Origin of the sequence: Paraburkholderia tropica, assembly GCF_914484835.1 — a bacterium.
In the GTDB taxonomy this organism is placed as follows: domain Bacteria; phylum Pseudomonadota; class Gammaproteobacteria; order Burkholderiales; family Burkholderiaceae; genus Paraburkholderia; species Paraburkholderia tropica_A.
The window spans coordinates 1-56,129 of record NZ_CAJZAR010000070.1; the positions used below are offsets into that span (position 1 = coordinate 1).

Below are 56,129 nucleotides of genomic sequence, written 5' to 3' on the forward strand. Positions count from 1 at the left end.
GATAGTCGAGCAGCCTCAATGCCTGCTTTCGGAAAATGTGAACGTCCCTTGCGGGTCCACGCGGACTCTCGCCTCAACTCGATGTGCGCCACCCTACGCGATGCGCATGAGTCGGCATCCGGCCAAGAACCGACGGTCACGACCGTGAGGAAGATAGTTGACAATTTCCCTCCGACGCGGCGCACGCCCCGCGGAATTCAGCGCGGAGTCATGTAGCCGTTAGCGATCTTTTACCTCTGATGCCTCGATCGCCTTACCGAGTTTGATCAGATAGCCCTTCGCTTCGTCGAGTTCTCCGCGCCAAAGCCATTTCAGGCAGTTGAAAAGCTCCCACGCCAATCCGCGGTCACCATATCGAAAAACACTCATGTTTCGATCGGCCGAGGCATGCCGCTGTGAAGCTCTGGACTCCAGGCACAGGCCTCGATTCACGATCTCCACGAAGGGTTGTTCTAATTCTAGTTTCGTATCAGGTGCGATCACGTGAAACTCAATCGAGGTCATATCTGCAAAAATGAGCTTCCGATAGGGGCTATCGGGACTATGTTTGCCATCGACCGCGAAGAGTATTTCCGCTGGCGCAATTAGCTGACTTACCATGCGAAACACCGAATGGCCTGTACCATCTGCGCAGAAAGCGATCAGGTCTATGTCGGACAAGCGATCGGCACTTTCCTTTGCAAACGACCCGACGACGGCTGCACCGATGCATTCGGTCGATTCCCGAAGTGCAACGGCGACCCGCTTAAGGAGGGCGATCTGCAGCGTCGTTGATGGATTGCTTCCGCATCGATCGACGAATTCTTCGAATTTCATGAAGGTTGCGTTGGTGGACGAAGGGCTTGGGGGGACGCATTAATGATAAGTTTAAACAGCCACGCGCTGCAAAGTGCCCGGTTAGAAATGCTCCATGCGATTCGCATAGATCCATGCCGACAGGTTATTCACGGTTGGCGTGACAGGCCGAGGGCGGCCATAAGCGGGCATTCGGCGAGGTGATTCCAATCGCAGACGATTGTTGCGCGTCGATTCTTGCGACAGGACGTCTTGAGCATTCATTGAAGCGACTGAAAAGGAGTGAAATGAAAACAGACTGGAATTTGATTCGTGACGTTCTAAATGCGGCGATCGACAGTTGTGAGCGGCTGGAACAGGCGGGGTATGCTGAAGAGCATCGCAGCCGTTCCGTTCAGGTAGGCGGGCGACAAGTCAACGTGCTGGAGTTCTTGATCAGCGCTTGGACGCTGCCCGAGAACGTTCGCTACGAAATAATCCGGGCGCGTCACGACGAGAATCTCGATCTGCCTTATGTCCCGGAAACGGCGCGGATTCTCACCGCAGTAGCCGCCGCATGTGCAGAACTTATAGGCGCGGGGGGGACGCCACCGGCCGAGCCACATATGCGGGAAATGATTGATTGGTATCGGAACCACTTCGATCCCAACGTGGAACGCGCAATCTTGGCCGCTCCGTAGCCGGTCCGACGGGACGAAGATCTGGAGATCGAACGTCCGCTTTGTAGAACGTCCAAAGTCCGGAGTGGGTCGCGCCGGGCCGCTCGTTCGCAACCGCTCGTGCGGCGATGCAAGGCGCATGAGTCCGCGGGCGGCCACTTTCGGTCAGTCAGCGAGGTATCGAGAATTGGCGACAATTTTCGTTCGACGTATCCTTGGGGATCGACGTTTCGACACTCTTGGCCAACGATCCCGACAAGAATTCCGATGCAAGCACATCTCAGAATTGCCAGACCTGTCAACGACCTTTCGAGGACAGAAAGTATGTATTGCGCGGCGCTCAGCCTTGTTGTACTGGCAAAATTTCAAGACCATCAGGGGTTCGACGGGGTGATGCTCGGACGTTCCGGCTTGGACTATCACTTCGAGTTCACACAGTGCCGCAAACATCCGGTCGCGCCAACACCAACATGTGAGGATTTGTTGGTGTTTTACGCCCCGGATCGAGCTGAGTGGGAGTCGACTTGCGATCGCCTCGCCGAGAACGGCTTTCTTCGCGTGACGTCGCTCAACCCTTATTGGGACGAGCAGGGCCGAACGTTCGCGGACTCCGATGGATATCGAGTCGTTATTCAGAACGCGGCGTGGCCTTCATAAACACAAGGGCGCTGGTCGGCCAATAGCCGCCGCTCGCTCGTCGGCGGACTATGTCCGAAGAGCGACCGGTTTCGGTCATTGGATCCGCCGGATATCAGTTCACCTCGCACCGCCTCCCCTCCCGCGACTGCTGCTCGATGCTCTGGGCACGGGTCTTCAAGAGCCGGGAAGCCGACTTCGTCTCGCTTTCAGTTCAGCCCAAGTGGGTTCGATATCACGAGCCGCCAACCTCCGTCCCGCCCCTTTTGCATGACCTGTGTTGCAGTCCCGGATTGAAATTGCGTATCACCGTTCGCCGATATCGCTTCCAAGGTCCAGTCGAGCAGCACGAGTGCAGTGTCTCCAGTACGCAGTACGCGACGAACCGTATTGGTTATGCGCGGCTTTGACGTCAGTAACCGCGCGAAAGCGTTTCGCAGGTCAGTGAAATGCTCCTGCGTCACATCTCCGTTCGTCAGCCGCATCGTGGCTTGATTGCTGAATACGCCAAGCAACGCGTCGAGATCACCGGCATTGAGCGCAGCATCAAATGCAACCGCGACCTGTTCGGGTGTGCTGCATACAACGGAATGGTCCTCAATTGCATACGCGAACTTTCCGATGATCATTGCGACCTCAGTCGGCGCTTCCAGCGGTAACAGGTGCCCGGCGCCGGCGAGGAACCGAATCGTCGCATGCGGGATATGAGGCAGCAGTTCGGCCTGTAACGTGGAGAAGCGATCCACCTGGTCCAATTCGCCAGTGAGAACAAGGGTCGGCACGTCAATCGAATCGACTTCAGCGGAAAAGTCCTCGCGCATTGCGATGTTCGGCCACGCCGCTTTTGCCTGCGGTGCAGCTTTGAGGCTGTCTTCGATAATCTGCTCGCGACAGGATGCGTCGAGTTTCTTCGCAGTCAGTACGTGATCGATAACGAATTCGACCGACTCGCGCGATTGATACGCGCCGGTCAACGTCGCACGTTGCTCCTCGGAAAGCAGCATCGGCGATGGCGGAGAAGGCGCAACCAGGACAAGACCTTCCAGCCCGGCGGGTCGACGGGATGCAACAAGCTGTGCGACCTTCCCCCCCATTGAATGACCGACGAGGATGTAGCGCTGCAAACCCAGGGCTCCAATAACACCCTCGGCATCCGCAGCGAGATCAGCAATCCCGTATCCATGAGAAGGCGCGGCAGAAGCACCCCACCCTCGATGATCAGTTGCAACAATCCGATATCGGGCCGACAACGCGTCTGCCACGCGATCCCATGTGCGGGACGAGCCTCCGTAGTAATGCAGGAAAACCAGCGCCAATTGCCCTTCGCCTTTCTGCACCACGTGAATTCGGGTGCCGTTCGTTTCGATTTCCATGTTGTCACCGTCTCTGATGAATACGGCAATCGTAAATCCCGTCTCTGACAGTGATAATTGCCGACTTTGTGGCGACAGTCGATAATCGTGGTATCGAATGGAGCCACCATGGACAGACTAACCAGTCTCGGCGTATTCGTCGCCGCGGTAGAGGAAGGCAGCTTTGCCGCAGCCGCCCGGCGTTTCGGGCTGTCTCCAGCGATGGCCGGCAAGCATGTGACCGCGATTGAGGCGCAACTAAATGCGCGGCTGCTGCAACGAACCACACGGCGCCTGAGTCTGACCGAAACGGGGCAGGCCTACTACGAACGCAGCAAACAGATTCTCGAAGCGTTTGACGAAGCCAATCGGGAGGCGGGCGACACTCAGCGTACCGCGCGCGGTGTTCTGCGTGTTGCAGCACCCGTTACGTTCGGCGCAATGCATTTAGGCAGCGTGACGGCGCAATATCTCGAGGATCATCCCCAGGTGAACATCGAGGTGCTACTCGGCGACCGCTATGTCGACCTGCTCGATGCGGGCATCGACGTTGCGATCCGCATCGGCCGACTGGACGATCCCGGTGTGGTGACCCGCAGGATCGCTCCATGCCGGATGCTGATGTGTGCCTCACCTGCCTACCTGGATCGATATGGCGCGCCACGCACGCCGCAGGATCTGCGCAAGGCGCAGCGCCTTTGCTTCAGTGAAGCCGTGTCTGCGGGCGACTGGACGGTGTTTGATTCGAGAGACCGCGCGCACGTCATCGATGGACCTTGCAGGCTCGCGGCAAACAATACGCAAATGCTTCTTTCCGCCGCGTTAGCCGGCGCTGGCATTGCGTACGGTCCGACCTTCGTCTTCGGCGAGCATCTGCGTGCCGGTCGGCTCATTCAGGTTCTGCCAACCTATCGCACCACAGAGCTGATCATTCAAGCTGTCTATCCGAGTGCGCGGAGCATACCGCTTAAAGTGCACCGCTTCGTCGATTACCTCGCAACAGCATTCGGCGATATGCCGCCCTGGGACCAGGCGCCGGAAAAGTCAGGAGGCTCCCGGACGCGCGTCTCGCCGCGATCCAGGTAGATGACGGCCAAAACCGGATCTTTGAAGAACGAAGTGGATTGCTGACAATTGCGCAGTCTGCACGGCAGCGAGAGGGGGCGACTTGCACACGGATGAGTGTGTTTGGCCGCTCCTGCGCGCAGGAAGCGTCATCAAGCAAGATCGAAGGCAACGAGATGCCGCCGTCTATCAACATGGATGCAGAAGAACTCAAGCCGTCCTCATTTTCAGTGGGCAAATTTCTGCATAGACGGGCCGTGCAACGGCGCTGGTCAAAATTGCGCACCCGGGCCGACAGTCGTTGAGCGGAGCTCTTTCAGAGGTCAGAAAACTTTCGCTGTACAAATCCTGCAATGCGCGTAGGATGAAGTTGTTGATTGCCTCGCGCCCTTTTCCTGGCATCTCCTGCCACCCCTCCCATCGAAATCGGGCCGCTTACTTTCATCGCAGGCCGACCACCGCGGCCGATCGTGCTGGAACTCAAGTGAGTCGCTCGCACCTTTCCTGTTAAGCCGCGTGGTGATGCGGTCTCAAAGGTCTCCCCATGACAACCGGCTTTCGCCTCTATCGGGGACTTGAGGTCTACCCTCTTGTCTATCCGCATCGCACCACCGCGCCTGGCGCAGGACATAACTACGATGAGGGCTTTGATGCTGCGGTGCGTATCCAGATACCCGAAAGCTCGACTGACGCACCGCGTAGCCGCGTATTCAGGCTCGTGGTCAACCGGCCCTTCGAGAATGCTGGCGATGCACGACGTGCGTCAGCTTCCTATGCGGAAGAGCTGATCGATTCATGTCCTCTGAACACGGACATCCTCAATCTTAAGTTGTAAGCGCGTGCCTCTAACTTCACGAATTACAGGACACGCGTGGGGATGCTACCGCCTGCAACACCGGAGATTAGACATGGACAGCGCAGAGTTGCTGAGGTGGATTCGACGCGACAGCGCCAGCATTGTCGAGGCATTCCTTCCACTGGAGGCGCAGTCTGAGCTGAATGAGGTCATCCGCGACGGCCGCCACGAAGTCGACCCGAATGTCTATCTGATGTTCGTGTCAGTTCGTGCAATGTTACACAAGGGTGGAATGCCCAACTTCGATTCGGACCGTGAGGCGGCCCGGATCATGGCCCTCCTGAACGCGTAAAGCCAATATCCCGCGCGTTAAGCGTTCTGCCGCAATCGATCAAGGGTCGCATCTGAGCAAGGAAAGTCAATGCATTTCAATTCCACACGGTTTCTCATCGACCCCACTCCGCGAAAAGCCGACGGTGAGTACATAGCCCATGCCCGCATCAGTACCAGCCGTGTAGACGGAAGTGAGGATGATTTCCATCTAAGTGGCGACCTCGCAGGTTTTGACTTGCGCGAAGACGCCATTGCGTTCGCGAAGACATGGGCTCAGGAATGGCTCGGCACGCGCTTTGGCTAGATTGTGCTGACAAAGCAACGGACGATACTGACCCGCCTACGAGGCAAAGATCAACCGCACCATTCGCGCCTGTAGCCGTTGAATCAACAAGTAGACAGAATACGCTCGCTGCCCAATCATCTCATCTAAAAAAGGGGCTGCACTGGTGCTCCAGATGCCAGAAACAGACCGAAAAGCGGTTTTGTACAAGAGGCACGACATCTCCGCCGGATATCGACTTCCTGCAGTGCTTACACAGGTCTTTCCATGGGCAGCCTTTGCATATCGGATTCGCATATCTACACGGCGCAGACTGCTGGTAACCACGGTTTAAGGAGGTGATTGTGAAGACTACTCGCGAAAATCTGCTTGAACTCCTTTGGACATCCTATGCAGCAGGCCAGGCTCTCGCGAAGCCTTTAAAGGAACTTTCTGCTGCCGTCCCGAATCCGGGGGAAGTTACAGATCTGACCCGGCAACTTGTATCGAAAACAATATATCATCAAACGCTGCTTCTTCAATGTCTGTCTCGAATAGATAGCAATCCAACACATCTACTCACGAATGATTCCGACAACGCATCAGAGAACTGTCGTAAAACACTCACTGACACCAATGTCCCAGATAAATTGGCCCATCTGCGCTCTTGCTTACTAAACCGGACCGATCTTCTGTATCTCGTGATCGACGCTGCAGAGAGCACAGGATTTTTTGAGACCAAATGGGTGTGCGAGAGCATTCTGACGGAGATCTCATCGGTGGTCAGCAAGCTGGATTTGATCGCATCTGTTGATGATCCGTTTAGCTACGAGCGAACGGCCACTTGAGTCACGCGCACATACCAAGGCTAGACGTGTCGAATGAACGAGTGGCTTCGCAAGCACAGCGAACGCAGGCATGCCGATGGCAATACATGGCCGAGCTTGCACGGGGAGCTTCACACATTGCCAGCATGTTGTCAGTTGCCAGCGAGCGTGCAGCCATCGCTGATGTCACAAACGAATTTCGGCGCCGCCACGACGTCAGAGACCTGCCCATTTTTCTCGAGCTTCTCGCGCAAGCGCTCGATATACGTCTGCACCACGATGCCGCCTCATTTATCCGTTGTCTCAACATCAAGCCAAAGGGGCGGCCAGCTCCACCGTGAACCTCGAACGATCAGGCGCTAGCCGCACTTCAAGTGAACGGGGCCTGGACAGTTTTGAGAAGTGATGCGTGAAGCGCCAGGTTTCCAGGCAATCCAAATCACAGTCGTTAGCCGATGAGTCGATAACCACCGCGTCGCCGTCGGCCAATGCCGCCACCGCGAAAAGTCCGTTCACGTCACCGCATCAGCCTATGCCTTTTGCGCTATACAAGGAGACTGCGGATTTTTCCCGCAAGCAGTCCGGGCGCGACATCCTTGTTGAGCCAGTGGTCTCTCCGCGGGCGACTATCGGGGAAAGTGCCAGAGGTCAAAAAGATGACTGGGACAACGCAAAGAATGCTGTCCGCAAGGAGCGCATTGAATAGGTCAATCCCCGTCATCTCCGGCATTACCATGTCGGTAATGACGACATCAGGAAGGCGGGAACGTGCGAGATGCAGGGCATGTTTCCCGCTCTGCGCAAGAACGATATCGAAACCCAGTGGCGAAAGCATCAACGACCATACTTCGCGCATGACTTCGCTGTCGTCAACAAAGAGGACACGCGGCAATTCCAGTGGCCGGGACATGAAATACCTTGGGATGATTGCACCGAAGAGGAACCGGCAGTAACCCAGGCGCCGACACGGAGACCGATGCAGCACGGATCGTGCCCGACATCGATTCATCGCCATTTACCGTTTACTTTGCAGCTCAACATTTTCTACATTAGGCTGTTGCATCTGCAATCTCCCCCGCGCGCCGCACAGGGGCCATCTTCCCCCTCGCGGAAGCTCACCTTGCATATCAAAGCGCTTCGAATGCCCTCACCTGTGGATGACCGGTTCATCTGCAAAATCGAAGGTAAGCTAGTTCACGTGGTTTTGCGAAAAGGTAGCAGCATTTCGTCCCTTACAGATCTGGTTGGGTTTGACGGCTTCGAAGAACTTCGGGTCGCTTGCTCGGTGACGCTCGCGCCCCTGCCATGCAGCTATCACATGCGCTGATGGAAGCGAACGATGGCGACATGATCCTTTTTTATTGCCCTGTCGAATCTGTACGCCATCTGGTGCGACCAAACATATAAAAACTAAATGCGGCTTCGTGTAATGGTGTCGAAGTGTCGAATGGTCCATCGTAAGCGCCGAATTCCGTGCTTTGCCCATCAGGAGATAGCGGTGAAAGTTTGCAATTGCGCTTGCATATCTAGCGCAAACAGCGCATGCTCATCTCGGTCAGGCACAGGGCCGTCGGCTCTGCGTTGACACCTCTCAATCTCTTCTGGCACCTCTGCCAATATGGCGTCCTGAAGGGCAGACACCATAACGATCCCGGCGCGACGATATGTTTCGCGCGTCACGCAGTCTACGTCTGCCACGTCTTTTCAGACAGATTTCATTAGCTGTTCGAGACCTTCCTGCGCGGCTCGCATCCGATCGAACGACTGGATGATATTGGTTGCCATGAAATCGCGCTCCGATCGTGAGGGCACGACACGGGCAGCATTTGCGTGACTGTGCGGGGTTTGAACTTAGAGCGGACAATGACGCACTTCCCGCCATCGGAGCCCGTCCAAATTTTTATGGAGCCAGCATGCCCAAACAACGCAGCCTGTATTCACTGTCACCCGTCAAGCAAAGTGACTTCGCTACCCCTCAAAAAGCGCGCGCTGCCGCGCTGGAGAAGGCGGAAAGCGAGCGAGCCCAGAAGCGGCTAGAAAATGATGCCCTCCTCGATGTCAACGCCAGCAAATGGCGATATAACAGCCAGCGGTGATGAGATGAAAAGAGGTCATGTGGCGCTCGACTTTCCGAACCCCTCTCGCATCCACGACGCGTCCAGACATTGCGTGTGCTTCTGGGGCTACGACAACGCTCACGAGATTGCCTTTCTGGTCGACGATGCCGTGCTGACGAAACTGAACCCAAACGCGGGTTCTGACGAGTCCGCGTTGCTCGCGGCCTTCGACCACAACCGTGACCGAATTATCGGGCTAGCCAGAAGCCTGTATAAAGGTGGCCAGCAAAGCAAATATGCGATCTTGCTTGACTGAGGATACTCTCCGATTCGCGCGCTGGTTCATTGATGTCGCTGCGCGTGTGTCGCAGTGCGCAAACATGGCGATCATGCGCATAGAGAATAGAGACGACGCAAAAGGTAGTGACGTGCTCCGCAAATCCGGTGGCGCTCGTTGCCTGGGTTCGTCATAAGTAGTCGATCCCGCTCCCCCCAGAGCTGCTGCTTTGGCCAACACCTGGAGCACCAGGTCTTTTCGAGCAGATCGAGGAAATGAAGTCAATCGAATCAGGCGAAACGCTCGCGACTCATATCCTGCAGAATGCAGTGCCTGCAATCGCAGAACGCGGCCGCGAATGCTGCATCAACACTTTCGAACGGCCCGCAATCGTGGCCCATCATTTCCGGCTGCCGCAGTGAGCCGTGGGGCGGTGTGTAATAGCCATATGGAAGCGCGAGATAGGCTTGGTTCAACCCCTGATCGTCGACTCTCAGTTGTACGGCCGCGGTCATTACTCGGCCGTGGAAAACCTCAGCGCGCCATCGCATCGCTACACCTCTCGGCCGTTGCCTTTCGGATTACGACTCGGGGCCGATGAGTATGTCAATGGCCGCCTGTCCTGCGATTTCCGCTATGAGGTACGCCCAGCGCATAGTGAAGGGGCCGTGTCGCACGGTAACTACGGCTCCATCGGTACTCATGCGGCCAACGTTATGGCCTTTTATCTGGAAGGTCACGCCGTACATGTCCTGATCCACTTCGGTCAGTTGGACGTGGATTTCGAAGCTGCGATAGCGGATCACCCGATTCATCATTTCGCAACATTGGCCACGTCACCTGACGTCTCGCCATCCTCGCAATCTGACGACGTTCCCAATAGCCCGTCGGCAACTGTCAAAGGCCGCACCGAATGCGTCGTCAGAGCAATCAAATGGGCCGCGCGCACCGCGCGCCTCTGCTTCTGTTCGAGGGGCGATTCTCGAGTATTCGCTGTACGTGATGGGTTCGACAACGTAGTACTTCGCCTCGCCCGCGGGCGTGAGCCTACTTTCGACCGTTGCCCTCATCTGCCAACCATTGAATGTATCGAGGCGCGTTTCCATAAGTCCCCCTTCAAGCGCTGGGAAGACCCTCGCGAGATCGCAAGTGCAATTCCCAAGAACATACTGCGCCGAATACCAGTCGGCCACAAGCGATATTTCGAAACGTAATTTGCGAGATCTCCACAAGCCAATGAGGGCGCTAGCGATCACTTGTATCGCAACGCGGTGAGATCTCGTCTAGCGCGCCGTGGATCGCCTGTCTGTTGATGTTCACGCAGAACTGACCCACGGGGGATGCGGACCAAATCTTGGACTACTTTGGAGGTAGTCCATGTATTCATACGAAGACCGCGTTCGGGCGGTCGAGCTGTACCTGAAACTTGGCAAGCGCATCAAGGCGACAATCCGTCAGTTGGGTTACCCGACGAAGAATTCTCTCAAGGCGTGGTGTGAGGAGTTCGAACAAAGTGGCAATCTGCAGAAAGAGTATGTTCGGGGAAAGCCGAAGTACTCTGAAGAACAGAAGAACCTGGCACTCGAGCATTACGTCAATCACGGGCGCTGCTTCAGTTTCACCCTCAGGGCATTAGGCTATCCCTGTCGCCAGATACTGACGGCGTGGGTTCGCGAGCGCTATCCAGAAACCAGAAAACGCGTGGTTGGCAAGGCAGGCCGACCGGCCGTGTCATTGTCGTCCAGGCAGCTCGCGGTGTACGAACTGTGCACACGGGAAGGAAGTGCACAGGCGGTGGCGCGAAAGCTGGACGTCGACAGGGTGTCGCTGTACAACTGGAAGAACCAGTTACTCGGCCGGGAGGCCCCTGCATCCATGAAGCGCGACAAGGGATCACCATCAGAGACGGATCGGGACGAACTGGAGCGGCAGGTCGAAGCACTCCGGCGCGACATTCGCAATCTGAAGCTTGAGCACGACCTGTTGAAGAAGGCGAATGAACTCGTAAAAAAAGACCTGGGCGTCGACCTGCCACTCCTGAGCAACCGGGAGAAGACGACGCTGGTTGACGCCCTGAGAGAAGAAAACGGTTTGACTGAGCTGCTTGAGCGGTTGGACCTGGCGCGCAGCTCCTATTTTTATCATCGGTCGCCCATACGGGTTGCCGACAAATATGCAGATGTCCGTCGTACCGTTGCAGAGATCTTCGAGGACAATCACCGATCCTACGGCTATCGTCGGGTGCAAGCAGCGCTTAGCAGGCAACGGGTGTTTATATCGGAGAAAGTCGTGCGTCACCTCATGAAACAAGGCGGCCTCCAGGCAGCCAGGCCCAGGCGGCGCCGATATCGTTCTTACATCGGGGAAATCAGCCCTGCCCCAGATAACATCATCAATCGCGATTTCCACGCAAACGCCCCCAACGAAAAGTGGGTGACGGATATCTCCGAGTTCCAGATTCCTGCGGGGAAGGTATATCTATCGCCCATGATCGACTGCTTCGATGGGATGGTCGTCAGCTGGTCGATTGGCACAAGCCCCGACGCAGAGCTCGTAAATTCCATGTTAGATGCGGCCATCGAGACCGTGTCCGAGGACGACGAGACGCCGATCGTGCATTCCGATAGAGGTGGCCACTACCGCTGGCCTGGCTGGCTGTCGCGGATTGCAAGGGCTAATCTGATCCGATCCATGTCGCGTAAAGCCTGTTCACCGGACAACGCGGCCTGTGAGGGATTCTTCGGCAGGTTGAAGACCGAAATGTTTTATCCAGGAGACTGGCGTTCGACGACCATCGCGGAGTTCGTTGAGCGACTGAACGCCTACGTTCGTTGGTACAACGAGAAACGGATCAAGGGCTCCCTTGGCTATCTCAGCCCCATCGAGTACCGTGAAAGCCTCGGGTTAGCAACGTAAATCAGTCCAAGAAAATAGCCGCATCCCCGGTGGGCTAAGACTCGGTGAAAATCAACAGCGTTCCTCATCACGTGTGCGATCGGCTCCGACCGGCCACTTTGGGACATTCGAACCCCACTCCTAGATTGCGGACAATTCTGCGTGTCGGCGTCGGCCCACTTGCAGCCACAGATGACGGAACAGCGTTTCAAACTTCTGAACGCGCAAATGCCGAAACAAGATATTCGATGAACACGCGAACCCTCATCGGTACACGGCGACCCGCCGGATAAACAAGGTGAATTGGCACGCGCTCGGGTTGCAAATCTGGCAGCAACACTCGAATCTCACCGGATTGGATTTCTTTCTCCACAAGCCAAAACGGCGCCTGAGCAATGCCAAGGCCGCACAGCACGGCCGCGCGAACGTGCTCCGCATCGCCAGTCAGCAGCGAGCCGTGCGGCACATAGGAGACACGCTCCTTCCCAACCATGAGCGACCACGGGTAGCGCTCTCGGCCATTCGCAAAGACGATGCAGGCGTGCTGATCGAGGTCCGCAAGCCGCGTCGGAATGCCGTGAGCCGCAAGATAGCCAGGGCTCGCCGCAAGCACGAAGTCTGTCTCGGACAGCTTCCGTGCGGTGAGGGACGAGTCCACCAGTCTTCCATGGCGAATCGCCAGATCGACGCCGTCGCCGACGAGGTCAACATACCGCTCCGATACCGACAATTCGATCGAGACGTCCGGATACTGCCGGAAGAACTCCGGTAGCAGCGGCGTGATGCAAAGCCGGCCATGCGCCGGAGCAGTATTGACCCTGACCAAGCCACGTGGCGACTGCTGGCGATCGCCTACGGACGACTCGAGCGCGTCGAAGTCATCCACGAGTTGCCTTGCCGACTCGTAGAAAGCTTGTCCTGCGTCCGTGACCACAACCTGGCGCGAGGTTCGCAAAACTAGTTGGGCACCAAGATGCCGTTCCAGCGCGCCGATCTGCTTGCTGACCGCGGGCTGCCCAATCCCTTCCTCACGCCCCACGGCGGAAAAGCTGCCGCATTCGACGAGGCGTACAAACAGGCGAATCGCGTTCACTCGGTCCATATGGGCTATCCGCATCAATTCCAACCTGGAATGGATGGTATGCCACGAGACAGCGTTTCGGCAATGAATGAAGTTGCTTATCGTACGGGTCGTGCAATCACCGACACCTGAACAAGAGGAGATGAACGATGAAAGCGATTTGTGTAACGCCTGACCGCGAGCTTGCGGTTCGTGACATACCGACTCCGAACACGCCTGCGCCGGGTCATGTGCTGATCGATATGGATGCCTGCGCAATCAACCACGGTGACAAGGCTTTCCTGAGGATGCCCACGGTAGCAGGTAACGCCCTCTCACTGGGTCAATACGACGTATGGGGTGCGTCGGGTGCAGGGCACGTTATCGCGGTGGGCGCGGGCGTCCCAGTGGAATATACGGGCAAGCAGGTGGCGGTATACCGGTCGCTCGACAGAAGCCCGGAAAGTGTCGGACTTTGGTGCGAACGGGCACACGTACCTTACACGACCTGTCTGATCTTGCCGGACCATGTCCATACGCGCGACTATTGCGGCTCGCTCGTCAACGTGATGACGGCGTACGCCTTTCTCGAAGAAATCTCTAACGCGGGCCACAACGGGGTCATCGTCACGGCCGGGAATTCGGCGACCGGCCACGCGCTTGCTTCGCTTGCGCGCAGCAGAAACATACCGGCGATTTTCCTGGTGCGGACCGCGGCCGCGAGGGACGCGCTGTCCCGTTGGGGTGTCGAGCATGTCATCGTCGCTACCGAGGGCTTTACTGACGCCCTCGGAGTGCTGTCCACCGAGTTGGGGGCAACGGCGGTATTCGATGGGGTCGGCGGCGACTTGTTGACAAGCATAGCCCCTAGCTTGCCGATGAATTCGACGATCTATTGCTATGGTTTTTTGGGAGGCGCTGCGCCGGTGTCCATTCAGTCCGTACTGGTCATGATGAAGAATCTGAGCATGAAGCGATTCAGCAATTTCGAAAGCCGGACGGTGAAGGAACAGGCGAAGCTCGTTGCCGCGCTGAAAACGCTTGAGGGCGTGATTGACGATCCCATGTTCATGACCCAGATCGGCAAGGAATTCCGTCGCGATCAGATCGAACTCGCCATGGCCTATGAGTCTGCGGATGGTTCCAAAGCTGTCGTCGTCACGTAGGTCGGCCATAGACTCTCGACAACCTCCATTGTAGAAAACTCCGAGTGGCCGACAGGGTTCCACTGTGTTGCTCGCCGTCGGCCTGGGTCCGGCCAATTTGAGACACTCGACGTCGCTGCCTAGATCTTCAACACCTCTATTGCTGTTCTGCAAACTGCTCACCCGGCCGTGCACCGCTCGTGCCCTGCATGTGGCATGTTCGCTACCCACGCAACCCAATACAGTTGCCCCAAGGGTCGCGCACCATACACATCTGCTTGTTGTCTTCGATACGGCCCGGTCCGCGGTACAACGTCGCTCCCACCGCTAGTAAATGCGCCAACGTATCGTCGAAGTCTTCGACAGCCCAATAGGCGACCGTACCGGCCGCTCCTGACGACAACTTCTCATCGGAAGGGACAATCTCAAGACTGATGCCCTTGAAGTCAAGACAGGTGAAATCGAATTCGCTCAAGCGTCGCCGTTCCGAGCCGCGAAACACTGACTGGTACCAATCGAGCGCGGCCGCTACATCAGGGACATAAATGAGCACCGCGCATATGGGTGAGTTCATCGAAGCCGTTGGGTCGGATTGTTTGTGGTGATACCGGATACCGACTGCAAGGACGGTCGCCACCCGACAGCAGTTGTTCGCCCCAATCGCACGACTGACTTGATTGGGGTTAGATTGATTAACGGGCGTCAATCACGCGCAAGCAAGTAGTAGCCAAAGCCGAGTGTTACGCGGCCCCAATTCAGGTAGCCACTGTGCCATTCCTGCATTCGCTTTAAAAATGCCACAGCGTCGGGATCATCAGGGTTCGCGGCAAGATACTGCATCATTGCGTCACAGTACTTGCCTTCATAGTCATCCCATTCATCGTCGCTGCTCGTTGCAGTTCGGACGAGGTTGTAGCCGAGTGCACGGGCTAGCTGAGCGTTTTCCGCATGTGTGCCGAATTCATCAACGGTTCCACCAAGAAGCTCCAGATATTCTTGAGAAGGAGCTCGCTTCCAATAGCCTTCGGCGACCAATAGCAGCCCATCGGGCTTGAGCCATCCGCGGCTGACACGCAGGCATTCCTCGAATGAGCCAAATGCATGCGTCGAGCCAACGCAAAGGATGGCAGAATATCCTTCCTCAGGTCGAGCGTGTTCAAGCAACGGGGCGTTGATCAAGCTGAGCCGCGAATCAGCTGGACACTCTTGCTGAAAGGACGCTCGCGCCTCATTCAGGAAATCCTGGTTGATGTCGACGCCAACCCCGCGCGCCGACGACATGCAAAGCACGTCCCGAAGTAAGCTTGCCTTACCACAGCCTGCATCAAGCACGAAATCGCCGGCAGATAAGGTGCAGGAGAGGCTTTGAATTAATTCACAAGCCTTGCTCCGCGAAAGCGGACTGAGATAACGGTGGTTGCGATGTGCGATTGTCGAAAAACGAAAGGGATCGTGGTTCGTGCTGGTCATGATTCTCTTGCGAAAAAGAATTGATAGATGCTTTCAACATCATTTCGCAAAGAGCTTTCATACACGGACCTCCCAGGTGCGATCGTTTGTACATTCGGGCGAGTCTACTGCATTTCCCAACCGGCCAATATTCCGGAATCGAGTGGCTGATTTGAGGGTTCGGATGGATGTTTTGGGTCGCCTCGAGGCGGTCGTCCGCGATCATGCGCGGACGACACGATGCAAAACGCATGAGTCCGTGCGCGGCCATGATGGGACAGTCGACATCGCGACCTGAATCATCAACAATTCTCGTTTACGAATGCGTCGGCAAACCATTGCGATGAAGTTAAGACCTCTGTCCTCCTCGGAAACAGCCCTGATTGAACATATGCTTCGATCATGCACGCTGGCGACAACACCCCACGGTATGCGGCAGGAGTGGTTGGTCGAAGAGTTGAACGATGGGTCGATGGGCAGCATTCGGTTTCATTCGAAAGATGCCGAAGGGCGCCAACTCGGAGCGGACCTTTGTCAATTGACTTTCCCAGACGCGGATGGGGTTCCTGTCGTCGCAACTCTGTCCTTAGATAATTTTGGACAATTGTTCGAACTCGACATCTGGAAAACGGATTTCTCGGCAGTTCAACGTTTCCCCCTTTCCCTCGCTGACGGAAGCTTCTGACAGAGTCCGGCCAGGAGCAGACGGTCACAGCGGCTATAAAAATATCGATAGGGCTGTAAATGGATAAATGCGTCGAGTCGTTAATCACGAAGCTTGCTCAACAAGGCATCGATCTACCGAGACAGGACATTCGGATCGGAGCTTTTGGTGATTCGGAGGCGCTCTCAGAATCGCTGCTCGGCCTGATTCTGGCGGGGCGGAAAGATGGCACATGTAGCCTGCGTTGGTCATGGGAGCATGACGGCGAAGCGATTCCTAAGGTCGGCGATATAGAGATCGTGCTCGATTGGAATGATCGACCAGCCCTTGTTCGGCGCATTACCCGGGTGGATATCGTGCCATTCGATAACGTCTCCGATGAGTTCGCGGCCAGTGAGGGCGAAGGAGATCTATCTCTGATGTACTGGAGAACGGAGCACTGGCGGTTCTTTTTGGATGAGTGCAAGCGAATTGGGCGCGAGCCTGATGGAGCAATGCCGCTGGTATGTGAGCGATTTGAAGTGATGCACGTACTGACAAGGTGACTGTTGGGAAACCATGAGCAGACGGTCGACGGAGGTCCTGTAATCCTCGACAATCCGAATATTGAGCAAAAGGCGGGGAATATATGATCAGGTTCGGGGACGTTTTTGGCAGCAAACGGCGGAAAGCGGAGATCGATGAAAAACGCTTGGCCTTCTACATGGGGTATGCATTCAGCCACGCGATTCAAGTGCAGCATCTTCTCGCGCCCGGCGAGTTGACTGTCCCGTATGTCGTCTACTGGGATAAAGAAATTCCAGCACCAGTTCCGTATCCCGCAGCGACGCAACATGAAGCAGTTGCAAACGCGCAGTCGGCCCGAGAACAGGCGATCTCCGGCTCGGGATGGTCGTCTGGGAGAGAGGGACTCATCGCTCAGAGTAACGGCGAAAAGATGGATGTTCTCGTAATCGAAGGATGGGTGCCAGGACTGGACGTACCGCTCGAAGTGTTCGTGTACTACAGGAAGGACCCGTTCAGGCTGCTTCAAGGATTCTTGTGGAAAACCCATGAGCAGGCGCGCAAAGATGGCCCATCCTTCATGGTGGAATTTAGGCGCGGCATTCTGGCACAACCGTTTGGCCAGCAATGCATGGAAGTCATTGATAACGCAGAGCGCGTACAGTACGTGAATTCATAGTCGACTCGACCGCCGTGTGACGCACGGAGGCCGAACGGCATATTGCGCAGTTCGGCCATTTTCGGCCAGTCGACGCCAGACTCAGGTTCGTTGACAATCAATATTTCCCAAACGCTGGCTCGACAAACTTTTCATGCCGAATATCACTACACGTCCAGCAGTTGCTTCCGACTGGGAATTCTTGAGCCTGATTCAGGAAACGTGCATGAAAGAGTATGCTGTACGAACATGGGGAATATGGGTGCCCGAGCCGCAGGAGAATTTCCGGCCCGAGATCCATGAAATTATCCAATACGGGGAAGATGAGATCGGCTGTATCGCTGTCGCTGCGGATTTCGGCGATGGTGATCACTCGTTTCGGCGAACGTGATCGGTCTGGAAGGTGGTGTTGCGCGGTCAATGGATTATAGCGACGGTGATCACGATCAGGCGTCGGCGGACTCGGTTTTCGTTTTCTTTCTCATCGAATCGCCCTTGACCGGAAGTTTGTGGGCTTGATGCACGAGCCGGTCGAGAATCGCATCGGCGAGCGTGGGGTCCTGCAGCCATGCATGCCAGTGTTCGAGCGGCAACTGGCTGGTGATCACAGTCGAGCGCGTACCGACCCGATCATCAAGTACTTCGAGCAGATCATTGCGCGCGGCCTGGTCGAGATCCTGCAAGCCCCAGTCGTCGAGGATCAGCACATCAATCTTCGCGAGTTGCGCGAGCCGACGTGTGAAGCTGCCGTCGCCGTGTGCGATTTTCAGTTCTTCGAACAGCCGCGCGACGCGCACATAGAACACGGAGAAGCCCTGACGGCACGCCTGCTGGCCGAACGCGCAAGCGAGCCATGTCTTGCCCGCGCCCGTGGGGCCGGTCAGGATCAGGTTCTGCGCATTGCGCACCCAGTCGCAGCCGACGAGCGTGGCGGCCATGCGCTGGTCAAGCCCACGGCTTTGTCGATATTCAATGTCCTCGACGCAGGCCTGTGGATTCTTGAGCTTCGCGGCGCGCAGCAACCGTTCGAGTCGTCGCGTATCACGCCATGCCAGTTCGCGATCGACGAGCATGCCCACGCGCTCCTCGAATGACAGGCTGGTGCTGGCCGTGAGCGTCGACTGCTCCTCGAACGCGCGGGCCATGCCGTCCAGTTTGAGCGCCTTCAGCTGGGTAAGAGTGTGCTGCATCAACATCGTGACCTCCTTCTGGTCAGTGGTAGTAGTCGGGACCGCGTAGGTTCTCGTGCTCGGGCGAGCGCCATTCCGTGGACGCGGTCGGGAGCGAGGGCTGCAGGTCGAGCCCCGCTTCCAGGATCGACAGCACGGAGCCGCGCGTGGGCGAGCCGATCTTTAATGCGCGCTGGCACGCGGCTTCGAGGCGGTGTTTGCCGTACTTGCGCGCCAGTGAGAGCAGACCGAGACAGGCGCGATAGCCCATCTCGGGGTGGGGTTTGTTGGTCAGCAGATGCCGCACGACAGCTTCGGCGCCGGGGCCGACGGATGCGCCCCAGTTGAGCAGTCGCCCCGGAGTCCACTCCATGTGCGCACGATGCGCGGCCGGCATGTGTTCGGCGATGGTCGTGTGTTTGCCTTTGAGGCGTGAGCGTGCGTGCGCGGCGACACGCTTGCCGCCGTGCAGGATCTCGACGCCGTGGCGTGTGATGCGCGCCCAGACCTCCTGCCGTGCGAGGCTGTGCGGGACGCTGTAATAGTGGCCGCCGACATCGACGTGGTAATCGATGTTCACACGGCACTTCTGGAAGGTGGCGATCTCGTAGCGCCGCACGGGCAACGCGCGCAGTACGGGCTGGTCCAGCCGTTCAAACCATTCGCGACGGTTGCCTTCGAGCCGCTTGAACGGGCGCTGGTTCAGGTCGGCGACCAGTCCTGCAATCGCCTTGTTGAGTTCGGCCAGACTGTAGAAGCGATAATGGCGCAGCCGGGCCAGCACCCAGCGCTCGACGATCTGCACGCCGACTTCGACCTTGGCCTTGTCCTGCGGTTTGCGCGGACGCGCTGGCAGCATCGCCGTGCCATAGTGGTTCACGAAGTCCTGCGTGGTCGTGCCGAGTCCCGGTTCGTAACGGTCGGGCCGCGCGATCAGCGCCTTCGGGTTGTCGGGTACGAGCAGTTCGGGCACGCCGCCGATGAAATCCAGCGCGTCGCACAGACTGCCGATCCAGTCCGCCATCGTCTCGGTGCGCGTCGCGCACGCGAACGTGTAGTTCGATGCACCGAGGACGGCCACGAACACATGCGCCTCGAACTCGACGCCGCCATCGCGTGCGAGGATCGGCACGGTGGGGCCCGCGAAGTCGGCGAACAGCTTCTCGCCGGCGCGGTGCTGCTGGCGCATTGAGCGCTTGATCGACTTCGCCCAGTCCTTGTACTTCTGGCAGAACTGCGTGTAGCGGTAAGTCCGCTGGCCGGGGTTCGCTTCAGCGTATTCTTCCCACAGCAGTTGCAGCGTCACGCCCTTGCGCCGCAGCTCGCGATGCAATGCCGCGTAGTCGGGCTCAATGCGCCGGGAGGTCGTTGCCGTGGCATCGGTTGGCGCAGGCCTCAGGCGCGCCGCCAGTTCATCGTCGGACAGCGCTTGGGCTGCGGCCCAGTCGAGTCCCGCCTGGCTGGCTTGCGCCGCGAACTTCGACCCGGCTCCGACGCTGATGCCGATGGCCCGGCTGATCTGGCGATGCGTCAGGCCACACGCCCACTTCAGTCGCAGGACTTCCTTCAATTTGCGCATGCTCATCCGAGGTGTCGGCATCAGCGCTTCTCCCGCAAAAAAGGGAGCAGGCTAACGCCGCCGGTGAATACATGCGCAACGCCACCGCCAGACTCAAACCCGGATTACGTTCCGGTTACGTGATCACCCGTTTCGGTCCCGTGATCGCCCATTCCGGCATCGTGATCACGTGTTTCGGAAACCTGTGATCAGCGATCACGATCAACCGAAACCGGTGATCACGATCATTCGGAATCCGTGATCACGATCCGTCGGAATGCGCGATCACGTTCGCCGAAATACGCAGCTGTCGCGATCGACGAAGACAATTTGTCTTTGGAAAAGCTTTATATTCTTCCTGCTTTTCAGCGCCGCGGAATTGCTACATGGCTGCTAAGACGCCTCATCGAGCGCGCACATGCTTGCGGGAAATCGATCCGACTACGTGTTCTTCGCGTCAACCCTGCCAGACGGCTCTATGAGCGAAACGGCTTCCAGATAGATAGCTCAAGCGAAGAGCGTCATTTTATGTCTTACACGATCGACAACCATGTCGGGCCTATCTTCGGGACCAATAGCCGCAAGGACGATTGAGTCAGCGCACTCACGCCTGCTGGGGAGCGATGAGAGACAGCTTAGGAACGTCCGCTTCGGGGGAATTCGAACTACCGCTCCGGGTCGCACGCAGTCACTGACGATCAACGGCTCTGAGATGTGCAAGGCTCAGTGCGTGGATATCCCGGACGAGTGCCGAGCGGTAATCTAGGAACCAGCCGCCGTCAAGATTGAAAAGCTTCAGCAGGCCGGCTTCGTCACGAGGTAGAGGCAACGTGTACACCTCTTGCGACATCTGTCGGCAAGCTTCAATCAGCTTCGCCCGATCGAGCCAGTCGCACCGTGCACCGTTCGAAGAAAGCCAGATCTGGCACGACTCGATCAGATGATCGGTTCGCATCCACTCGCCGCTCCGGGCATACGCGAGCAATTGTCCCACGATGAGGAACGTGAGTAATTCAGCCTTTGCTTCCTCATCCATCTGACTAGGTCGTCTTAGTATCCACGATCGACATTACTCTTCACCGGGCCACCAAGGGTGTGGCTGCGGCGCGTCGATTGCGTAATCCTCAAGACGCTTGCCAGCGAGCCACTTCGGGCGTGCGCCCTTCCCAGACCACTTCTTCCCTGTCGAGGGATCGTAGTATTTAGCGGCAGCGCGTTCAGGGCGATCGTAGCCCAACGCCCGGCGTACTTCCTGTTCAGTGATGCCGAGCAATGCGACCTCCTCTCGGAACCGGACTAGCACGGAAGCAACTTCGCGAGCGCGTGCGTCGGCCAGCAGCTCGTTCACGTGGCCAAGTTCTGCGCGAAGGTTTTTCAGCTCAGACATATCCCGACTGATGAATGCCGCTTTCGCGGCGACAACACGATTCTAGCGTCAGATCGATTGATTCGCTTTGCATAATCTTATAGAGCATAGTGGCTGTCACGTTTTAGCTGCATTGATTGATTTTATGCACTCATTTACTCTCGCTTTCACGCCGACAACTATGAACGGCGACGTGTGGGTGTCGCACGATATTACATTATCGTAATCTACGGACATATTTAGCAGTTTCTGCGAACTGCAACACTAATGTAAGACGATTGCGCTACGGCAGAAAATCAACAATGGCAAAGAACGATCAGGAAGAGAGTTTTGAAAGGCTCATGTCCGCAAACTTGGCTCGTGTGGTGGACTTCATCAAGTTTGCCGAGACGAAAAACGCGGCTTTACTCACGTTTTGTTCAGCCTGGATTCTGGCGAGCATGAATCTGCTCTCGTCGGGGAAACTGCTTCCTCAATATGTCGTCAGTGGGCTCACGCTGGCATTGCCGTTCTTTGCCATTGCGGCTTGCATATCAATTGCCTCATTTATTCCGAAGCTGTCGATACGGGATGTACTGAGGGCAAAGCAGCTGGGAAATAACATGCTGTACTTCGGCGATGTCGCCCGGACTTCAATCGACGATTTTCGGGGAAGAACCGAAGCGCGTTACGCCCCGAAGGCCGATAGATCTGTTACCGACGAATACATAAATGATCTTTCGGTTCAGATCGTCGTCAACAGCCGAATTGCGGTGCGCAAGATGCGACTGTTCAGCTATGGCGCCTACGCGGTGCTATTCGCACTCTTCATGATGGCAGCTCCGGTAATCGGGCAGTTTCTGTAGCGAGATAGCAATGACATTAAAAGACCTCGGTGCCGATATCGCGGCAGAAGTCGAGACGATTCTGTCTGGTGAATTCAGTATTACAGTTACCAATACGAACACTGTTCCGCACTCCGATGATGGCGCAATAACATTCCCCAATCTCGATTCGAAAGAACAGGCATGCAAGGTTGTTGAGACTTGCGTTGTGTACATCGATATCCGGCGCTCGACCGAACTCAATCTCGCGCACCGGCCGAAGACGGTTGCGAAGCTCTACTCGTCGTTCGTGCGAGCGATGGTCCGATGCGCTGAGCAGTTCAACGGACACGTAAGAGGGATCATCGGCGATCGCGTGATGATCATGTTCGATCAAAACAACTGCTTCTCCAATGCCGTACACACTGCTGCTGCGATGAATACTGTCTCACAACACATCATCAATCGCCATTTCAAACACGGCGAAGTTGCATGTGGAATCGGCATAGACTTTGGCCGGATGCTTGCCACGAAGACGGGCTTCCGGCGCCACGGCGTGCAACGTCACAGCTATCGTTCGCTGGTGTGGCTGGGCAGACCAGCAAACGTGGCATCGAAGCTCACGGACATCGCGAACAAGGCCGCAGTAACGCAATGGGAAACAAAAGCCCGCGTTGCTTACGACTATGGCTTCAGCACAGGATGGCACTGGAGCGACGAGTCACTCGAACAGTTCGTATCGAAACTCGAGGCACAATATGCACCGAGTCGCGTCGTGCATACGAGTCCCTACTACGGCTCGTTCTTTACCTCTCCAGAGCTGATTACCCTGCGTCCAGCGACGCCACCAATTCTGATGACAAAGACGGTGTATGACGGATATTGCGGCGTCTATCCGAATGCAAATATCGTCCGTCAGGGCACGCTCAAGCAATATGCTGTTCAAGTTCCGGGATACGACGGACAAATATACGGCGGTAACCTCGTCTACGAGGATATGAAACAGTAGCCACCCACCGATGCACCGGCGCAGTCGAGGTAATAAGGCATCTGTGCGCTACGCCGGGCGGCATCCTCGTAGCTTACGTTGTAGCCGTGAACAAATAGCAGTACCCTCGGCGTTAGCGCGTTCAGTGCCTTGCTGCCCTCTCGCCATCGGAAATAACCGGGGTGCCTTCAATGCATATTAGCGGCATTCCGTTAATGGCACGGGCAGGTAACGCGTTGCGTGCCCCGCTACGCTGGCCAACGAGCGACCCGCAGCGGCCGTTATAGTCCGCAAGCCGATTTAATCACGCACCGGCAGACGACCGCTCCGGGTCGCCTAGCGTCGATCACAAGATCAACGGAGGGCGAGCCGCCGATCCGTTTTGCATGGGTCAGTGTACGGCCATCAGTTGTCAGTCGTCCAATGCCCACGATGGACACTCGATTGGCGCATTCAATTACATAGGGGTCCTTCGCGCCTAGCTTGAGTGAGGACCAGTCCATCTTTGGCCGCGCAAAATACCCGCTCGTGACACTGGTAGACGACGTGGCCGTTATAGATGGCAAGCAGCTCGCGGTTGTTACGCATAAACTGAACATCGATTTGCTTAAAGGGAAGCGTTTTTCGATCAGCAAGCACCTTGTCTAGAAACTCGGGATGTACCTTGCCGTCCAGAAGCGTACGAGGATCGGCAAAAAAATAGGTTATGAATGCATTCCGACGTAGATTGAATGAGAATGCCATATGCGGGCCATTAGGCAGTGGCTGACTATATCCTCGGTCAGGAAGCAAGCAGCTTTCGCGATCATATTCACAGACCCAGACGGCTACATGATTGTCCCGGTCTTCAAATAATTTTCTTATTATTTGATCAAAAAAATTGAGCTGCCCGTTTTCCAACGGCATGAGCAACATGAACAGAATCCGCAGCCATTCGAGATACTGTGCGTTGCTTATCCCGAGTTCAGAACATCGGTGTGCTTGATGCGGTTTCCTTCCATCAACAATGCGCCGGTACATTCTGAGCAGCTCTGGATTGGTCGGGTCGTGCGCGGCGAGGCCACGAAACGTATTGATAATCTTTACAACCGAGAACGGATTTCTCACAAAGTTCAGCAATTTAGCAGAAAACAAATCGATGATTTCGGTCTTTATGTCTTTGTTGTTTGCCTTGAGCTTATCGAGAAGATTACTGGTATGCGTCGCGACATGGCCTTCGTACTTTTGAAATAATGCTTCAAAATTAAACCGCTTGTCGCTGTCGCCTGCCACATCAAAACTGAAAATATCCGAGGCCGACAAATTTTTACTGATGCGGTTTCCGTCCGGTTTTTCAAGAACAAGTACGTAATTCTCGCGGTCGACAAGTTTGAACGAATAAATACGCTGATTTTTATCGTCAGCCTCGGGGTTCGCGGCGTTGAGCCTCTGCTCGGCCTGGGTGACAAAATGTTGATTTTTGGTATCGTTTTCGAACACGTCGCATCCCTTGGTTGATTCACGCGTTAATCAGACCAGCACGGTAAGAGGCTTGGCGAGATCAGGCTCCGTTGCGGCGGCTCGCACAACGGCGTCTAACCTCAGGGTTACACAATACCGTCCATTCTAGCCACCACCGCGTTCTATATGACCGATCACACGCGGAAGCAGCCATCGAACAGATCGCCGATTCCCTGACCGCTCAGGGTCGCTTTATGCCTTTTGCGTGAGTCCGCGCCCGTAGCGATCGCCGGGCTCGGGCATCGGGCGCTAGGCGGCCATAAGTGGACGCTGGCCCGACCGTGATGTAAGACTGAAAATCGACGCGTTTCGGTCATTCGTTGCGATTGATGGCGACTACGAGCACCAGGCACCGGAGCATCGGGCGAATGCGGTGATGCTCGCCACGTAACAAACGGCAAGGCTTACAAGAGACGCGGGCGTCGGGAGGATTTCCGTCAGCGCGAGGATGACGCGGCCAGCTTAATGCCAAAGGCGACGAACACACCGCCCGTCAACCTGTCCAGCGTTTTGACGGCTGCGGGGCGCCGCAGGAATCGCCCTAGTGGGACGGTGGCGGAAATCAAGACGGAGAACCATACAAGCGTCAGCGCGACATGCAGGCAAGCCAGCCAAAAGCAGTAGCTCGCGGCATTCGCGCCAGTCGGTACAAACTGCGGAAGGAAGGTGACGTAGAAGACGCCGACTTTGGGATTCAGCAGGTTACTCAGAAATCCTCGCCAAAATATCGCCCCACCTTCGCTAGCTTGAGGGGCAACGTCGGCATTCAGTGCGGCGCGCGGCTTCAGCAAAAGCTTTACACCCAACCAAAGAAGATAGCCGGCACCAGCGATTTTCACGACGGTGTAGCCCAATTCGGACGCCCGCAGCAAGGCACCGAGCCCAAGAGACACAGCGGCGCCCCAGGCCAGGCATCCAAGAGCAATTCCCACTGCAGCGAACGACGCTGACCGGCGTCCGTCTGCTGTCGCCGCACGAAGAACGATGGCCGTATCCACGCCCGGCGTGATGACAAGAACGGATGCCGTACCGATGAAAGCAAGGAGCAACGGGAGATTGAACATGACAGCCACTTCTGAGGTTGAAAAAAGCGGAAGCCCGGGCAGGTTATCGTCCGGGCGTTAGTAACGGGTCAGCTTTGCTCTGTGTGTAGAGCCGTCGCGATGCCAGTTACCAGGAGTCAGTGAAGTGCCCCGTCGGGGTTTTCCGGCCGCGAGCATGGACACACAGGGCGAACGCTGCGAAAACCACTCCGAGGGAGCAGACCGCCAACCAGCCTGACGTGCTCCACGCAAAGCTCGCGGCTGCGGAGCCGAGTGCGCCGCCCAGGAACATGCCGCCCATCAGGATGGCATTCAGCCGGTTTCGCGCTTCTGGACGGAGCGCCTGAATGACGTGCTGGTTGGAGACCTGCGAGCCTTGGGCCCCGAAGTCGAGAAGGATAACACCCGCGACCAGACCGATGACCGCGCTCCAGGCAGCGAACACAAGCCACGAGGCGATCATGACGATACTGGCGAGCCCAATAACAAAATGAGGGCCGCGTCGGTCGGCGATCCGTCCGGCTATCGGGGCGAACAGTACACCGACCGCGCCGATGATGCCGAACAAACCCGCCACGTCCGCGCCGAGGTGAAAGCGGCTATCGAGTTGCAGAGCCAAGGTCGTCCACAGCGCGCTAAACGATCCGAAGACGCACGCCTGAATCAAAGTCGCGTTGCGCAATTGTGGCTCTTCGCGCCAAAGTGCGACCAGCGAGCCAAGTAACTCGCCGTAACTGGCCTGCGTCTTCGGCGGGCTCTTTGGAAGCGCAACGGCGAGCACTGAGCCCGCAATGATTGCGAGCAGCGCGCCGAGCCAGAACATCGCTCGCCACCCGAAATGTACAGCCACGGCACCGGCAAGCGCGCGACCAAACAGGATGCCGCAGAGCAGCCCGCTCATGACGACGCCAATGGTCGCGCCACGGCGGTCGGGAGAGGCCAACGCCGCCGCGAATGGCAGGATTTGTTGCGCAACGCTTGCCGAGACGCCGACCAGCGCGGAAGCCGCGACCAACGACCAGGCGTCAGACGCGAGCGCGGTAGCACCCAAAGAAAGCGCGAGCGCCGCGAACTGGATCACGATGAGCAGACGCCGCTCAATACGGTCACCCAGAGGAACGAGTAGCAGCAAGCCAATCGCGTAGCCCAGTTGCGTCGCTGTGGGCACAAATCCTGTCAACGATCGCTGTAGCGGGAACGTCTTTTCGATGATCCCCAGCATGGGCTGGTTGTAGTAGATGTTGGCGACCGCCATCCCGCAGGTGATCGCCATGATCAAAGTGAGCCCCAAACCGATAGACGGAGCGGCGGAATGGTTGGCTGCGGGTTGCCTGTCGTCGCAGGTGCTCGGTTCTGGAATGGATAGGTTTTCCAAGTTTCACTCCTCTTATTTCTAAACGACGGAGCGACGCCCCTTACTCAAATCCGCCGACTACACCCGACACTTCGAACAGGTTGGCTGTATCGCCCGTGTGGAGGAAGGCCACATTACTTCCCGGCGCGACCTTTCCGCTGCGGATATGTTCCAGAAGACCGGCAAAGCCTTTGCCGGTATAGACCGGGCCGAGGAAAACGCCTTCCTGTCGTGCCAGCTCCCTGATCGCAGCCATACTCTCGGATGAAGGAACTGCATAGTTGTCGCCGATGAACCTGTTGTCGACCTCGATCTCCCGCAGAATTGCTTTCTCGGACGGAGGTTCAATCGAGAACGACCTAAAGATGTGTCTCACCCTCTCGGCGATGATGGCTTCGTTGATCCAGAAGTCGGGCTGGTAGTTCGATATCGAGATCGAACGAAACTTCACTGGGTGTCCCGTCAGCAGCTTCGCGGCCAACATGCCTGGCAAAGCTGTCCCGGTGCCGGTCGTGTGATAGATGTAATCCAGCTCGACGCCCGCCGAGCGAGCCTGACCGACCATCTCCAAAAATGTCCGTACATGCGCGGCAAACCCCGCTGGATGAGCGCCGCCGGTAGGCACAATCAGCACCTTGCGGCCCTGAGCTTCCAGCTCAGCTTTTCGGGCGTTCATCGCATCCAGCACCCGTTGCTTGTCATCGGGGCGATTGACGTATGCGCTACCCGGAGCCGACAGATAATGCGTCTCGACATCCATCAGCTTGTCCAGCAGCAGGTTGCCGCGGTACTCCGTCAACTCGCCATGCTGCTTCTCATCGCGCGTGAGGAACAGAATCGGCGTGATCCCCGCGACCAGCGCGGCCGTCGCGAACTGCATCCCGGAGTTGGTGAGATGCGCGCCTTGCGTGATGATCGTGTCCACTCCATCCTGGAGCGCCTGTCCGATAATCATTTCGGCCACCCGCATCTTGCTGCCGCTCAATGCGCCGGGGCCAGCCATGTCCTCCCGCTTCATGAAAAGATTGATTCCATGAGACCGGGACATGTTTTGCAGCCGGTGGAAAGGCGTCGGATAGAAGCCGATTTTCCTTCTCGGTAGCTTGTCGAGAAGGTCTTCCAGTTCGTTGAGTTGCATACAGCACTCCTGTTTGCTCGCGTGATTGATGAAATTCCGTGGATCTCTGATGGTTCAGGATGGCTGTTCGGATTCGCTCAACTGTCGTAGATACGCGCGTCCCTTCTGTTCGTCGTATTGACCTTCCCATCGAGCGATGACCAGCGCGGCTAACGCGTTGCCAACGACATTCAATGCAGTGCGCCCCATATCCATAAACCGATCGATGCCAGCGATGAGCGCAAGGCCCTCAAGCGGCAGTCCTGCGCTCGACAACGTGGCAAGGAGAATCACGAACATGAAACCGGGAACACCTGCCGCACCCTTTGAGGTGACGACCATCGTCAGGACTAGAACGATCTGCTCTTGCAGTCCCAGATGGATACCGTAGAGCTGCGCGACAAATAGCGTCCCGATGCCGAGGTACACCGATGCGCCGTCCAGATTGAACACATAACCAGTGGGGATGACGAAGGTCGTGATGGCCTTCGGTGCGCCATAGTCCTCCATCTTTTTCATCAGTTGCGGAAGGACAGTAGCCGAACTGCACGTTGTGAAGGCAATCAGAAGCTCGCTCTTGATGATGCGCAAAAGGGTGAATATGTTGAAACCCGCTACGCGAGCCGCGATGCCGAGAACGATGACGGTAAACCCGATGATCGCGAGGTAAGTGACACCAAGCAGCTTCATCAACGGCAGCAGCGATGCAAAGCCGAAGTTGGCTACGGTTGCCGCAATCAGCGCGGCAACACCGATCGGTGCATACCGCATGACGATGCCCGTGACCTTGAACATCGCATCAGAAATGCCACGAAGAGTATCGACAACCGGCTGACGATAATCCCTGGAGACACTTTGCAAAGCCAGGCCGAAAAGGACCGAGAAAAACAGCACCGGCAGAAGGTCGCCCCGCGCCATCGATGCGAGGATGTTCTCGGGAATGATATTGAGCACCAGATGCATGAAACTGTGATGCTCGCCGGCAAGCGCAGCAGAGCGTTGAACGCCAGATATGTCCGCGTGGCCCAAGCGCGAAATATCGGTGCCCAGTCCGGGCTGAAACACGTTGCCGAAGAAAAGGCCGGCGACGATCGCAACAGTTGTGACCAGCTCGAAATAGACGATCGTTTTTAAACCGATTCGTCCAAGAGACTTCCCGTCGCCGACACCAGCGATGCCCACTACCATGCTCGTGAAGACGATAGGAACGACCACCATCTTGATCAGCTTGATAAAGAGATCGCCCGCTGGCTGGATGTAGTTTTTGATCGCGGTAGTGCGCAACTCCGGGTATTTGTTGAGGACGATGCCTACCAGAATCCCGACGACCATCCCGATTACGATCTGCCATGCGAGACCAATACGTATCGCGCTTCGTGTCCGAGGCAACTCGGCCTTGTCTGCTGAAATGTTCACTATGTCTCCAATGTGTTTTCGTCAGCCGAGTGTCTGCGCACCGACCCGAGTCCTCTTTTCGCGGCGCTAACGTGCGTCGCGGCAAGCCCAATATAGGAGTCGCCCCCGTTGCGGTCCAGTGCTCGATTCTCAACATGCCGTTGCTGTAATTGCAACGGCTGCTCGGTCGGGACGAAAGAACCATAAAGGGCTGTAAGCGCCAAAGAATGGGGGCTGGGTCTACACAGCCGAGGGGGCGGGTGATGCGTTTTTTACACTAGTTTCTGATACGCTGACACCACATCAACAACACCACCCCGGGTTGTGTTCAATGAGACACTTACAGGTCTACAGGTTCATTGCAGAAGTCGCGCGGCGTGGCTCGATTCGCAAGGCGGCGGACCAGTTGCATATCACGCCGTCTGCTTTAACGCGGAAGATTCAGGACTTTGAGGAAGAGTTGGGGATGCCAGTCTTCGAACGGTTACCGCAAGGCATGCGTCCAAACGCGGCGGGGGAGTTACTGCTTCGCCACATCCTTGATCAAAACGCGGATTTCGAGCGTTTGCAGGCGCAGCTGTCCGAGCTCGCCGGGGTCCGTCGCGGCCACGTTACCGTGGCGTGTTCTCAGGCATTTATCGATAGTGTCCTGCCAGATGAAATTGCGGCCTACAGGGCGACGTACCCCCAAGTCACGTTTTCACTGGATGTACGCGACAATGTGTTGGGTATCGGCGCGCTTTCCAACTATGAGGCTGATCTCGCTCTGCTGATCGATCCACCGCTCTCGCCGGACGTGCAGGAGTTGTTCGTGAAACACGAGCCACTCTGCGCGGTAACGAGCAAAGCGCATCCACTAGCTCAGTCGGGGTCGGGTCCGGTCCGGCTGAGGGACTGCCTCAGGTATCCCGCTGCGATGCCTCGCCAGTCGCTTGCAATACGCACTGTCCTTGACGAGGCCATCTGGCGGTTGAAGTTGCAGGCCATGATCGCGGTGGAGTCAGATTCGCTCGAATTCCTGCGCAGCTTCGTCGTGAGAGAAAACACAGTCGCATTTCTGCCGCAGAGCGGTGTGCCAATCACAGACGCGAGAATCTGCGGGCGTCCCATCAGCAATCACGACATCGATCCGCTGCGCGTGGTCCTCGGCCAGCTTCAAGGAAGAATACTCCCTGTCGCAGCCGAAAAGTTTGCAGAACAACTGGCCGAGCGCTTACCCGACGTCCATTGAATTCTACTGAATCTCGACGCTCCAACAAGCGGCCGCACTACTGTGCGACAGGCAGCTAGACAGCTGGAAGCGGACGTTGCGCCCCAACGGCTCAATGGCCGTGATGGGTCGGATATCGTCCGCTGGCGATTGTCGCAGACTGATTCTCCTTCCGTCGAAAGGAGAATCATCATGGGAACCATAGATGTCGGCGGCACGCAGCGCGTGCCTTGGAACAAGGGGAAGCTGACGGGCCAGAAGCCACCGCTGAAGCTCAGGGAGATCTGGGCGATTCGTATCCGCTTGCAGCTAGCGGGAAGCACGCGGGACTTGGCCATGTTCAATCTGGCGATCGACAGTAAGCTTCGGGCATGCGATCTCACCAGCCTGCGAGTCGCGGACATTTGCCACGGCTCCCGCGTGGCGGCGCGAGCAACCGTCATGCAGCAGAAGACGCAGCGGCCGGTGCAGTTCGAGATCACCGAGCAAACGCGTGCGAGCGTGGAAGCGTGGATCAGGGCGGCAGCTCTCGCGTCGAGCGACTATCTATTTCCGAGTCGCATCCATGGCTCGCCGCATCTGTCGACGCGACAGTACGCCCGATTGGTGCATCGTTGGATACGTGCAATCGGACTGGATGACACGGCTTACGGAACTCATACAATGCGACGGACCAAGGCTTCGCTGATTTACCGTCGCACGAAGAATTTGAGGGCAGTACAGTTGCTGCTTGGACACACGAAACTCGAGAGCACGGTTCGATACCTCGGTATTGAGGTCGACGATGCGCTTGAGATAGCTGAGCAAACCGACGTGTGACACGACACAGGCCGGACGGCATCGGGGCGCTGTCCGGCCATGAAGGGACGCTCGCCTAAGGTAGGACTCCGACCGGCGAGAGTCCGCTATTCGCGAGCATCCGCCGCCCATTCCGCCAACGAGCTTTAAGTCGCGTCGGGCCGCGAGCCCTTCTACTACACGGCCACAAAAAACCGTGCCGCACCACAGTTGCGCCCGGGGCTGGCCCTCACGCAGACATAGCGTCAATCACCTGTTGAGCGCTCACAACTTCGGCATGCTGCGCGATGATCTTGTCGAGCAGAACCTCTTGAACATCGCTATCCGGGTCCGCGCAACAGTCCCGTGCGACCAACAGCCGGTAGTCGAGATCAAACGCCTGGCGCACAGTGGACAGCACGACACCGCCTGTCGTGATGCCTGTGAGCACCAGCGTTTCGACGCCACTCGAGCGCAGCACCGTTTGCAGATCGGTTCCGCCAAATGCGCCCACTCGTTGCTTAAGAATGACTGTCTCGCCGTCGAGCGGCGCAACATCGGAGTGGATCGCTGTCCCGGGCTGATCGCGCAGGAAAAGCCCGTTCTCTTTCACGAACGAGAAAATGGTGTTGCGCGGACTAACCTCCGGATGCCCAGGCCTGAAAGCGACCATGACGTAGATTACGGACATGCGTGCCGCGCGTGCCGCCGCGATCAAACTCGCGGCGTTGGCGAGCAGTGCCGCACGCCCCGCGTCCGGAACGTAGTTTTCCAGCAAAATATTCTGATAGTCCATGACCAGCAATGCCGATTTCGCTGGGTCGATGTGCAACTGTTTAGACATGAAAATATCTCCATCAAATGGGGCGAATGGGGACGCGCGAATCCTTTGCCGCGCGAGCCACAACTCGCCAGTTAAAAAGTGCGACAAGCAGCAACAGACCGCTGGTCGCGAAGAAGACCACGCGCATGCCTAAGTGAGCGCCGACAAAGCCGCCGACAAGCGGACCAACCACCTGACCGGCGAACTGAAATGACAGCGAATAGCCCATGACGGTCCCGACCAGACCATCGGGTACGTTGTGGCGTACAACAGCAGAAATACAAGGCAATAGACCTCCCAGTGCGAGCCCCATCAAGAAGCGCAACCCAATGAGCTGCCAGCTTGCGGTCACGAGCGCCTGCGGAATAAGCAGCAGCGCCGCCGCACCCAACGCGAGCCAGATCACGGTGGAGTGGCCAATGCGGTCAGCAACCTTGCCGAGCGAAGAGGCCGACAGCACGCTGCCGAGCGCAGCTGCGGACATGACAAGTCCAGCAACGAATGTCACCTTGGCCGGATCATCGACGAGGGTTTGCACGTAGACCGTAATGATTGGTTCGATCGACATATTCGCGACCATAAGGGCAAGGCCAGTCAGTAGCATGGAAACGACAATATTCTTCTGTGGAACCTGCGCCCATTTCGCTTGCGGTTTCTGCGCGCTCCCCAGACGCGGTGTCTCGCGAACCAGCCACGCCGTTGCGAGAAATGCAACAAAGATGAGGAATCCAGAACACAAGAAAGTCGCACGTATCCCGATCACGGGTGGCAACGCGCCGCCAATGAGCGGGCCAACAAGGTTTCCAGCCATAACCCCCGAAGCCAGCACGCCCAGCGCCCAACCCGACCGCTCCCTCGGTGTTTGCAACGCAATGAGTATGGTTGCGCCGGATGAGTAGCCGCCTGCAAGGCCAACGAGCAGTCTCAGTCCGACGAGTTGCCAGATATTCGTGGCCAGCCCCATCAGCGAAACGACAATTGCCATTCCGAGACTCGCGCGCAGGAGCATTGATTTGCGCCCGTGACGATCGCCGAGGTGTCCCCAGAGCGGCGCAGTCAGCCCTGCAGTTAAAAAGGTCGCACCGTATGCGATGCCCGACCACTGAACGACCGCCGCGTGAGTAGACACTCCTAGCTGTGCCACATAGATCGGCAGAAAAGGCAGCATCAGCGTCATTGCCAATACAGTGGAGAAGGAGCCGAAAAGGCAGACGCCAAGGTTTCGGCGCCAATAGTCTTCGCTATCGCTGGACATCTAAAAAGGCCCTGAATTGTTTGGGATACCAATGTGGTATACAATAGCAATCGCACGCCAGCCTTGTCAAACGAACCGCCTAGATCCCGGGCGCAACCATACGGACCTGATTCGCCGAACCCTCTCATGACTCAAGCTCAACAAGTCGAAGCGCGGCTTCGAGAAATGATCCTCGATATGGAAATCGGTCCTGGAGAACGCCTAACGGAACGCTGGGCGGAGGCACAACTAGGTGCGTCTCGAACGCCTGTTCGAGCCGCGCTCTTGCGTCTGGAGGCGGAAGGTCTGATCTGTCGAGAAGGGCGCGGATGGATGGTCACGCCGCTCGATTTGAAGGAAATCGAGCAACTGTTTGGGTATCGGGAAGTGCTCGAAGTAGCGGCAGTGCAACTCGCAGCAAAACACGCGAAACCCGAATCACTCGATGCGCTCGAAGCTGCCCTTGAGCAAAGTGCGCCGAACGAGCAGATACGCGAAGCGCACCAGCGTGGCACTGCGTTTCATGTGCAACTTGCGGCGCTATCGGCGAATGATTTCATCGCGCGAGGGGTTGCCGATGCCATGACGCGTCTATCACGTGTTCGTTGGCTTGACACATCTCCCGAGCACGATGGGCAGACCGAGCACCTAGCGGTACTGTCGGCGTTGCGCAAGGGAGACGGGGCGCTGGCAGCAGCCATCGTCACCGCACATATTCACGACAGCCGCGATCGAGTATTGAAAATCTTGACGCAAGGTCAGCGTAGCCTGAGGGCACGTGGTCTCAAGGTCGAACAGCGCTGATCACCTCTCGTGCACACGAGCGGCAGTAGAGAGTCTCAAAGCGGTCATTTACATATCGCCACGCGAATGACGCCAACGGGTCGACTACTGCCTGTCGCATCCGGAAACAACCGGTCAAGAAACTGTCGTTCGACGTAACGGTGCGATGATTGATAATCTCCAGCAATCGCGGCGTCGCCGCTACCTGTCAGCGATGGTTCTATGACCGATCAACATCAACCGATAACCCCCGCGCAGCCACGCAAACGAGAGTGGCATGGAACGCATCATCCATGGATCTATCGTCCACACGCTTTTCGTTGGACGGGTGCGGACATTGCCGGGGTCAATCTAGTGAACCGCACCGGGAATCGTGGAGGCCGGTTGGTTTAAGTTAATGCGGGTACTTCAGCGGCACTTCTGAGTTGCCTGTAGTAGTTTGCCTCAGCCTCAGCAGGCGGGATATAGCCGAGCGGTTCCATCAGCCGATGATGGTTGTACCAAGCCACCCATTCCAGGGTTGCCAGTTCGACGGATTCCCTCGTTTTCCACGGCGCACGCCGATGAATCAGTTCGGTCTTGTACAGGCCGTTGATCGTTTCAGCCAGCGCGTTATCGTAGCTGTCGCCACGGCTACCGACGGACGGCTCGATACCCGCCTCGGCCAAACGTTCGCTGTATCGAATGCTGACGTATTGCGCCCCTCTGATGCCCTTCTAAGTGTCAAGCAGCGATTTGGGTGCTGCCGATCTCGCGATTCCGTTGCTGTATGAGGTAGAAGACTTCGCGGGCGATGTAGCGTTTGAGACAGCGAATGGCCTCCAGCTTGGAGTGTCCTTCGCTGACCCGCTTCGCCATGTAGGCCTTGGTACGCGGGTCGGTTCTCAGGCGTCCAATCGCGATAATGTGCAATGCGCTGTTGGCGGCCCGATCGCCGCCGCGATTCAGCCGATGTCGCGTGACTTTTCCCGATGAGGCCGGCACGGGACTGACGCCGCACAATGCAGCGAAGCTGGCTTCTGACTTTAACCTCTCGCTATTGTCTCCGGCCGTCAGCAAGAGCTGCGCTGCCGATTCGTATCCGATGGAGTTGCGCGCGATCAGTCCGGGGGCGAGTTCATCAACCAGCCCGGCGATCATGACGTCCAGGTCTGCGATCTCGTCGTGCAACTCGATATAGCGACGAGCCAGCGATTTGAATGTGATTCGATATGCAGAGGTCAGATTGCGGTAATCGGTGAGGTCGGGACGCCATGCTGCCAATGTACGGATCAATTGCATACGCGTCATTGTGCGCAACGATTCGCGCAACTCGTCGGGTGCGCTGACGATGGTGTTCTGTATCAACTGGAGGGCCACGCGGCGAGCGGCAATCGCCGTCTTGCGGCAGACCTTCAGTACCCGCAGAGCCTCGATCATGCCGTCGCGGGTCTTGGGTGTAACAGTACGAACTCCCGCAAAGGCAGCATGGGCTGCGTTCTCGGCATCGATCGTATCGTCCTTGCCTCGTCTGCGCCGATCGCTCCTGTCCTGCGCGGTGACTTCCAGCACCGTGATTCCCGCTTGGTGCAGGTAGCGCAGCTCTGTCCTATCCCGCACAAAATGCGACCGCCCACACACAATATTTCAGCGCAGAAATATATCGCTCATCAAATTTCCTATTTTCGTCGGTAAGCTCGGAGCTCCTGCTTTAGCGTTCGTCGGTGAGGTTTCAAGGGTCCCACTAAACTGATGGGATCCGGTAGCTACGCCTGGGACAAAAAAGAGGTTGTCTGTGATAGTCAGGACGCTCCCAAACTGGACAGCCGCCTGAAAGAGACGGTTATCTGACATCACCGTGTTCAGTGCAGTCCCCAGGAAAATCACATGTACTTCTTGAGGCGCCCCGCTAATGTGGGACGTTTTTTCGTCTTGACCGCCTCGCTGGCGTCCAATACTGCGTTCGCGCAAAGCAGCACGACACCTGCAGCTCTAGCGTCGACGAATACGAGTGTCCCTGACGATGGCTGGCGATACTCGCTCGGCTTCGGCGTCTTCGAAACGCCTAAATACCAGGGAGCCAGTGCGACACGCTTTCAACCAGCGCCCATCGTAGGCGCGGCATATGGTCGGATGTTCTTCGGTTCCATCGCGGACACGAGCGTGCCATTCGGAGTTGGTGCGTTTCTATATCGCGACGATTACTTCCGCCTGGGTGTCGCGCTGTCTTACGATCTAGTCAGCCCTCGCGATACGTCAGATGACTTCCGCCTTCACGGCCTGCCGGACATTAATCGCACTGCGCACGCAACACTCTTCGGGAACTACAGCCGAGACTGGTTCTCGCTAGTCGGTGCAGTGTCTCAGGATATCGCAGCCGAGAACGAGGGAACAACTGCGTCATTGGATCTGCTCACCCACTATCACCCATCGAGCAGATGGACCTTGTCTGTTGGTCCAGGTATCACTTGGGGTAGCGCTCAATATAACCGGACCTTCTTCGGAGTAGATTCAGAGGGCAACGCCCGTTCCGGACTCCCGGTCTACACACCTGGTGCGGGCATCGCGGCATTTCGCCTGACCGCAGGCGCCAGCTACATATTGTCAAGACATTGGAGCCTGGGCGCCAGAGTGGTTGCGACGAGATTGCCAGGCACGGTCGGCAACAGCCCCATCGTCGAAAGGAAAGCCCAGATGACGTATGGCACGTTCGCAGGTTACGCGTTTTAGTCCTGGCGATCGACAGACCAGCGTGTATCCCCTCTCATCCAATGAGTGTGCGCTCGCGACTTTTATGCTCGAAGAGCGGAAATTTACCACTCACGATATGGATTGCTGAGGATATTGACCATGGTGTCTCTATTTATATTTAAAAATTTGTCAAATGGACAATTATGAAAATTCTCATCCCAATGTGGAACTTGATTTCACCGCTTACTATTTTGAGTTTTTTCGCCGGATGTATGAGTAACACCCAACTTCCTACGATGTCCGTCAACGGACCGGCGATAGTCGCAAGGCGAGTATGTATTCAGATAAACGAGCAGGTTCCTGCCAGCAACGTCATCTCTGCGATCCAGGTTGCGCTTCATCACCAGGGCATAGACAGCACGCCCTTCAGTAGGGGCACAGTTCCCCCGGAATGTAATACTGTGCTTGAATATTCAGTTGTACTTGATCAATGTCACGACGGCAACGATCCAACGAACGATGAATATTGGTCGTCTGCAGACATCAGCATCCTGCAGGGCGGCGTGGTGATGACGTCGGTCCACTATGAGGCGAACGACTATAAGCGCCGCTCCAACGACTCGCACATTCTGATTTCCATGATCCGTTCGGTGATTTCTGCCGACCGTCACGAGGTTGCAGCATTCTGAGATATGTCTGAATCGCAACCCTCCAGGTTGGCAGCGAGCATCGCAGTCAACCTGAAGCAATAGTCGTCATGCAAGCTATATGTGATCTCCCGGACCGTCACAGTATCATCTGCGTGTGATACGAGTTACCGTTGGCCTCGATATCTCACCTTTGCACCCTTGCCGAAAGCTCGGCAGCACTGGGGAATGTCACGCACACTTCCAGGCCGCCCCCCTTACGATTACGCAGATTGATGTCGCCACCATGAGCTCTGACGACGGCCAACGCGGACGTCAACCCAAGCCCCATGCCCCCCGTAGAGCGGTTTCTTGACTGCTCGACCCGGAAGAACGGGCTGAATACCTGTTCCATTGACTCGGGCGGAATACCCGGACCTTCGTCGCTGACCAGCAATGTCACGTTTGCGTCGCTGCATTTCAACTCGAGATCCGCACTGCCACCCCACTTCACCGCGTTGTCGATGAGGTTCATGCAGGCCCGACGTATCGAGAACGGTCTTCCGCTCAATGCAAACCGGCGCGGCCCGACATACCGCACGGGCGCCCCCTGGTCGCTATAGTCATCGGCGAGCGTGCGCAACAGACCAGCAAAATCAAACACCGTCGCGTCTTCGTCTTTGTAGTCATCTCTGAAGAACGACAGGGCGGAGTCTGCCATCGCCTGCAGATCATCGACATCTCTGAAAAGGCGGGCTCTCTGCTCTTCGTCTTCGATGAATTCACCGCGCAGGCGGATTTTTGTCAAGGGCGTGCGCAAATCATGCGATATCGCTGCCAGCATTAACGTGCGATCATCGACAAACTTGCGAAGTTGGGCCTGCAGCGCGTTGAATGCCTCGATTGCTGCGCGTAGTTCACGAGGCCCGGTTACACGAACGGGGCCTGCGCGCGGATCGCCCCCTATCTCGCGGAGCTCCTTGGCGAACTGACGGAGCGGCCGCGCAATAAAGTACGTCGCAAGCACCGATACAACCAGAATGAGCAATACGATAGACGCGAGCGTCGGTGTGACATTCGCCGGTAGCGGGTTGCCCCACGGGCGCCGGTTCTTGATAAACAGTAACCAGCTGCCATCGCGCAACCGTACAGCCATAAAATAGGCATCAGGATGCGCGGCACTATCAAAATTCACCCCAGACGACAGGGCGTCCGACGAGGTAAAAATCATCGTCTGACGCTCATGGCCCATATTCTGAAACCGCGCCAGTGCATCTGGATAATGATGGCGCTGGTAAGCTTCCGCGAACCGCTTTGCGATCGATGTCCCTTCCAAATACCAATAAGTCCTGTCCGCGAATACGATCGTGTCCGCTAACTGTTGGCGGTCACCAGGCGACGCTGCTTCGATCATCTGGATTGCATCGTTTGCGCGGTCGAGTCTGGCACTCTCCGCTGGAGACGGCCCCAGAAAACGATCAAACAACGCGCTGAACGCAAGGACGCTAACGATCGCGGCACCGACTGTAATCGCGATCCGCCACGCGATCGTGTCAGGCATCGGAGTTCGGCGCCTCATCCGCGCCGAACCTGCGGAGTAAACATATAGCCGCCCCCGCGAACCGTACGGATGACCGACTCGATATCCGTGTCCATATCCAGTTTGCGACGAAGCCGGGCGACCTGAACATCAATGCTCCGATCGTAGACTTCGTGCGATGAGCCGCGGGCCAGATCTAGAAGCTGATCGCGAGTGAGAACCCGTTGTGAATGCTCGGCAAACACCAGCAGAAGATCGAACTCACCGCTGGACAAAATCGTCAACGTGTTGTCCGCAGATCTGAGTTCACGCCTTGCGATGTCGAGCCGCCATCCGCCGAACGAGAGCACTGGCCGCGTTGCGGTGCCAACATTCGCGACGTCCGTCTGCGTTGTCCGTCGTAGTACCGCCTTTACTCGCGCGAGAAGCTCTCGCGCATCGAACGGCTTGACCAGATAGTCGTCAGCGCCGATTTCCAGGCCAACCACACGATCCACATGGTCTGCGACCGCGGTAAGCATGATCACTGGAATCCTGGAAGTGGCGCGCAGCTGTCGACACAAACTGAAACCGTCCTCTCCCTGGAGCATGACATCAAGGATGACAAGATCGACTGGATGTCGTTCAAGAGCGGCAAAAAGGGTTTCACCGTTGGTCGCAACACTAACCTCGTGGCCGTGTTTTCTGAAGAAACCCGTGAGCAGGGACCGAATGTCCTCTTCGTCGTCAACCACCAAAATGTGCGGCATATAAGTCATTTCCAGATGCTAACCCGAACAGCGCCGGATCTCATTTCAGCGGTCCGTCAGAAATATTTCAAGCATGACGCAATGTTCGGGCTGTGAAATAAACCGCACATCATACCGATAATTTCAGTGCGTAATCTGCTCCTCGTTGACACGGCATTCCTCTGTGGAATGCCTGCCCTGGTTGGCGCGATGTGTCGGCCAGTTGCCGAGCTCAGGAACCCGACCCACCGACAAGGACGCTCCGAGGGAAGCAATTTCGCAACGAAGGGTGTTGTCGGAATTGCGCCTTGAGGTCCGCATCTTCAGAGCAGCATCAGGAGAATTATATGCACTTTAAGTGGCGGCCCGCATGCATGGGAGGCGTTGCAGCGTTTTCCGGCCTCCTTCTTGCGACACCGGCGTTTGCACAGACGGTCACAGCCCCCGCTGCCGTAGCGGCAACCACTCCAGCGGCCGCAGACGATGGTTGGCGCTATTCACTGGGATTCGGAGTGTTTGAAACCCCGCGGTATCCCGGTTCGAGTGCATCACGCTTTCAGCCCGCGCCCCTGGTCGGCGTGAGCTACGGACGTTTCTTTTTTGGATCTGTGCCTGACGCCAACGTACCCTTTGGACTTGGCGCATATCTGTACCGCGACGAAAACGTTCGGGTGGGCATTGCGCTCTCCTACGATCTCGTCAACCCACGCGAAACATCCGACGACGAACACCTTCATGGTCTTCCGGACATCGACAGGACAGCTCACGCCACGCTATTCGCCAGCTACAACGCGACGTGGCTATCTCTTTCAGGTGCGATCTCCCAAGACATCGCCGGCAAGGACGAAGGGACGACCGCGTCGCTGGACCTTCTCGGGAAATACAGTCCTGTCAGCAAGTTGACGTTGACGGCGGGGCCGGGCATCACGTGGGGTAGCGCGCAATACAATCAAACATTCTTTGGTATCAACGCAGAAGATAGCGCTCGATCCGGCCTGGGCGAATATTCGCCGGGGTCAGGGCTCGCCGCAGTTCGCTTCACCGCTGGTGCCAGCTATGCGTTTAACAGGAACTGGAATTTAGGCGCGAGAGTGACGGTGTCCCGGTTGCCTGGTGTTGTTGGCAACAGTCCGATCGTTGAGAAGACGACCCAAACGACCTACGGGGCTTTTGCAAACTACGTTTTCTAGACCAACGCCCGTCGGCCTTCCATAGCGGACATTTCTGCGGCCACGTTTGCCGAAAAGCGGACCTTGAATCACCGGCATCGACGTTGAAAGCTTCACTCGCTAGGGAGCTGAAAACTGCCTTTGCACTAGTACCCGGTTTGACCGATTGTGTTGCCTGGAGCAGCGCATTCTAACGAGTCCGCGTCCCTTATCCGAACCACAGGGATTCGCACTCGCAAGCCGCACGGAAAGTCGCACGAATGGCCCCGCATTGCCATCCGATGACCGGCTGTGCGTGCAAGCCGCGATGCAGCATGCGAGCCACAAGCCTCAGAGGCGAAGTTTCCGGAAGCATCGCCGGCGAAGCGTATTGGACTGCAGTGATTTTTTGGCTCGTATCAGGTGAAAGATCGCAGAGGCGACCCGAAGTATTTCAGCGATGTTCGAAACGAGCTAATCGCTGTTTCAGACGAAGGATAGTATATGGTTCGTAACAGATTCCCCCTGACGCTTGCTGCAGTCATCGGCTCGATCGCCCTCTCCGGCTGCATGACGACTGGGCCAATTCCCTACGCTGGCTTGTCATCGTCGGAAAAAATGAAGCCAGATGGTGAAGGCCGAACCACGAAGATACCCTACGAATACACTTCAGAGGTCGCGTGGTCGACCTATGACAAGCTGATACTGGACCCCGTCGTCGTATACGACGGCGGCGACAACCAGTTCGGGGCACTGAAAGCAAGTGAGAAAAGCGAGCTGGCCGGCTACATGAGGGAAACATTTTCTCAGGCCCTGGGAAAGAGATTTGACGTCATCAAAACGCCCGCGCAGGGCCGGCTACGCATCACACTAACAATCACAGGCGCCGAAGAAACCACGCCGGTTCTCAGCCTCTTTGAGCATGTGGACATCGGGGGAATTCTTTACAACGGCATACAGGCAATGCGTGGAGGCCAGGCCGCCTTTGGTGGATCAGTTTCGTACGCCGTCGAGATCTACGATAGCGAGAGCGGAAAACTTTTAAAGGCTTACGTTTCAAAGCAGTATCCGAGTGCAATGAATATACGCGCCTCGATTGGCCGACTTGCAGCGGCAAAGGCCGGGCTCGATATAGGGGCGACTGATCTCGTAGCGCAACTACGTTAGTCATGCTGATAGTGCGGCGCGTCTGGAGTGGGCCAGTTGATGGGCATGCACGAAGAACGGAGAACGTGCCCGCAATCTGGAACCTTACTGGTGACGTCGACTCAATGTGCGCGATCTCTACACAACCAGCTCCCTGGCCTCGAAACGCAAGCTCCGCTCATAGGCTTCTGCTCATGTTGTCAAGCTAGGCTGTTATTTGTTCGATCGACAGCCTTCGAATGTCTATCGTCATGAAATCCTGACCGTGTGTCAGATGGATGGGGCTTTCTCACCTCGGGGGGTAACGTGATCATCGGCTCAGTAACAAATAGCGCGGGCATCATTCCCGCGTACAAACAGCGGACCCAGTCGGCAGCGTCAAAAGCTCTGCAGTCGCTCGATCATGTCATCGACGATTTCGGGAATATCGTCGACGATTTCGAGGACGTCGTGAGCGATATTGTTAGTGTTGCGGCGAAAGTAGCACCAGCTATCGGCGTTCTGGGAGTTTTCGTGGACATCTTCGTCTGAACGGCATACCCCGGTCCTCACGGCACTAGGATTTTTTGCAAGATGGAAGAAATGTTGCAGTCTTTATCTGATGCAATATTTGACTGCACCGCCGACTCATGAATTTCGGCTGTATATCCACGCTATGCATGTTTATTAACTAAGTGGGTAGGTCCATTTTACTCATGGAAAACTCGATCTCAAATATTTTTGGCTCCCTCAAAGACCTCGCCATGGGCCTCATTTCCGAGGGCAATCTAGAAGAAGCGCGCAGAATTCTTGAGCAAGCTTTGGATACGAGCCGGAGCGAGTTCGGTATGGAACATCCCGAAACGCTAACCCTGATGAATAGCCTTGCGCGAACATTGTGTCTGATTGGGGACATTGATAGCTCTCGCGACTTGCTGATCGCCCTGTCGAAGACGCTTGATCAGACCCGCGGCAAAGCTGATCAGCACTCTTTACGTGCGCGCTCCAATCTTGCAGGCGTGCTGAGAGTCCTCGGAGATCTCCCGTCGGCTCAAGACTTACTCCAGGAAGTCCTTTCATCACAACTTGACTTCCTCGGATCCGAGCATCCCGATACCCTCCGAACGATGGCAGCGCTCGGAGAACTCCTGCATGCCCGAGGGAAATTTTCTGAGGCTCGCCGCATTCTCGAGTCAGTGGTGCTGGCTCAACTCAAAATTCTGGGTGCTGAACATGAGGATCGGACGGCTTCCATGAACAACCTTTCACTTGTACTTTTTGAGGAAGGTAAGTTCGAAGAGGCACACGGGATACTCGCCAACGTTTTAGAAGCTCAACTGCATCGCCTCGGCACGGAACATCCAGATACCTTGCGTTCAACGAAGAACATCGCAACAGTCCTTGTGGCTAGTCGTGACCCGAAAATTACTCTTCGCATACTCGGTAACATTCTAAGAAAACAAGTTAATTCGTTAGGACTATCGAATCAAGAGACAACCCTGACCGCCTGGAACTTCGTACTGCAACTAAGACGCTTAGGTGATCAATGTACGATGGGCGCACTGAAGAGGGAATTCCTGGATTGGCTGCTTTGCGCATCAAATTCGTCCCTTACGGAACGACAACTCACTATTCGTAGTTTGTTACCCCTCCTCTCAACGAGAACGAAAACTGTCGGGCGCAACTCTCTCTGTCCCTGCGAATCTGGAGCGAAGTTCAAGGTCTGTTGCGGAAAGCTGTCTTGACTATGGTTCCCTGTTTGGAACGGCAGCAGCCGGTCACGCAACTGCATGGCGTCCGACTCGTCGATATTTTCTCCCACGACTGGAGTCGCCCCTGCAATTTAGGATCGCCAAGCTCTGGACCCGTCACCCACACACGAGGACGAAGAGAATCTGGAACAAACCGATTCATCATCTCGACCAACCGGTCAGCCTACCTCGACTACGTGCTAACCCATATCACCGGTCACAAAATCAATCGCATCGACGAGCTCCTGCCTTGGCGTGTGGCCGACAAATTGCACACACCAGGCAGTCCGCCAGCCCCCCCCTACCTGATTGGCAGCTCCCGTTCATCATCATGCTTTACGCGCACGCGAATGAACGAATGGCCCAGCTGAGGCGCTTACTTCTGCGGAGAGAGCGGCAACGCTGTGGGCGAGCAGTTCGAGATGTCGGAATAGCCGGAGATACTTGAAGGCAAGAACGGCGCCGGCGGCTGTCGATGGACGGCAAAGGCGACTGACGCGACAACGTGTTCGTCGAGCGCGTATGGCGCAGCATCAAGTACGAAGAGATTTATTTGAGAGCCTACGAGTCGGTCAGCCACGCCCGGCGCTCCATTGACCAATATATTGAGCTGTACAACCGCGAACGTCCTCATTCGAGCCTAGCGGATCAGACGCCCGAGAGGCATACTTCGCGACGCTGCCAGCGGTCAAATCGGCAGCATGATCGCCTCGGACGCTCCACTAAAAAATGTCGGGACCCTCTGCCACCTCTGCCGTAGCCCTTCAATCGAACCCCTATTGACTACTGCCGTATCATCTCGCAAACATTGTGCGCCGCATGTGGATCGAATCCAAAAAAAATTGGAACTTTCGCGCGACAAGTTTGACATACTGGGCAATGACAATACGTCGTTAGATGCGCGCATGAAAAAACGTCGTGACATCACCCTTGCAGATATCTCACGATGGCGGTCGTTCGGACTGGGAACCGGTACCAGCGCGGAATACCGTCCGTGGCTAACGATCCGCGACGTCCCGTCCCGCGGCCGCAAGAGTCGCCCGTGGGGCATCACAACCGGCCGCGTTCATCATCTACTATCAGACAACGAACTGCACTTCTTTCTGTGTGCTGACCAAGCGGCGCAAGTGCTGGACATCCGTGAACAGTATCCGCTTTTCCCGCAAGAGTCGACGCTGCAGATTGCGGCGAATTTGGGCATACGTCACCCCTATTATCCGAGATCAACCACGCCAGTTGTTCTAACCACCGACTTTGTACTTACTATACGTAGACCCGATGGTACCAACGGGCTACGGGCATACAGCATCAAATCCTCGCAGGAATTCCGCGAACGCGGTGCACTTCGGGTTCTGGAAAAGCTCGAGCTGGAACGGCGCTACTGGTGCGCCCTCAATGTTCCGTGGTCGATAGTAACGGAACGCGAGTTTGATAACGTGCGCATCGCAAACCTAGAATGGCTAAGTCACTCGGTCTATGCCAAATGCGACATACCCCTGGAGCGGCTATCCGAATTCTTGCAATTCGTGGTTACCAGTTGGACCGACCAGCGGCCTCTTTCGGACATGCTCGACTTGGCAACTGCAATGCTCGGCTTGCAATCGCGTGATGTAGCTGATCGCCTGTTTCGCTATTGCGTTTGGCGACGCCTTGTTGAGGTCGATCTACGGAAAAAAGTTAGCTTACGCGCGCCCGTCGACATCCGATGTGTCAATCGCGCGTTCGCTGCTGAGGTATGAGATGGCACCACAGATAGTCCTGAACCAAGCAATTGTTGCATGCCACGACCACGCCCCGCCGGAACTTGCATGCCCCCACAGAGTTTTGTGGGTCGATCCCGAGTCAGACCTTGTGGTGATGATCGGAATTCGACATCCGCTCAGGCGGCCTTGCGCATTTAGTCTTGAGACAGTTACTTCATGGCTTGCTTCCGGGGAGTGCTGCATCAGCGAGCTACGGCCGAGACCTTTTTCACTAAAGACAGAAGACTCCATACCGAAGCGCTATCGCGAGATGCGCGACAAGGCGTGGAGGATAATTGAGCCCCTCGTCACTCCTACAAGTACACTCGCAATCATCGATAGCGCTTTGCGTGGTCGGCTGGTAACTCAACGCGCTTTGCAACTCAGAGTCGACCCCAATATCGTACGCAGGCCGCTTTATCGCTATTGGGCCCACGGTAGCACACGCGCCGCCCTCATTCCCTTTTACGATCTGTGCGGAGCAACTGGGGGTCGATCTGAACGCAAACAAAAGTCCGGCACGAAAAAACGCGGCCGACGCCCTGATCGAGTACTACTGTCCGGCGACGATACCCTGCTCGGCCCCGTATCGGCCGATGTACGGCAAAAAATGGAGGCGGGGTTAACACGCTTTTTTAAGAACGGCGTCTCTCGCAAAAAGGCGTGGCGAGACACAAAAACCTTTTATTTCAACCAGGGATACATACAGCACGGTAATCTAACTATTCCGATCGAACCACAAGACCATGAAGCGCCATCACTGCGTCAGTTCTCTCACCTCATTGACGAGCTCGACGCAGACCTGAGTGTCACAAAACGAATTACCACTTCAGCTAACTGGAATCTCGCGATACGCGGAGTTTTGGGCTCTTCACGGCGCGAAGTCTACGGTCCATGCGCACGTTTTGAAATCGACGCGACGCTCATGGATATCTATCTCGTTTCTGTTTTCAATCGTGCATGGATCATCGGCCGGCCGGTCTTGTATGTCGTTGTCGACGTATTCTCCGCCATGGTTGTCGGCTTCTATTTAGGATTGGAAGGGCCTAGTTGGGAAGGCGCGAGGCTTGCGCTCTTCAATGCTTTCACGGATAAAGTCGACTTCTGCAAACAGTTCGGGATCGAAATCTCACCTGAGACATGGCCCTGCAGACATCTTCCGCGATACTTGCTCGGAGACAATGGCGAACTCACAGGCTTAGCATCCGACACTCTACCTGCCACACTTGGTATATGGCCTCAAAACGCTTCGATCCAACGTGGCGACTGGAAGCCAAACGTCGAACAACGATTTCGCCTCGTCAATATCGATCGTGTAGATTTTTTACCCGGTGCGATAAAGTCTCGCGAAGATGAGGTCAGAAGGCGCGAATATCTATTGGACGCATGCTTGACTCTCCCGGAATTAACAGCCATCCTAATCCGGCATTTCATTCGGTTCAATTTCTCAAACTACAATGCTGGCCGATTGCCTGTTGATATGCTTGGCGATAACCTTACTGATGCAACACCGATAGCTGTTTGGAATTGGGGGCTTTCGAACCTGACGGGTATTGCTAACGTGCGAAGTCGCCATGAGGTGTGGACCAATTTGCTCCCTGCCTCGACGGCATCAGTACGGCGAACAGGGCTCTACTTCGAAGGACGTCACTACAGCAACGAACGACTTGAGCGTGAAGAGTGGTTCGCGCGCGCGCGAAAGAGCGGGAAATACGGCCATGTAGAGATTCGTCACCTAGCCTATGACCCGACCGCCATCTGGATAAGAGATGACGAGAAAGCGGCATGGGAACCGTGCCACCTGCTTGACAAAGACGAACAGTTCCGTCTTGCACGACTCGAGGAAGTGTGGGACCGACTCAAGTTACTAAAAGCAGCCGCCCGCGAAAAGGAAAACGAGCAACGGACCACCAACGCGAGTGTTGATGCCGACTGTGAAGTGATCGTCAAGAACGCGAGACGAGAAGCCAAACGCGCGCGACATGGCTTGAAAAGAGCGACCGTAACGCGCGACATCAGCGAAAACCGAGCCTTCGAGAAAGCAGCAGAACGGGTTGAGCGAGTCCGGCAGGAGATCGCCTCTCGTTCAGCGTCCGTCCCTACGACATCGAATCGAAGTAATGTCGTGCCGATCCGATCTCCTCGAAAAGACCCACTGGATGACATTTGGGAGGTCGACCAATGACATTGCTTGTCGGTGTACCCGCCAGTTATCGAACTCCGTCTATCCAAGAGTATTGCGACAATCCGCTCATCGAATCACTGCCTGATATTTGCACAGAGAGTCAAGCTGCCAGCGCCATGCTCATTCGGCCGCAGTTTGACCCAAGGGAGCGGCTCTTTCCCGCTGAACATCGATGGCATCTGCTCGCGCGACTAAAGCATATTGTGGTGCCTCGACCCAAGTATTATTTCATCGAACGTACGATTTCGCGGCTGATCCGTGCAGGCTACGTTCTTCGGAATCCGTTGGAGGCAGAGACGTGGCGCCGCGTCTACGGCGCCCGCATGCGGCCCCCAGAAAGTTCGACGGTGACCAACGACAGCGCTCGTTTTTTTCATGCGGAGTCGAAGTGCACGATCGTCGGGCTAAGTGGAATTGGCAAGACCACCGCAGTCGATGCCGTGTTACGTGTTTATCCCGACCAAGTCATTCGCCACGAGACGTATCGCGACCACCGACTTCCCTTAACGCAGATAGTCTGGCTCAAGGTAACGTGTCCCGAAAATGGCTCGATATCCAGCTTCTGCCGAGAATTCGCTCGTCAACTCGACCGTACGCTCGGCGTCGACAAATACGAGCGCATGTACACGCGCAGCAAACTGACGCGCGATGAACTAGAAGGGATGATGCGCCAGCACTCCGCGACATATTTTCTCGGATTGCTCGTTATAGATGAAATTCAGCGACTTGATCTAGCGAAGACACACGGGGCAGCACCACTGCTAGATTTTTTTCAAGATCTGCGTGACCTTCTAAAAGTACCTATCTTGTTGATCGGCACATACAAAGCAGTCAAACTTTTCACTGGCGGCCTGAAAGATGCTCGTCGGGCATCAGAGAGTGGGCTGATTGATCTTGAACGTCCCTCCTCACATCGAGATGACGAATGGGCAAGATTCGTTCGGCGATTATGGGCATACCAATGGGTCCAGCACCCCATTCCGCTCACTGACGAACTGCTTCATGGCCTTTTCGATTTAACGCAGGGAGTTACGGATGTTCTCGTTATTCTCTTCAAACTCGCTCAACAGAGAGCGATGGAAGCTGGAACTGAAGTTATCGACCTTGCGTGTATGCGTTCGACTTACGATGAGCAGCTTACATTACTCCACCCAGCGATCAATGCACTGAGAGAGAACACGTATGCCTCGCTCTCAAAGTTTGAAGATCTCCTGCCTCCGAATCGCGAGTTGATTGGCCAAACTGTTCCGGCGCACGCCGACATTAACGTGGAGGCAAAAATCGACCAGCTGCTCGCACACGATTCCGCTGCCATGCCAAACCAGCAGGAAATGGCCGTCAATCACGCGTCACGTGCTCGGAAAGACGTTAGCAAGCGCGAAGCCTTGGCTCCCAGCGATCTTCGATCTGCGGCTACGACGCCCGACGCCTACCAATCGCTTAGGGAATCGGGAGTGATCGGCGACGACTTCCTCAGTTCAACACATGGCTCCGGCACAGATCATACGCAGTAGGTTTCCCTTGACCGATCTTGTCGACATCCCAGATGAAGCCGTATTCAGCATGATCTCACGATGGCACCGTCTGAGCGGCAACCTTTCGCCGCACGATACGCTACGCGAGCTTCTGGATACGACCCAGGTTCAAACCACCAATATCATCCCAGGTAGACTTGATCGTCTTTTCGTCCGCCTTGGCTTTTACTGTGGCGATCTTGAACGCGCAGCCGAGGAGCATACTGCACTACCTTATTGGAAACGGTTCATTGACGCCAACAGATATTGTGATCTTCTTGGCAAATTGCGTCATACACCTGGACACAATGCGAAAGTTCAACTCGGAATGATATCAAGCCGACTCGGTGCCTCGAATCCGACGCGCTACTGTGTATTCTGTGCCGCGAACGATCGTGAACAGTTCGGTGTTTCGATATGGCATAGGGTTCATCAGCTTCCAGGCGTACTCATGTGTCCAACGCACCGAGTGTCTCTGCATGAGAATCCCGCAGCAGCGTTGCATTTCAGATGGTCTGCACTATACCTACCTGACGCGACGCCGGCTCCCTTCGTACCTTCGGCAGATCACCTCTCAAAACAAACGCAAGACAGTCTGATCCGTCTGGCTAAATTGAGTGCGGAGTTGCTCGGTGGGCTCACGACTTCGCGTATCGATTGCACGAGCATGCGCACCTTCTACATGCGACATCTGCTCGCGCAAAATTTGACGTATTCATCTACTCGTGTCAATCGCCTTGAGTTACACAGTCGACTTATGAAAGAGTGGGCGCCGCTCGCTTGTATTGAACCGTTCCAAGCACTATTTGCATCTTCGGGGGGACGATACAGTTGGCCTATCGAGCTCGTGCGGCGAGATCGAGCCGTACACCATCCGCTTAAGCACCTTCTACTCATTGGCGCCCTATGTTCGTCTGTCTGCGAATTTTTCGACAAACGAAAAGGCAATATATCTGACCAGGCTGTCGGTCATAGTGCGCCCACCGATCTACGAACCAATGAACAGCGTACCAAACTCGCTGAGCAGACGGTATTTTTGATCAACGGAGGTGCCTCAGCTCGTCGCGCTGCACAACTGCTAGGCGTAGACGTTCACACGGTTCTAATTATCGCCCACCGTCATAATCTCCCCGTCCGGGAACGCACGAAAAAACTGCCAACATCTTTGTACAACAAGATTCGTCAGCGGCTATCACACGGCGATTCGGTGTCTACAATTGCGAGAGATAGCCACCTTGCTGGAGCGACTATCTATCGCATACTCAACCGAGATACTGCACTTCAGGTGCGTCGACGCGAGATGCAATTCGAAGCGAGACGGATGCAGGCACGAATCGCATGGATCGTTGCCGACAAACGATATCCGGCTCTGAACTGCACACAGCTAAGAAGTCACGTTACCGCAGCGCACACCTGGCTGTCCCGAAACGACCGAGCCTGGCTCTTTGCGCAAGAATCAAAGCACCGCAAACACATCAAATCAGATGCAGGAAGTGGTGCAGCACGGAGAGCCGACTGGAATTCGAGAGATGTTGCGCTTGCGGCAGCACTCCGAGATGCGGCACGTGCCATTCGTGACAACTCGATAACTCCAGTCCGAATAAGCAGGGCTGAACTCGAACGCCGAACCGGGCATTCATCGTGGCTTGTTAAGCATCTTGACGAACTACCTCTGTGTCGTCTGGAGCTTTCTCAGCTCTCGGAGTCTGCAAGTGACTTCCGACGTAGACAAATGTAATTATCAGACACGCGCCAGCAAGAACACGAGGTCATTCGTCCCGCAATATCACGTCTTCACGACTCGCCCACTTTTGATCCATTTTCGCATTGTCTGACTGAGTTGAACTCAACCTGACGAGCGGAGTTGCTGATGTCGTCGACCAGCAGGCGGAAAAATTCTGTCCGGACACGGGCCTTCCCACTGAAATCCAATTCGCCACAACCTTATCGTATCCATAATCCCGCTCGAGGTTAGCCCATCGGGAACTCCGCGACGACGCACATCCTCGAGCAATACCGTTAGGCGATGGTACTCAATTCCCGAGAGTCCCTTGATTTCACAGAAGTTCAGCGCACCTCCCGAACGCTGCGAAAATGCCCACAACAACCGTCGTAGATAGAAATGCCATGCCGACTCGGCGAACTCCTCTAGCGCCGACGATAGCGCAGGAAATGCGATTGGATCAGCCAGTGCTCCTCGCCTCCAACCTATACTCATCAACAACCGATTGCGTGTACCCTTTTGCGGGCGCTGAGGTGACTCGAAAAATTCCACCGAACTGCGCCGCAGACTCTCCGCCAAAGCGTCGTCTTCCGCGTGCGCGCTTCGCTTCTTGCCCGGCCGAATTCGTTCACAGAGATCCCGCGAAGCGATGACTTTTTCAAGTCGAGATAGAGCCTGTGGGTCGCGTCTGACCAATCGCTTCATCAAGCCATAGTGACGTTGCCACAGTGCGTCAACGTCGCAACCTGGAATTTGCCTCGAAGCGTCGAGTAACGTTGCCATGATCACTTGACAACCCGATCGGTCGCTTATCGACGACCCTCGATTCATATGCGGGGATCGGCCCGCAACGGCAGCAGGGCGACTGCCCGCAGCACTATAGTGTGCGAGAAAGTCTTCGTCGGTTTCAAAAAGGAAGTGCGAGAGGAGAAGGTGGCGCCCAAGAGGCACCTCCCAGCAAACGCTCCCAACGAGAATATGGAACCACCCTGAAGTACGCCCTAAGCGACGTGCAGGATCGATCCGTGCGATTTGATCGCCCCCCCAGAAAGACAGAAGTTCGCGCTCAAGGACAATGCGGTCAACTTGGTTCTTCTTCGAGATGCCGAGCTCGATCAATCTCCTTCTGTACATATCCCGAAGCGCATACCTTGAGATAGGCGTGAAGTCTGCTTCCAGCAAACGCCGAGCAAACTGCGCAAATCGATGCAGCTTAGAATCTTGCCATTCCGTTTCGCCGCATGCGTGAAATTCGTTAAGCCTTACGCGGCATGCAGAGCATCCCGTCCAAGGCGCAAGGACAAGATCATTCGGCCGCTCAAATGGGCAGCGGCAGGCGGGGCATCGATCGAAAAGCAAAGCGCCGTGCCGATCGCACACAGACACCCCCGGGATCTGGTGCGCTAGCCTTATTGTTGGAGTACCGAAATCACGCAAATCGTCAGTAAGGCATTGTGGGCAGACACGCGTCCACCCTGATTCCGCCACAATACGTTTCGGCAATTGGCGTAGCGCAGCGTCCACGGCATGCAAACTTGTTACTTCAAAGCGTGCTCCATTGAACATTTCGAACAACGGGAACAGAGTACTCTGACAAAGCAACCGGCGCATCACTTCGTGGGGCTCGCCCTTCAGCCGCACTAGTAGAGGTGACAAATAATATGGAATCCAAGATGTCAGCGCGAATGGACGTCTTTGAAAAAGCTCTTCGTAGGTCTGACCGGTCGTCGGGTGGCCGCTGGCGATGTGATAGCGCGACACCTGCGAAGCGAGGCTCTCCCCAACTATGGCCGGGGCGCATAGGGACGCCGACGTAAGGGAATTTTGGCGGTTATGTGCATTATCTTCACGCTCTGCATAAGCCTCAAATTCGGCTAGGGCGGGATGCCCAACCGAGGTACTAACTGCCCTCTTCAGATATCGCCCAGCAGAGGTATTCATCTGACTCATTCCCCTACAGCGAATGATGTGTTGGGTCAATATAGGCCGTTATCTTTCGTTGTACCAGGAAAAATTGTTCCTTGTCACGAACCTAATCGACACCGTAAATCAAGAATCAGGTCAGCAAATCTGCACTACACGCGCAATGAATGATCGACGCTCCCTGATCGCTCGCTGCTACACATGGTCGCCTGAAAACACGAAATCGCACGAAATTAAGGGTATCCGTCAAACCATGCATCCTGCACTTGCTCCAAGTACGGCTGTACAGGTCTGATACCTGTTAGTTCCTACACTCACCACCAGACGTAGGTTCACGCAGAACGGCTAGTTCGCCGCAATCAGCTTGTCGACCGGAAACGAGAACGGCAGCCGCACGCTTGCACGGAATTTCGGTCGGCTACGACTGCCCCGTTACGTATCTGTTCGTTGGTCTCTGAAATGTGCCTTCTCAACGTAAGCGGCTCGTCCCGGCCGTTATGGACGCTGGCTGAGGGCGACATCAAAGTGATGTCCATCATTTCCGATCTGATGGGCATCACTTTGACACAGTCTGCAGAGAAGAAGCCGGGTACACGTACGGGGCGCCCGAATTACCCCCGCGAGCTTCGTGAGCGACTGGCAGCGCCCGCTTGTGAGCCGGGCGTATCAGTCGCAAAGCTGGCGAGGGAGAATGGCATCAACGCGAACATGCTGTTCACCTGGCGGCGGCGATATCTGGCCGATCAGCAAGCTCGATCTGCCGCGCTTATTCCGGTCGTACTGCCAAGCGACGCGCCGACGGAGGTCATCGCATCAGCCCCCGCGGAAGTGCAAGTGCAGAGCGCGAAGCCTGAACCACCTGTCGGCACGATCGAGATCCGGATAGGTCGTGCGGTGGTTAAAGTAGACGGTCAGGTCGATGCCGATATGCTGCGGATCGTGCTGGGCAGTCTGCGCTCATGATCTCCCTACCGGCAGGCACGCGCATCTGGCTCGCTGCGGGCGTCACTGATATGCGATGCGGATTCCAGGGGTTGGCATCGAAGGTGCAAACCGCGCTTGAGGAGAATCCGCTGGGCGGCAACGTCTACATCTTCCGGGGCCGTCGCGGCGATCTGGTAAAGATTCTCTGGCTACGGAGGATGGAATCTGGCTGCTCGCCAAGCGGCTTGAACGGGGTCGTTTTATATGGCCCAAGGCGGACGGTGGCAAGGTCCATCTGAGCTCCGCACAACTGTCGATGCTGCTTGAGGGCATCGACTGGCGGCAGCCCCGCCGCACCGCCGCATTATCGATGTTGTAAACCGCGCGGCAGACTCGTAAACTACGGCGCATGTCGAACGGCGCCGATCTCCCTGACGATATCGAACTGCTGAAGGCCTTGCTGGTCGAGGCCCGTAGTCTGCTTGCCGAACGCGATGTCGAGATTGAGCAGCTCAAGGCCCAGATCGACAAGCTCCGGCGTATGCAGTTCGGTCGCAAGTCCGAGCAGCTGCAGCGGCAAATCGAGACGCTCGAGACTCAACTTGAGGATCTGGCCGCCGGGCGCGGCGTAGCGGATGTGCAGCGTGCGCAGGCCCGTGGTGCAAACGCGTCCTCATCGAACGCAACGATGGACGAAGCGGCTTCGAAGCAAGCGCTTCCCGCACATCTGCCTCGCGAGGATCATGTACTCGAGCCCGAGTCGAATTGCCCGGACTGCGGTCAACCAATGGGGGTGTTCGGCGAAGACTCATCCGAACAACTCGCCCGGGTTGCCGCGGCGTTCAAGGTCATTCGCACGATCCGGCGCAAGCTGGTTTGCCCGTGCTGCAGCACGATCGCGCAGCCGCCGATGCCGTGGCTGCCGATCGAGCGGAGCATCGCTCATCCGAGCTTGCTGGCAGACATCCTCGTCTCGAAGTATGCAGACCACCAGCCGCTGTACCGGCAATCGGCAATCGCGGCGCGCGACGGCGTGACGCTTGACCGGGCCAGCATGGGCCGCTGGGTTGGCCAGTGTGAGGCGCTGTGCGCCCCGCTAACAGAGGCGCTGCGCCGCTATACCGTGGCCGCTACCAGGCTGCACGCGGACGACACGCCGATCCCGGTGCTCTCACCGGGCAACAGGAAGACCCGCACCGGCCAGCTGTGGGTCTACGTGCGCGACGATCATCGCTCGGGCTCGACGCAACTGGCTTCGGTCTGGTTCGCGTACTCGCCGAACCGCCAAGGCATCCATCCTCAAACCCATCTCGCCAGCTTCAAAGGGATCCTGCAAGCGGATGCTTATGCTGGCTTCGACGAATTGTTCCGCGATGGCTCGATACGCGAGGCTGCATGCCATGCCCACGCGAGGAGAAAGTTCTACGACATCCACGTGCGCACACCATCTGACACAACACAGAAGGCACTCGAATATATCGGCAGGCTCTACGACATCGAGGCCTCCATTCGCGGCAGGCCTGCTACCGAACGGCTGCGAATACGGCAGGAGAAAGCCAGACCGCTGCTTCAGATCTACGAAGCGTGGCTAAGGGCAAAGCTCGAAACACTGTCGTCGAAGTCCGATACGGCCAAGGCGATCAACTACACGCTGAACCAGTGGAGCGCCCTGACGTTGTATTGCGAAGACGGTACGCTCGAGATCGACAACAACATCGCGGAGAACGCGCTGCGTTGTGTAAGCTTGGGGCGGAAAAATTTTTTATTCGCTGGCTCAGACAGCGGTGGCGAACGGGCAGCCGCGATGTACGCATTGATTGGCACTTGCAGACTGAATGACATTGATCCGCGTGCCTACCTCGACTACGTGCTAACCCATATCGCCGGTCACAAAATCAATCGCATCGGCGATCTCTTGCCCTGGTGTGTGGCAGACAAACTGCACAACCCAGGCAGTCCGCCAGACACTTCTACCT

Annotated in this window: 57 protein-coding genes and 5 pseudogenes (1 of these 62 running past the window's edge); 38 read left to right on the forward strand and 24 right to left on the reverse strand. The window is 56.3% G+C overall.

The window, feature by feature from the left end; all coding sequences use genetic code 11:
- Window positions 1-219 precede the first annotated feature (219 nt).
- The gene (locus LDO54_RS26635) at window positions 220-816 is read right to left on the reverse strand and encodes a hypothetical protein (protein WP_224013674.1); all 597 of its coding nucleotides are present in this window, start codon (window positions 814-816) and stop codon (window positions 220-222) included.
- Between the two features lie 266 nt (window positions 817-1,082).
- Here LDO54_RS26635 and LDO54_RS26640 point away from each other — a divergent pair, with 266 nt between their 5' ends.
- Together LDO54_RS26640 and LDO54_RS26645 are read left to right on the forward strand one after the other, a co-directional pair.
- The gene (locus tag LDO54_RS26640) at window positions 1,083-1,475 is read left to right on the forward strand and encodes a hypothetical protein (protein WP_205992247.1); all 393 of its coding nucleotides are present in this window, start codon (window positions 1,083-1,085) and stop codon (window positions 1,473-1,475) included.
- 246 nt (window positions 1,476-1,721) lie between these two features.
- On the forward strand, window positions 1,722-2,111 hold the full coding sequence (locus LDO54_RS26645) for a VOC family protein (protein WP_224013675.1): 390 nt from the start codon (window positions 1,722-1,724) through the stop codon (window positions 2,109-2,111).
- A gap of 188 nt (window positions 2,112-2,299) precedes the next feature.
- Here the strand turns inward: LDO54_RS26645 and LDO54_RS26650 are convergent, their stop codons facing one another.
- Window positions 2,300-3,463, reverse strand: a complete 1,164-nt coding sequence (locus LDO54_RS26650) for an alpha/beta fold hydrolase (protein ID WP_224013676.1) — start codon at window positions 3,461-3,463, stop codon at window positions 2,300-2,302.
- 108 nt (window positions 3,464-3,571) lie between these two features.
- Between LDO54_RS26650 and LDO54_RS26655 the strand changes: the two genes are divergently transcribed.
- From LDO54_RS26655 to LDO54_RS26675, 5 genes are all read left to right on the forward strand, one after another.
- Window positions 3,572-4,528 carry a LysR family transcriptional regulator gene (locus LDO54_RS26655; protein WP_224013677.1) on the forward strand — a complete coding sequence of 319 codons (957 nt, stop codon included), beginning with the start codon at window positions 3,572-3,574 and terminating at the stop codon, window positions 4,526-4,528.
- A gap of 523 nt (window positions 4,529-5,051) precedes the next feature.
- On the forward strand, window positions 5,052-5,342 hold the full coding sequence (locus tag LDO54_RS26660; RefSeq protein ID WP_224013678.1) for a hypothetical protein: 291 nt from the start codon (window positions 5,052-5,054) through the stop codon (window positions 5,340-5,342).
- 73 nt (window positions 5,343-5,415) lie between these two features.
- Window positions 5,416-5,655 (forward strand): hypothetical protein, encoded by a 240-nt coding sequence (locus LDO54_RS26665; protein ID WP_224013679.1) that lies wholly within the window; start codon window positions 5,416-5,418, stop codon window positions 5,653-5,655.
- Between the two features lie 69 nt (window positions 5,656-5,724).
- Window positions 5,725-5,940, forward strand: a complete 216-nt coding sequence (locus LDO54_RS26670) for a hypothetical protein (RefSeq protein WP_224013680.1) — start codon at window positions 5,725-5,727, stop codon at window positions 5,938-5,940.
- A 323-nt stretch (window positions 5,941-6,263) separates the two neighbouring features.
- Window positions 6,264-6,746 (forward strand): hypothetical protein, encoded by a 483-nt coding sequence (locus LDO54_RS26675; RefSeq protein ID WP_224013681.1) that lies wholly within the window; start codon window positions 6,264-6,266, stop codon window positions 6,744-6,746.
- A gap of 131 nt (window positions 6,747-6,877) precedes the next feature.
- Here LDO54_RS26675 and LDO54_RS38945 read toward each other — a convergent pair whose 3' ends face one another.
- Together LDO54_RS38945 and LDO54_RS26680 are read right to left on the reverse strand one after the other, a co-directional pair.
- Window positions 6,878-7,003, reverse strand: coding sequence for a hypothetical protein (locus LDO54_RS38945; protein WP_290371142.1), 126 nt, complete (start codon window positions 7,001-7,003; stop codon window positions 6,878-6,880).
- 266 nt (window positions 7,004-7,269) lie between these two features.
- Window positions 7,270-7,635, reverse strand: a complete 366-nt coding sequence (locus tag LDO54_RS26680; RefSeq protein WP_224013682.1) for a response regulator — start codon at window positions 7,633-7,635, stop codon at window positions 7,270-7,272.
- Between the two features lie 1,003 nt (window positions 7,636-8,638).
- Here LDO54_RS26680 and LDO54_RS26685 point away from each other — a divergent pair.
- From LDO54_RS26685 to LDO54_RS26705, 5 genes are all read left to right on the forward strand, one after another.
- Window positions 8,639-8,821, forward strand: coding sequence for a hypothetical protein (locus LDO54_RS26685; RefSeq protein ID WP_224013683.1), 183 nt, complete (start codon window positions 8,639-8,641; stop codon window positions 8,819-8,821).
- A 4-nt stretch (window positions 8,822-8,825) separates the two neighbouring features.
- Entirely contained in the window at window positions 8,826-9,098 is a 273-nt protein-coding gene (locus LDO54_RS26690) for a DUF1488 domain-containing protein (protein ID WP_224013684.1), read from the forward strand.
- Window positions 9,099-9,334: 236 nt separating this feature from the next.
- A complete protein-coding gene (locus LDO54_RS26695; protein ID WP_224013685.1) occupies window positions 9,335-9,481 on the forward strand; it encodes a hypothetical protein in 147 nt (48 codons plus the stop codon).
- A gap of 45 nt (window positions 9,482-9,526) precedes the next feature.
- Complete coding sequence (locus LDO54_RS39070) at window positions 9,527-10,273, forward strand: hypothetical protein (RefSeq protein WP_356791644.1); 747 nt, start codon at window positions 9,527-9,529, stop codon at window positions 10,271-10,273.
- A gap of 163 nt (window positions 10,274-10,436) precedes the next feature.
- Complete coding sequence (locus tag LDO54_RS26705) at window positions 10,437-11,975, forward strand: IS3 family transposase (protein ID WP_224013687.1); 1,539 nt, start codon at window positions 10,437-10,439, stop codon at window positions 11,973-11,975.
- 187 nt (window positions 11,976-12,162) lie between these two features.
- Here the strand turns inward: LDO54_RS26705 and LDO54_RS26710 are convergent, their stop codons facing one another.
- Entirely contained in the window at window positions 12,163-13,056 is an 894-nt protein-coding gene (locus LDO54_RS26710; protein ID WP_224013688.1) for a LysR family transcriptional regulator, read from the reverse strand.
- A gap of 128 nt (window positions 13,057-13,184) precedes the next feature.
- On the opposite strand from LDO54_RS26710, the gene LDO54_RS26715 reads away from it, so the two are divergent.
- Window positions 13,185-14,180 (forward strand): Zn-dependent oxidoreductase, encoded by a 996-nt coding sequence (locus tag LDO54_RS26715; RefSeq protein WP_224013689.1) that lies wholly within the window; start codon window positions 13,185-13,187, stop codon window positions 14,178-14,180.
- A gap of 202 nt (window positions 14,181-14,382) precedes the next feature.
- On the opposite strand, the gene LDO54_RS26720 is transcribed toward LDO54_RS26715, so the two are convergent.
- Together LDO54_RS26720 and LDO54_RS26725 are read right to left on the reverse strand one after the other, a co-directional pair.
- Window positions 14,383-14,733 carry a VOC family protein gene (locus tag LDO54_RS26720; RefSeq protein WP_356791648.1) on the reverse strand — a complete coding sequence of 117 codons (351 nt, stop codon included), beginning with the start codon at window positions 14,731-14,733 and terminating at the stop codon, window positions 14,383-14,385.
- Window positions 14,734-14,861: 128 nt separating this feature from the next.
- A complete protein-coding gene (locus LDO54_RS26725) occupies window positions 14,862-15,629 on the reverse strand; it encodes a class I SAM-dependent methyltransferase (protein WP_224013691.1) in 768 nt (255 codons plus the stop codon).
- 322 nt (window positions 15,630-15,951) lie between these two features.
- Between LDO54_RS26725 and LDO54_RS39300 the strand changes: the two genes are divergently transcribed.
- The 4 genes from LDO54_RS39300 to LDO54_RS26740 all read left to right on the forward strand — a co-directional run bounded on the left by LDO54_RS39300 (window position 15,952) and on the right by LDO54_RS26740 (window position 17,825).
- Window positions 15,952-16,293 (forward strand): DUF6984 family protein, encoded by a 342-nt coding sequence (locus LDO54_RS39300; protein ID WP_436975697.1) that lies wholly within the window; start codon window positions 15,952-15,954, stop codon window positions 16,291-16,293.
- A gap of 59 nt (window positions 16,294-16,352) precedes the next feature.
- Entirely contained in the window at window positions 16,353-16,817 is a 465-nt protein-coding gene (locus LDO54_RS26730) for an ASCH domain-containing protein (RefSeq protein ID WP_224013692.1), read from the forward strand.
- 83 nt (window positions 16,818-16,900) lie between these two features.
- On the forward strand, window positions 16,901-17,455 hold the full coding sequence (locus LDO54_RS26735) for a hypothetical protein (RefSeq protein WP_224013693.1): 555 nt from the start codon (window positions 16,901-16,903) through the stop codon (window positions 17,453-17,455).
- A 133-nt stretch (window positions 17,456-17,588) separates the two neighbouring features.
- On the forward strand, window positions 17,589-17,825 hold the full coding sequence (locus LDO54_RS26740; RefSeq protein ID WP_224013694.1) for a hypothetical protein: 237 nt from the start codon (window positions 17,589-17,591) through the stop codon (window positions 17,823-17,825).
- Window positions 17,826-17,880: 55 nt separating this feature from the next.
- On the opposite strand, the gene istB is transcribed toward LDO54_RS26740, so the two are convergent.
- Window positions 17,881-18,630 (reverse strand): IS21-like element IS408 family helper ATPase IstB, encoded by a 750-nt coding sequence (gene istB / locus LDO54_RS26745; RefSeq protein ID WP_224013695.1) that lies wholly within the window; start codon window positions 18,628-18,630, stop codon window positions 17,881-17,883.
- Between the two features lie 16 nt (window positions 18,631-18,646).
- Window positions 18,647-20,203 (reverse strand): IS21 family transposase, encoded by a 1,557-nt coding sequence (gene istA, locus LDO54_RS26750; RefSeq protein WP_224013696.1) that lies wholly within the window; start codon window positions 20,201-20,203, stop codon window positions 18,647-18,649.
- Window positions 20,204-20,419: 216 nt separating this feature from the next.
- On the opposite strand from istA, the gene LDO54_RS26755 reads away from it, so the two are divergent.
- On the forward strand, window positions 20,420-20,755 hold the full coding sequence (locus LDO54_RS26755) for a GNAT family N-acetyltransferase (RefSeq protein WP_224013697.1): 336 nt from the start codon (window positions 20,420-20,422) through the stop codon (window positions 20,753-20,755).
- A 94-nt stretch (window positions 20,756-20,849) separates the two neighbouring features.
- Here LDO54_RS26755 and LDO54_RS26760 read toward each other — a convergent pair whose 3' ends face one another.
- Both LDO54_RS26760 and LDO54_RS26765 read right to left on the reverse strand, forming a co-directional pair.
- A complete protein-coding gene (locus LDO54_RS26760) occupies window positions 20,850-21,197 on the reverse strand; it encodes a hypothetical protein (RefSeq protein WP_224013698.1) in 348 nt (115 codons plus the stop codon).
- A gap of 33 nt (window positions 21,198-21,230) precedes the next feature.
- On the reverse strand, window positions 21,231-21,548 hold the full coding sequence (locus LDO54_RS26765; protein ID WP_224013699.1) for an H-NS histone family protein: 318 nt from the start codon (window positions 21,546-21,548) through the stop codon (window positions 21,231-21,233).
- A 281-nt stretch (window positions 21,549-21,829) separates the two neighbouring features.
- Between LDO54_RS26765 and LDO54_RS26770 the strand changes: the two genes are divergently transcribed.
- Window positions 21,830-22,372, forward strand: a complete 543-nt coding sequence (locus tag LDO54_RS26770; protein ID WP_224013700.1) for a Pycsar system effector family protein — start codon at window positions 21,830-21,832, stop codon at window positions 22,370-22,372.
- Window positions 22,373-22,382: 10 nt separating this feature from the next.
- Window positions 22,383-23,339: an adenylate/guanylate cyclase domain-containing protein gene (locus LDO54_RS26775; protein ID WP_224013701.1), complete on the forward strand. Its 957-nt coding sequence runs from the start codon at window positions 22,383-22,385 to the stop codon at window positions 23,337-23,339.
- Here LDO54_RS26775 and LDO54_RS39075 read toward each other — a convergent pair.
- From LDO54_RS39075 to LDO54_RS26805, 6 genes are all read right to left on the reverse strand, one after another.
- A complete protein-coding gene (locus LDO54_RS39075) occupies window positions 23,318-23,464 on the reverse strand; it encodes an alpha/beta hydrolase (RefSeq protein ID WP_224013771.1) in 147 nt (48 codons plus the stop codon). The two genes, LDO54_RS26775 and LDO54_RS39075, sit on opposite strands and share 22 nt — an antisense overlap.
- Before the next feature lie 307 nt (window positions 23,465-23,771).
- Window positions 23,772-24,797 (reverse strand): hypothetical protein, encoded by a 1,026-nt coding sequence (locus LDO54_RS26785; protein WP_224013702.1) that lies wholly within the window; start codon window positions 24,795-24,797, stop codon window positions 23,772-23,774.
- A gap of 458 nt (window positions 24,798-25,255) precedes the next feature.
- Window positions 25,256-25,882, reverse strand: coding sequence for a LysE family translocator (locus tag LDO54_RS26790; RefSeq protein ID WP_224013703.1), 627 nt, complete (start codon window positions 25,880-25,882; stop codon window positions 25,256-25,258).
- 106 nt (window positions 25,883-25,988) lie between these two features.
- Window positions 25,989-27,236, reverse strand: coding sequence for an MFS transporter (locus LDO54_RS26795; protein ID WP_224013704.1), 1,248 nt, complete (start codon window positions 27,234-27,236; stop codon window positions 25,989-25,991).
- Between the two features lie 40 nt (window positions 27,237-27,276).
- Entirely contained in the window at window positions 27,277-28,353 is a 1,077-nt protein-coding gene (locus LDO54_RS26800; RefSeq protein ID WP_224013705.1) for a 1-aminocyclopropane-1-carboxylate deaminase/D-cysteine desulfhydrase, read from the reverse strand.
- Between the two features lie 54 nt (window positions 28,354-28,407).
- Entirely contained in the window at window positions 28,408-29,748 is a 1,341-nt protein-coding gene (locus tag LDO54_RS26805) for a cation:dicarboxylate symporter family transporter (RefSeq protein ID WP_224013706.1), read from the reverse strand.
- 310 nt (window positions 29,749-30,058) lie between these two features.
- Here LDO54_RS26805 and LDO54_RS26810 point away from each other — a divergent pair, with 310 nt between their 5' ends.
- Both LDO54_RS26810 and LDO54_RS26815 read left to right on the forward strand, forming a co-directional pair.
- Entirely contained in the window at window positions 30,059-30,958 is a 900-nt protein-coding gene (locus tag LDO54_RS26810; RefSeq protein WP_224013707.1) for a LysR family transcriptional regulator, read from the forward strand.
- A gap of 171 nt (window positions 30,959-31,129) precedes the next feature.
- Window positions 31,130-31,756 (forward strand): tyrosine-type recombinase/integrase, encoded by a 627-nt coding sequence (locus tag LDO54_RS26815; RefSeq protein WP_224013708.1) that lies wholly within the window; start codon window positions 31,130-31,132, stop codon window positions 31,754-31,756.
- A gap of 208 nt (window positions 31,757-31,964) precedes the next feature.
- Here LDO54_RS26815 and LDO54_RS26820 read toward each other — a convergent pair whose 3' ends face one another.
- Window positions 31,965-32,558 carry a cysteine hydrolase family protein gene (locus LDO54_RS26820; RefSeq protein WP_224013709.1) on the reverse strand — a complete coding sequence of 198 codons (594 nt, stop codon included), beginning with the start codon at window positions 32,556-32,558 and terminating at the stop codon, window positions 31,965-31,967.
- Between the two features lie 13 nt (window positions 32,559-32,571).
- A complete protein-coding gene (locus LDO54_RS26825) occupies window positions 32,572-33,792 on the reverse strand; it encodes an MFS transporter (protein ID WP_224013710.1) in 1,221 nt (406 codons plus the stop codon).
- Window positions 33,793-33,918: 126 nt separating this feature from the next.
- On the opposite strand from LDO54_RS26825, the gene LDO54_RS26830 reads away from it, so the two are divergent.
- Window positions 33,919-34,575, forward strand: a complete 657-nt coding sequence (locus tag LDO54_RS26830) for a GntR family transcriptional regulator (RefSeq protein WP_224013711.1) — start codon at window positions 33,919-33,921, stop codon at window positions 34,573-34,575.
- A gap of 368 nt (window positions 34,576-34,943) precedes the next feature.
- Here the strand turns inward: LDO54_RS26830 and LDO54_RS26835 are convergent.
- A pseudogene (locus tag LDO54_RS26835) lies at window positions 34,944-35,261 on the reverse strand (integrase core domain-containing protein); the annotation flags it as partial.
- Window positions 35,262-35,277: 16 nt separating this feature from the next.
- A pseudogene (locus LDO54_RS26840) lies at window positions 35,278-36,135 on the reverse strand (transposase); the annotation flags it as partial.
- Between the two features lie 285 nt (window positions 36,136-36,420).
- On the opposite strand from LDO54_RS26840, the gene LDO54_RS26845 reads away from it, so the two are divergent.
- Complete coding sequence (locus tag LDO54_RS26845; protein ID WP_224013712.1) at window positions 36,421-37,263, forward strand: MipA/OmpV family protein; 843 nt, start codon at window positions 36,421-36,423, stop codon at window positions 37,261-37,263.
- 164 nt (window positions 37,264-37,427) lie between these two features.
- Window positions 37,428-37,913, forward strand: coding sequence for a hypothetical protein (locus tag LDO54_RS26850; protein ID WP_224013713.1), 486 nt, complete (start codon window positions 37,428-37,430; stop codon window positions 37,911-37,913).
- Between the two features lie 145 nt (window positions 37,914-38,058).
- On the opposite strand, the gene LDO54_RS26855 is transcribed toward LDO54_RS26850, so the two are convergent.
- Window positions 38,059-39,411: a sensor histidine kinase gene (locus tag LDO54_RS26855; protein WP_224013714.1), complete on the reverse strand. Its 1,353-nt coding sequence runs from the start codon at window positions 39,409-39,411 to the stop codon at window positions 38,059-38,061.
- Window positions 39,412-39,425: 14 nt separating this feature from the next.
- Window positions 39,426-40,139, reverse strand: coding sequence for a response regulator (locus tag LDO54_RS26860; RefSeq protein ID WP_356791664.1), 714 nt, complete (start codon window positions 40,137-40,139; stop codon window positions 39,426-39,428).
- A 326-nt stretch (window positions 40,140-40,465) separates the two neighbouring features.
- Here LDO54_RS26860 and LDO54_RS26865 point away from each other — a divergent pair, with 326 nt between their 5' ends.
- The 10 genes and pseudogenes from LDO54_RS26865 (at window position 40,466) to LDO54_RS39080 (ending at window position 51,321) form a co-directional block, all read left to right on the forward strand.
- Window positions 40,466-41,308, forward strand: a complete 843-nt coding sequence (locus tag LDO54_RS26865; protein ID WP_224013716.1) for a MipA/OmpV family protein — start codon at window positions 40,466-40,468, stop codon at window positions 41,306-41,308.
- A 462-nt stretch (window positions 41,309-41,770) separates the two neighbouring features.
- Entirely contained in the window at window positions 41,771-42,433 is a 663-nt protein-coding gene (locus LDO54_RS26870) for a DUF3313 domain-containing protein (RefSeq protein ID WP_224013717.1), read from the forward strand.
- A 285-nt stretch (window positions 42,434-42,718) separates the two neighbouring features.
- Window positions 42,719-42,943: a hypothetical protein gene (locus tag LDO54_RS26875; RefSeq protein ID WP_224013718.1), complete on the forward strand. Its 225-nt coding sequence runs from the start codon at window positions 42,719-42,721 to the stop codon at window positions 42,941-42,943.
- Window positions 42,944-43,107: 164 nt separating this feature from the next.
- A complete protein-coding gene (locus LDO54_RS26880) occupies window positions 43,108-44,136 on the forward strand; it encodes a tetratricopeptide repeat protein (protein WP_224013719.1) in 1,029 nt (342 codons plus the stop codon).
- 179 nt (window positions 44,137-44,315) lie between these two features.
- Window positions 44,316-44,441 (forward strand): annotated as a pseudogene (locus tag LDO54_RS39305) (transposase domain-containing protein); the annotation flags it as partial.
- Between the two features lie 170 nt (window positions 44,442-44,611).
- A pseudogene (locus LDO54_RS26890) lies at window positions 44,612-44,847 on the forward strand (integrase core domain-containing protein); the annotation flags it as partial.
- 74 nt (window positions 44,848-44,921) lie between these two features.
- Window positions 44,922-45,881, forward strand: a complete 960-nt coding sequence (locus LDO54_RS26895) for a TnsA endonuclease N-terminal domain-containing protein (protein ID WP_224013720.1) — start codon at window positions 44,922-44,924, stop codon at window positions 45,879-45,881.
- Between the two features lies 1 nt (window position 45,882).
- Window positions 45,883-48,069, forward strand: coding sequence for a Mu transposase C-terminal domain-containing protein (locus LDO54_RS26900; protein WP_436975695.1), 2,187 nt, complete (start codon window positions 45,883-45,885; stop codon window positions 48,067-48,069).
- On the forward strand, window positions 48,066-49,583 hold the full coding sequence (locus tag LDO54_RS26905; protein ID WP_224013722.1) for an ATP-binding protein: 1,518 nt from the start codon (window positions 48,066-48,068) through the stop codon (window positions 49,581-49,583). Before LDO54_RS26900 ends, LDO54_RS26905 begins: the two co-directional genes overlap by 4 nt.
- Complete coding sequence (locus LDO54_RS39080; protein WP_224013723.1) at window positions 49,555-51,321, forward strand: TnsD family transposase; 1,767 nt, start codon at window positions 49,555-49,557, stop codon at window positions 51,319-51,321. Before LDO54_RS26905 ends, LDO54_RS39080 begins: the two co-directional genes overlap by 29 nt.
- Before the next feature lie 108 nt (window positions 51,322-51,429).
- Here the strand turns inward: LDO54_RS39080 and LDO54_RS39085 are convergent, their stop codons facing one another.
- A complete protein-coding gene (locus tag LDO54_RS39085; RefSeq protein WP_356791672.1) occupies window positions 51,430-53,256 on the reverse strand; it encodes a TniQ family protein in 1,827 nt (608 codons plus the stop codon).
- Window positions 53,257-53,757: 501 nt separating this feature from the next.
- Between LDO54_RS39085 and tnpA the strand changes: the two genes are divergently transcribed.
- The 3 genes and pseudogenes from tnpA to tnpC all read left to right on the forward strand — a co-directional run.
- Window positions 53,758-54,192: an IS66-like element accessory protein TnpA gene (gene tnpA, locus LDO54_RS26920; protein ID WP_224013725.1), complete on the forward strand. Its 435-nt coding sequence runs from the start codon at window positions 53,758-53,760 to the stop codon at window positions 54,190-54,192.
- Window positions 54,189-54,532 (forward strand): annotated as a pseudogene (tnpB, locus tag LDO54_RS26925) (IS66 family insertion sequence element accessory protein TnpB). The gene tnpA and the pseudogene tnpB overlap by 4 nt, the downstream one beginning before the upstream one ends.
- Window positions 54,533-54,562: 30 nt before the next feature.
- Window positions 54,563-56,129 carry the 5' portion of an IS66 family transposase gene (tnpC, locus tag LDO54_RS26930; protein WP_224013726.1) on the forward strand. Its footprint extends 2 nt past the window's final position, so 1,567 of the gene's 1,569 nt are visible here — the first part of the coding sequence; the start codon lies at window positions 54,563-54,565; its stop codon straddles the right edge of the window (only 1 of its three bases is visible, at window position 56,129).

What these genes read in the sequence shown, in the direction of transcription:
- LDO54_RS26635 (WP_224013674.1), bottom strand. Translation starts at nt 816, where the DNA reads ATGAAATTCGAAGAATTCGTCGATCGATGCGGAAGCAATCCATCAACG.
- LDO54_RS26640 (WP_205992247.1), top strand. Translation starts at nt 1,083, where the DNA reads ATGAAAACAGACTGGAATTTGATTCGTGACGTTCTAAATGCGGCGATC.
- LDO54_RS26645 (WP_224013675.1), top strand. Translation starts at nt 1,722, where the DNA reads ATGCAAGCACATCTCAGAATTGCCAGACCTGTCAACGACCTTTCGAGG.
- LDO54_RS26650 (WP_224013676.1), bottom strand. Translation starts at nt 3,463, where the DNA reads ATGGAAATCGAAACGAACGGCACCCGAATTCACGTGGTGCAGAAAGGC.
- LDO54_RS26655 (WP_224013677.1), top strand. Translation starts at nt 3,572, where the DNA reads ATGGACAGACTAACCAGTCTCGGCGTATTCGTCGCCGCGGTAGAGGAA.
- LDO54_RS26660 (WP_224013678.1), top strand. Translation starts at nt 5,052, where the DNA reads ATGACAACCGGCTTTCGCCTCTATCGGGGACTTGAGGTCTACCCTCTT.
- LDO54_RS26665 (WP_224013679.1), top strand. Translation starts at nt 5,416, where the DNA reads ATGGACAGCGCAGAGTTGCTGAGGTGGATTCGACGCGACAGCGCCAGC.
- LDO54_RS26670 (WP_224013680.1), top strand. Translation starts at nt 5,725, where the DNA reads ATGCATTTCAATTCCACACGGTTTCTCATCGACCCCACTCCGCGAAAA.
- LDO54_RS26680 (WP_224013682.1), bottom strand. Translation starts at nt 7,635, where the DNA reads ATGTCCCGGCCACTGGAATTGCCGCGTGTCCTCTTTGTTGACGACAGC.
- LDO54_RS26685 (WP_224013683.1), top strand. Translation starts at nt 8,639, where the DNA reads ATGCCCAAACAACGCAGCCTGTATTCACTGTCACCCGTCAAGCAAAGT.
- LDO54_RS26690 (WP_224013684.1), top strand. Translation starts at nt 8,826, where the DNA reads ATGAAAAGAGGTCATGTGGCGCTCGACTTTCCGAACCCCTCTCGCATC.
- LDO54_RS26695 (WP_224013685.1), top strand. Translation starts at nt 9,335, where the DNA reads ATGAAGTCAATCGAATCAGGCGAAACGCTCGCGACTCATATCCTGCAG.
- LDO54_RS26705 (WP_224013687.1), top strand. Translation starts at nt 10,437, where the DNA reads ATGTATTCATACGAAGACCGCGTTCGGGCGGTCGAGCTGTACCTGAAA.
- LDO54_RS26710 (WP_224013688.1), bottom strand. Translation starts at nt 13,056, where the DNA reads ATGGACCGAGTGAACGCGATTCGCCTGTTTGTACGCCTCGTCGAATGC.
- LDO54_RS26715 (WP_224013689.1), top strand. Translation starts at nt 13,185, where the DNA reads ATGAAAGCGATTTGTGTAACGCCTGACCGCGAGCTTGCGGTTCGTGAC.
- LDO54_RS26720 (WP_356791648.1), bottom strand. Translation starts at nt 14,733, where the DNA reads ATGAACTCACCCATATGCGCGGTGCTCATTTATGTCCCTGATGTAGCG.
- LDO54_RS26725 (WP_224013691.1), bottom strand. Translation starts at nt 15,629, where the DNA reads ATGACCAGCACGAACCACGATCCCTTTCGTTTTTCGACAATCGCACAT.
- LDO54_RS39300 (WP_436975697.1), top strand. Translation starts at nt 15,952, where the DNA reads ATGAAGTTAAGACCTCTGTCCTCCTCGGAAACAGCCCTGATTGAACAT.
- LDO54_RS26730 (WP_224013692.1), top strand. Translation starts at nt 16,353, where the DNA reads ATGGATAAATGCGTCGAGTCGTTAATCACGAAGCTTGCTCAACAAGGC.
- LDO54_RS26735 (WP_224013693.1), top strand. Translation starts at nt 16,901, where the DNA reads ATGATCAGGTTCGGGGACGTTTTTGGCAGCAAACGGCGGAAAGCGGAG.
- LDO54_RS26740 (WP_224013694.1), top strand. Translation starts at nt 17,589, where the DNA reads ATGCCGAATATCACTACACGTCCAGCAGTTGCTTCCGACTGGGAATTC.
- istB (WP_224013695.1), bottom strand. Translation starts at nt 18,630, where the DNA reads ATGTTGATGCAGCACACTCTTACCCAGCTGAAGGCGCTCAAACTGGAC.
- istA (WP_224013696.1), bottom strand. Translation starts at nt 20,203, where the DNA reads ATGCCGACACCTCGGATGAGCATGCGCAAATTGAAGGAAGTCCTGCGA.
- LDO54_RS26760 (WP_224013698.1), bottom strand. Translation starts at nt 21,197, where the DNA reads ATGGATGAGGAAGCAAAGGCTGAATTACTCACGTTCCTCATCGTGGGA.
- LDO54_RS26765 (WP_224013699.1), bottom strand. Translation starts at nt 21,548, where the DNA reads ATGTCTGAGCTGAAAAACCTTCGCGCAGAACTTGGCCACGTGAACGAG.
- LDO54_RS26770 (WP_224013700.1), top strand. Translation starts at nt 21,830, where the DNA reads ATGGCAAAGAACGATCAGGAAGAGAGTTTTGAAAGGCTCATGTCCGCA.
- LDO54_RS26775 (WP_224013701.1), top strand. Translation starts at nt 22,383, where the DNA reads ATGACATTAAAAGACCTCGGTGCCGATATCGCGGCAGAAGTCGAGACG.
- LDO54_RS26790 (WP_224013703.1), bottom strand. Translation starts at nt 25,882, where the DNA reads ATGTTCAATCTCCCGTTGCTCCTTGCTTTCATCGGTACGGCATCCGTT.
- LDO54_RS26800 (WP_224013705.1), bottom strand. Translation starts at nt 28,353, where the DNA reads ATGCAACTCAACGAACTGGAAGACCTTCTCGACAAGCTACCGAGAAGG.
- LDO54_RS26810 (WP_224013707.1), top strand. Translation starts at nt 30,059, where the DNA reads ATGAGACACTTACAGGTCTACAGGTTCATTGCAGAAGTCGCGCGGCGT.
- LDO54_RS26815 (WP_224013708.1), top strand. Translation starts at nt 31,130, where the DNA reads ATGGGAACCATAGATGTCGGCGGCACGCAGCGCGTGCCTTGGAACAAG.
- LDO54_RS26820 (WP_224013709.1), bottom strand. Translation starts at nt 32,558, where the DNA reads ATGTCTAAACAGTTGCACATCGACCCAGCGAAATCGGCATTGCTGGTC.
- LDO54_RS26825 (WP_224013710.1), bottom strand. Translation starts at nt 33,792, where the DNA reads ATGTCCAGCGATAGCGAAGACTATTGGCGCCGAAACCTTGGCGTCTGC.
- LDO54_RS26830 (WP_224013711.1), top strand. Translation starts at nt 33,919, where the DNA reads ATGACTCAAGCTCAACAAGTCGAAGCGCGGCTTCGAGAAATGATCCTC.
- LDO54_RS26845 (WP_224013712.1), top strand. Translation starts at nt 36,421, where the DNA reads ATGTACTTCTTGAGGCGCCCCGCTAATGTGGGACGTTTTTTCGTCTTG.
- LDO54_RS26850 (WP_224013713.1), top strand. Translation starts at nt 37,428, where the DNA reads ATGAAAATTCTCATCCCAATGTGGAACTTGATTTCACCGCTTACTATT.
- LDO54_RS26855 (WP_224013714.1), bottom strand. Translation starts at nt 39,411, where the DNA reads ATGCCTGACACGATCGCGTGGCGGATCGCGATTACAGTCGGTGCCGCG.
- LDO54_RS26860 (WP_356791664.1), bottom strand. Translation starts at nt 40,139, where the DNA reads ATGCCGCACATTTTGGTGGTTGACGACGAAGAGGACATTCGGTCCCTG.
- LDO54_RS26865 (WP_224013716.1), top strand. Translation starts at nt 40,466, where the DNA reads ATGCACTTTAAGTGGCGGCCCGCATGCATGGGAGGCGTTGCAGCGTTT.
- LDO54_RS26870 (WP_224013717.1), top strand. Translation starts at nt 41,771, where the DNA reads ATGGTTCGTAACAGATTCCCCCTGACGCTTGCTGCAGTCATCGGCTCG.
- LDO54_RS26880 (WP_224013719.1), top strand. Translation starts at nt 43,108, where the DNA reads ATGGAAAACTCGATCTCAAATATTTTTGGCTCCCTCAAAGACCTCGCC.
- LDO54_RS26900 (WP_436975695.1), top strand. Translation starts at nt 45,883, where the DNA reads ATGGCACCACAGATAGTCCTGAACCAAGCAATTGTTGCATGCCACGAC.
- LDO54_RS26905 (WP_224013722.1), top strand. Translation starts at nt 48,066, where the DNA reads ATGACATTGCTTGTCGGTGTACCCGCCAGTTATCGAACTCCGTCTATC.
- LDO54_RS39080 (WP_224013723.1), top strand. Translation starts at nt 49,555, where the DNA reads ATGGCTCCGGCACAGATCATACGCAGTAGGTTTCCCTTGACCGATCTT.
- LDO54_RS39085 (WP_356791672.1), bottom strand. Translation starts at nt 53,256, where the DNA reads ATGAGTCAGATGAATACCTCTGCTGGGCGATATCTGAAGAGGGCAGTT.
- tnpA (WP_224013725.1), top strand. Translation starts at nt 53,758, where the DNA reads ATGTCCATCATTTCCGATCTGATGGGCATCACTTTGACACAGTCTGCA.